Raw genomic sequence first — 57671 nt, forward strand, 5'->3', positions numbered from 1 at the left:
AGCAGTACATGGGCTAGTGCCTATGCTGTAACATTTACCCCACCTGACCAAAATGGCGCTCCCAGCCAAGCAACTGGAGGAGCGTCCCGTGGCAACTTCTTTACCCCACCTGTCCAAAATGGCGCTCCCAGCCAAGCAACGGGAGGAGCATCCCGTGGCAACCTATTTACCCCAACCAAAGGTAACAGCGCTCCCAGCCAAGCAACCGGAGGAGCGTCCCGTGGCAACCTCTTTACCCCAACCAAGGGTAACAGCGCCCCTAAACAAGCAACGGGAGGAGCGTCCCGTGGCAACCTCTTTACCCCAACCAAAGGTAATAGCGCTCCCAGCCAAGCATCTGGAGGCGCTTCCCGCCTCGGTACTTATGACTTGAACCCTTCGACTGTAGCAGCAGGAGGGCCTGCTGCGCTAATCGCACTTCTACCTCAAAGCTTCTATGGCACAACGGTGTCTGAACGCCCCACAATTTTGGTATACCTCCCTGCTTCTAATGCAGAAGAAGCTGTGTTCAGCCTCAAGGATGAAGCTGGCAATATACAGTATAAAATGACTATTCCTGTTGCTCTTAAAGCTGGGGTGATCGCAGTTAAATTACCAGCTGATGCACCCGCTTTAACTGTTGGGAAAAACTACCAGTGGTTTTTGGCAGTGAAACTGAACAGGACACTTGGCCCAAGTACGCCTTACGTTGATGGTTGGATTCAGCGTATCCAGCCTACTGCTGAACTGGCAACAGCGATGCAGCAGGAAGATGCTTTAAAGCAAGCAGCTGCTTTTGGTAAAAACGGAGTGTGGTATGACTGTGTAGCAACAATGGCTGTGCTACATACCGCCCAACCCAAAAATACGGCTATCATCAAGCAATGGGAAGAACTTCTTTCCTCAGTTAGCTTAAAGGATATTGCAACAGTTCCTTTAGTAGGATCTGCCAATTAGAAACTGAGCAGTGGGGATTAGTACTGCAAGGCGGAAGTCAAAAGTTTTGTATATCAAGGCTTTTGTAAGTTTTAAAATGGTAGCTTGATTTACGCCGTGTACTAGGTAGTATTTTCTTCCTAATCCCCAATGCCAATCCCCAATTTCAGATAAGTGTTAATGGAGTAATAGCTGACGAATATTAATCAATATTATTTAAGTAAGCCTCTAGCGAAATTATGTGGCGTAAATTCCAAGCTTTCATCCAACGCTCTGGCAGTGTTTTGATTATTAGTCCCAGTATTGCTCTAACATTTATTGTTGGGCAGTCTTTGGGACTTTTTAATTTGCCTGAGTGGAAACTTCGTGATGAATGGATACGACAGCGATCGCAAAATACAATAGCTGAGAAAATCGTAATTGTCACAATTGATGAACAAGATATCCAATCAGTTGGTAAATGGCCAATTCCAGACCGATCACTAGCGCAATTACTAGAAAAAATCCAGGCGCAACGACCCCGCGCCATCGGTTTGGATCTTTATCGGGATTTACCAGAAGGCATTGGATACGATCAACTTGTAAAAGTCTTTCGCAACAGTCCCAATTTGATTGGCGTTGAGAAAATTACCGGGGAGCATGTCAATCCGCCACCAGAATTAAAAAAACTCGATCAAGTCGGATTAGCAGATTTGGTCTTGGATGGCGATCGCCATGTGCGTCGTGCCTTACTTACAGCAGCCGATGCCAAGGAACAGGGAAAAATTAAAGCAGGACTGGCAACCCTTGTAGCCCTCAAGTACCTTGAAGCCGAAAAGATAACTTTAGAATCCGTTGACGAAAAGCAGCAGAAGTTTCGATTGGGCAATCAAATCTACAAGCCACTACAGAATCAAGAAGCAGGTTATTCCAATGCCGATGTCGGCGGCTATCAAATTTTGCTCAACTGGTATGGAACGGATACGGCGTTTCGCACAGTTACTATGCGGGATGTGTTGGCAGGAAAAATTCCAGCAAACCTGATGCGCGATCGCATGGTATTTATTGGGTCAACTGCTGCTAGTACCAATGACTTCTTTAGCACACCATTCAGTTCCTCCTTGATTTCTGCCCAAAAACCTACACCTGGTGTTGTTATCCATGCCAATATTGCCCATCAACTAGTAGAAGGAGCAAAAACAGGGAAAGCAAACCTGCATGGCATTTCTGGGATGGCTGTATCCCTCTGGATTATTTTATGCTCTTTTATCGGTTCTGGTGGTAGTTGGTATTTAGCTAGTGCGCGTACCGGGCGACAGATTCCAGGCGGCAAAATTCTTTGGGCAACTGTAGGCATCAGTGGCGCATTCATGGCTGGTGGCTATGGAATGTTTCTGCACGGTGTTTTGATTCCGGTAACACCCGCCTTAGCTGCGTTCATCAGCAGCGTGGTTGCCACAACCAATGCCTATAAACAGCAGAAGTTAGAAGAAGCGAATTGGCAACTAGAAATTGCTAATAGTCAACTATTAGATTATTCTAAAACCTTGGAGTTCAAAGTTGAAGAACGAACTCATCAATTGCTGGAGGCAAAGCAAGCTGCTGATGCTGCTAACGAAGCAAAAAGCGAGTTTCTGGCCAATATGAGCCACGAGCTACGTACACCGCTTAATGGCATCCTTGGTTTTGCTCAGGTGCTTGAGGCATCACCAAACATGACAGAGAAAAACCTAGAAGGAGTTAGCATTATCTACCAGTGTGGCACACACCTTTTAATGCTAATCAATGACATTCTCGACCTTTCAAAAATTGAAGCTCGTAAATTAGAATTGCTTGCGACTAATGTACATTTGCCAACTTTCTTACATGGTGTCACCGAGATTTGCAGTATTCGAGCCGATCAGAAAGGAATTACATTTAACCTTTTCATGAGCGATCGCTTACCAATTGTCATTCAAGTAGATGAAAAGCGGCTACGGCAAGTGTTGATCAACTTACTAGGCAACGCGATTAAATTTACAGACAATGGTAGCGTGACATTCAAAGTAGATGTCATTGAGGAAGAGTTTCCGCATCATACAAATGACACTACAGAAATAACATATCAGAAGATTCGCTTCCAAATTGAAGATACAGGTATTGGGATGTCACCAGACCAACTAGAGAAAATCTTTTTAGCCTTTGAACAAGTAGGTGAGGCTGGACGCAAATCTGAAGGTACTGGCTTGGGATTAGCAATCAGTCAAAGAATTTCGGCATTGATGGGCAGCCAAATTCAAGTGCAGAGTCACCTTGGTGAAGGTAGTCTATTTTGGTTGGATTTGATAGTACCAATCCCAGTTTCCCATGACTGGCATCCAGTAAACATCGCCTCAACCCACCAGAAAATCGTCGGTATTCAGGGTACTGCCCCTCAAATTCTAATTGTCGATGACGATCGCAACCACCGTTCTATGTTGACTAGTCTGCTACAAGAAGTGGGTTGTCGAACCTTGGAAGCAAGCGACGGCAAACATGGGCTACAGATGGTAACTGAACATCACCCAGATGTGATTGTGCTTGATTTAGCTATGCCCAATATGGATGGCTTTGAGCTAATGCTTCACTTACAAGAGAATCCCCAAACTCGGATTATTCCGATTATTGTCTCTACTGCCAGCGTATTTGAAGAAAATCGGCAACAGAGTTTAAAGGCAGGAGCTACAGCATTCTTACCTAAACCCCTGCAAATTGATGAACTATTCAATGCGCTGCATTCTGCCTTCGACGCAGCAGCGAAGCGATCGCCACTAAAATTTGACTGTATCTATAGCCAATCTAAACCTGAGCATTTATCTGCCAATAATCAGCAAATAGATAATAGTGAATTGATTCTACCATCTCAGGATATTTTGCAACAACTTTATCATCTGGCAATGATGGGAGATATTCCAGCGATTGAGGGAATTATAGGAGAGCTAACTAAGAAAGACAGCCAGTTAACTGCTTTCGCAACTGAGTTGAGCATACTCACTGCCAACTTCCAAACCGCAAAAATCCGTAAGTTCCTAAAATCATTTGTAGCAACGGAGTCACATCCATGATGACCGAACCTTTTTTAAAGCCAATGCATATCCTGTTGGTAGACGATAATCCAAATAATCTTAAGGTTCTATCTGAAGCGATTCAGGGATGTGGTTGGAAAGCACTCATGGCAACGGATGGAGAGTCAGCGATCGAACAAACAGAATATGCCCGTCCCGATCTGATTCTCCTGGATGTCATGATGCCAGGTGTGGATGGATTTGAAACTTGCCGCAGACTGAAAGCCAATGCCATCACTCAGAACATTCCGGTCATTTTTATGACTGCCTTGACCGATGCTACAGATAAAGTCAAAGGGCTAGAAATTGGTGCAGTTGACTACATTACTAAACCCTTCCAACATGAAGAAGTCATTGCTCGATTAAAGTTACACCTGAAAATCTCCCATCTCACCCGTACTTTAGAACAAAGAGTGCAAGAACGCACCGCAGAATTATCCCAATCTCTACAACAGTTACAACAAACCCAACTACAACTAATCCAAAGTGAGAAAATGTCCACCCTTGGACAACTTGTTGCAGGCATAGGTCATGAGATTAATAACCCAATTGGTTTTATTAGTGGAAATTGCTTTCATATTGAGGAATATGTAAAGGATCTCCTTCATTTGGTGAATCTGCAACAGCAAAAGCTAGCACACCCAAATCCAGAAATTGAAGAACTTATTCAAGAAATTGACTTAGAGTATATCACTGAGGATTTATCAAAAATTTTCTTATCAATGCACCAGGGAATTGGTCGTCTTAAAGACATAAGCCTTTCTTTAAGAACCTTTGCTCGATCCGATATTTCGTCTAAGGTAGAGTTTCAAATTCACGAAGGAATTAATAGTACATTAATGCTATTAAAACATCGACTAAAAGACCAAGGAAACCGCCCGAAAATCGAGGTTTTGACACAATACGGTAAGTTACCTCCAATTACTTGCTATCCCGGACAAATGAACCAGGTACTTATGAATATTATCGCCAATGCTATTGATGCATTTGATAGCCTTCATCAAACGCGCTCAGTTCAGGAGATAGCCGCTTACCAAAACACTATCACGATTACTACATCGGTCGATCATCAGCAAAACAATATTACAATTTGTATCGAAGATAATGCTCTTGGTATGTCTCCTGAGGTACAAGCTAAAATTTTTGAGCCATCTTTTACAACTAAGCCTGTGGGTAAGGGAACTGGGCTAGGATTAGCTATTAGCCACCAAATTGTTGTTGATAAACACAATGGACAAATCAACTGCTTGTCAACCTCTGGTCAGGGAACAAAGTTTATTATTACTCTGCCAATTTAGGTTTAACGTGAGTTAGACGAGTTGAAAAAAGAACAAAAAAGTAACCGTTTCGGGGTAGAAGTAAGGTTGCAGTCTGTCTGGTTGATATATTTGGCAATATTGGTATATATTCAAAAAGTTTTACCAGCTATAGCAGTCCTATTTGATTCGTGAAAAATATAAAATTTGAAAACGAACCGCAAAGTATGCTTTGCGGCGCAAAGGCAAGAAAGAAGAAAGAGATATATAATTTTCACAAATCATTTAGGACTGCTATATATACACTTAGATAGGACTTACGCAAAATGACCAAAAAACGAACCGCAGAGGACGCAGAGAAGCCAGTGCGCCCTTGCGGGTTAAGAGACTTGTCCCTTGCGCGTCTCCCCTTGGGAGAAGCAACTGGCGCGACACAGAGGAATAAGAGTTTGAGAGAGTTTTTGCGTAAGTCCTGTTAGAGTTAATAAAAGTTATTGATGTGGGAAAAAAAAGCGAGAATATTGGTGACATAATTAGGTATATTTATGAGCATCAACTTTGGACGGGAAATTTGTGGAAATCTTGATGCAGCAGAGTCGCGTGAGTGGTTAGTAACCAATGGTAGCGGCAGCTATGCTTCAGGTACAGTAGCAGGTTTATCAACACGGGGTTATCACGGTTTACTTGTAGCTGCACTGCAACCACCGTTGCAGCGAACCTTACTACTAGCAAAGCTAGATGATACAGCAGAGTATGAAGGCAGCTTTTATCCCCTGTTTGCCAATCGTTGGTCAAATGGCACAGTTGATCCTCAAGGTTACCGCCATATCGAAAGCTTTTATTTAGAAGGAGCAGTACCTGTATGGACTTTTGCTTGTGGAGGTGCGTTATTAGAGAAACGCATCTGGATGCAGCCTGGATCTGATACTACATATATTCATTACTACTTGCGACGAGGAAAGCGATCGCTTAAGTTATCAATCGAAGCATTTGTTAATTACCGCAACTATCACAGCAGAACCCATGCTCAAGAATCGCCTGCCAACAATTGGCGAATGAATGTGACACCGATTGAGCATGGAGTAGATGTGAGAGTGTTTCCAGAAACGCAACCTTTGTACTTGTTGACAGATAGCGGTAATGCCTCACTTAAGAACGAGTGGTACTATGGATTTGAACTCGCAGCCGAAAAGGAACGCGGACAGGGCGATATAGACGATCATCTTCACCCAGCAACTTTTGAAGCCACACTAGAGCCTGGAAGCTCATTTACTTTTGTCGCTAGTACGCAGCAAAACCCTAATTTAAACGGTGCAGTAGCCTTAGATTTACGTCATCAATACGAGCAAAAGCTAATAGCAGACTGGCAAGCTAAACGATCGCCACAAGCGTCTCAAGTTCCTGATTGGGTGCAGCAACTTGTACTCGCTGCCGATCAGTTTATTGTTGACCGACAAGGTGGAAAAACCATCATCGCCGGTTACCACTGGTTTACTGATTGGGGTCGGGACACCATGATTAGTCTCCCCGGTCTGACGCTTGCCACTAATCGTCCCCAAATTGCAGAATCCATTCTCCGCACCTTTGGGCAATATATCAATAAAGGAATGTTGCCCAATCGTTTTCCTGACGATAACAAGCCACCCACAGAAGAATACTATAATACAGTTGATGCAACACTGTGGTATTTTGAAGCCATCCGCCTTTACCTTGCTACAACTGGTGATGACAAGCTATTAGCAGATTTATTTCCCAAACTTGCAGAGATTATCGAATTCCACCGTCAAGGAACGCGCTACAACATTCGCCTCGATTCCAGCGATGGGTTGCTTTATGCAGGAGAAGCAGGAGTGCAGCTGACCTGGATGGATGCCAAAGTCGATGATTGGGTGGTTACTCCTCGCATTGGCAAGCCTATAGAAGTGAATGCCCTTTGGTATAACGCTTTGCGAACAATGTCCCAGTTCGCCCAAAAGTTAGGAAAATCTGATAAAGATTACGATGCAATGGCTAATGCGACTCAAAAAGGTTTTAGTCGTTTCTGGAATGATGCTAAGGGATACTGTTTTGATGTTTTAGACGGCCCAAATGGTAACGATGCTTCTTTGCGGCCAAATCAAATTTTCGCCGTATCCTTACCAGAAAGTCCGCTCACTTCTGAACAACAACGACAAGTAGTAGAAGCGTGTGAGCGATCGCTTCTAACTTCTCACGGATTACGCAGTCTTGCACCTGACGATCCGCAATATATCGGTCACTACGGAGGAGATCAATTACATCGTGACGGCGCATATCACCAAGGAACAGTTTGGGAATGGTTAATTGGCCCGTTTGTCTTAGCTCACTTACGTGTGTTTAACAACCCATCCGTGGCTCGCCAATTTCTAGAACCGATGCAACATCACCTCTATAGTGCTGGAGTTGGAACTATCAGTGAAATATCTAATGGCGATCCACCAATGGAACCTAAAGGTTGTATTGCTCAAGCTTGGTCAGTTGGAGAAGTACTCCGCGCTTGGCTAGCTACAGAGTAATAGGCAGGGGGCAGGGGGCAGGGGGCAGGGGGCAGGGGGCAGGGGGCAGGGGGCAGGGGGGCAGGGGAAGAAATTTTATCAAGTTGTTATCATCCCTTGATTTAGCAATGCCAGAAATTGCAAATTAATCGTCACAGAGATCATAAAAGGAAACGAAAATGACAGAGATTCTAGAGACAGCAGAAGGAAAAAGATTACTAGAAGACCGCGACAAAAAAAAATATTGGAAGCGGTGGGGTTCTTATTTGAGCGATCGTCAGTGGGGAACAGTAAGAGAAGATTACAGTGCTGATGGCACTGCCTGGGATTACTTTTCTCACGATCAAGCTCGTTCCCGCACCTATCGTTGGGGCGAAGATGGAATTGGTGGGATTAGCGATAATTATCAACGAATTTGTTTTGCGATCGCTCTTTGGAATGAAAAAGACCCGATTCTGAAAGAAAGGCTATTTGGTTTAACCAACAGTCAGGGCAATCACGGTGAAGATGTCAAAGAATATTATTTTTATCTTGACAACACTCCCACGCATTCCTACATGAAATTTCTTTACAAATATCCGCAAAAAGCTTTCCCTTACAGCCAATTAATTGAGGAAAATAGACATCGAAAAGCAACCAATCCCGCAGCTTTAGAATATGAACTAATAGATACAGGGATTTTTGATGATAATCGTTACTTTGATGTTGTTGTAGAGTACGCTAAAAATTCTCCAGAAGATATTCACATCAAAATTAGTGTTACTAACCGAGGATCAGAAACCGCCAAACTGCATCTTTTACCAACTATTTGGCTTCGCAATACTTGGTCTTGGGGGTATGAAAATCAAACAAAAGAATTTAAATATCTGCAAGCTATCAAAACTGACTCGAACTTAAGTGTCATAGAAGCTGTTTATCAAGATAATGATGAAGTTAAAAGTTTACGCAAAGGATGGCTTTATAGCGAAGCCCCTAAAGAACTTCTGTTTACAGAAAATGAAACAAACAAGAAACGATTTGGATGGGGTGAGAATTCTGGCCCCGTCAAAGATGGCATAAATGATTACATTGTTTCTTTCGGAAATGAAAAAACAGTAAATTCTACTCAAAAAGGGACAAAAGCCGCAGTTCATTACGACTTGACAATTAATCCAGAAGAAACCAAAGTAGTTAGACTACGGTTAAGCGATGCAAATTTAGATTCTCCTTTTGGTAATGATTTTGAAACTGTACTTCAAACTCGCCAGCGCGAAGCCGATGAATTTTATCAAGCTGTTTGTCCTTCTGATATTTCCGAAGATATGCGAAATGTGCAAAGACAAAGCTTTGCTGGTATGTTGTGGAGCAAACAATATTATCACTATGTAGTTTATGATTGGCTCAATGGCGACCCCACTCCACCAAAGCCACCAGAACAACGTAAATTGGGCAGAAACCGTGAGTGGGATCATTTATTTAATGAAGATATTCTTTCCATGCCAGACGCATGGGAATATCCTTGGTTTGCTGCTTGGGATTTAGCTTTTCATACCGTTACCTTGGCACTAATCGATCCAGAATTTGCCAAAAGGCAATTGTATATATTTACCCGCGAATGGTATATGCACCCCAATGGTCAAATACCCGCTTATGAGTGGGCATTTGGTGATGTAAATCCACCTGTTCATGCTTGGGCTGCATGGCGTGTTTACAACATAGAAAAAGACATGTATGGCAAGGGTAAGGGTGACAGAAAGTTTTTGGAAGAAATCTTTCAAAAGTTATCTATTTATTTTACTTGGTGGGTGAATCGTAAGGATGCTGAAGGCAACAACCTTTTTCAAGGTGGATTTTTAGGATTAGACAATATTGGAGTTTTGGATAGAAGCAATATTCAGATTCCTAATGCAATCATAGAGCAGTCTGATGGTACTAGCTGGATGGCAATGTACTGTCTAAATTTGCTAAAAATAGCCACGGAGCTTGCCAAAGAAGATTCTAGCAGCGAGTCTAGTAGCAAGTATAGAAGCGAGTATGAAGATATGGCTTCTAAATTTTTCCAACATTTTCTACTCATCGCTGATGCAATGAATAAAGTCGGTGGTACAGGCGTAGATATATGGGATGAAGAAGATAAGTTTTACTACGATATTCTTAAAGCTCCTCCAGGTGTAGTTGAGGGTGCAAACAGTGAAGGTGTACTGTTAATGAAAGTGCGGTCAATGGTCGGGTTAATTCCGCTTTTTGCTGTAGAAACAATTGAAAAAGAGATTGTCGATAAATGTTTATCTTCAGATTTCAAAAAGCGGGTTTATTGGTTTATTAACAATCGCCCCCAACTTACTCAACACGAAAATGTTTCTGTCCTCCCCAATCAAAAAGGACTTTATTATTTGTCGCTGGTAAATAAAGAGCGGCTCCAATCCATTTTGGAGCGTCTGCTGAATGAAGCAGAATTTTTGAGCGATTATGGTATCCGAGCTTTATCAAAATCTCATAAGGATCATCCTTATGTCTTACGGGCAAATGGACAAGAGTATCGAGTAGAATACGAACCAGCAGAATCAAAATATGGAATGTTTGGTGGAAATTCTAATTGGCGCGGGCCTATTTGGTTTCCTGTGAATTATCTGATCATTGAATCTTTGTTGAAGTTTCATGATTTTTGGGGAGATGAAATCAAAGTTATGTGTCCTACTTCTTCGGGTGAAAAGAAAGAGATGAATTTGCAAGAAGTGGCAAATGAATTAAGCCAAAGGCTGATCAAAATTTTCCTGAAAGACCCAAATGGCAAGCGGCCTGTTTATGGTAGCTCAGAAAAGTTTCAAACCGACCCACATTGGCGTGATTTGATTCTGTTCTATGAATATTTTCATGGCGATATTGGTGCAGGTATTGGTGCTAGCCATCAAACCGGTTGGACAGGTTTAGTAGCTGAATTGATTCAAAACTCATCGAAAGACTTTACATAATGTGAGTTCGGGATAATAAATGGGGCAAAACAGATAAGTAGGTTAGCGAGAAAAAACCAAACTATGTAACGAAAAGTAAAATATTTGGATTTGGCTCGTAGTTGCGCTGTCTTCGCTAAAGCGCAACTACAAACCAGTAATGATTATTTGCGCCGACTTGCTTAGGCTGAAGGTGTTAAATTCTCAGCGATGTGCTTGCTTTATGTTTACTCTTAAGTTCCATATTTATAAAACCTCGATCAAAGTGTCGCTATCCAGTTAGGAAAAATTAACAGCCTGTTTTCCCAGCCTGAATATTGAGACGATAGCCCACACCCTATACGCCTCATAACTTAAGACTTGTTTAACTTCAACTAATATAAGCCGTATAGTCAACCCAGTTTATTTAAGTTAGTTCTGTAGCCAATTAGGGAAAACTATTCTTAGTAAACATGGTACTTAATTAAGAAATTTTGGTGTGTCACTAACTTTCGCTTAACTAAGCGCCATTGATGCTTGTCCTATCTAAAGATTTAGGAAATAAAACCATCATGGCTCACATATCTTCGCTCAACGAGCAAATAGAATCCTTAGAATTACCAATCGAGCGCGATCAGTTTTTGCGTACAATGATTCGAGAATTGGCTGGAACCCTACAAGATGTCGTTGGGATTGAACAGGCAGAAGGATTTTTGAATGTGGTCGGCTATCGAACAGGTCAACATGTCAATCATACATACCAGAACGCTTTGCAACTGTCAAATCTTTCTCGTAACCAGGTAACTGCCGTCCTCATAGATTGGAAACGCCGGATTCAAGGTGACTTTTACGTGATTGAAGAAACTGATGAGAAGATCGTTTTAGGCAATCGCAAATGCCCCTTTGCAGAACAGGTAGAAGGGCGCGAAGCCATGTGTGTCATGACATCTAATATTTTTGGCGCAATCACAGCCGACAACCTGGGCTACGCTAGAGTAGAGTTACAAGAAACGATTGCTAGAGGCGCACAAGAATGCAAAATCGTCATTCATCTCAAACCTAGCGAAGTATTAGACGAGTTTGTAACACAGGAATACTTTAAAGCATAGTAGGCTCATCAGGCGGGACATTTGCAGACTATAACCCTTTCTGTGTAATATGTCCCGGCTGAAGTTGATGCCCCAAACCATACCTTATCCGATATTGCCATAGAATGTACTGTTTGAGATTTCTGAAATAGCTTTGTAGTCTAAGCTTTTAATCTAAAATCTAAAATTTAAAATCCAAAATTACTATTACTCTCTTCACTTTTACCCCGTCAGTGCTATGAGCAACGGTAAAGATCCCTGCTTCAGTACCTCTAGATGATGACACCCGAGCAATTTTTAAAGTTTGCCCAGGTTTTACCAGAACCTCTGCTTCTTGTGACTAGCGCAGGTGAAATTTTAGCAGTTAATCAACCTGCTGCCAGACTCTTTAACAAGACTAGTAAAGCACTGATTGGTCAATGTCTTACCGAGTTTGTCACTGAATCTTCAGAAAAGGTGATCGACTATCTTCGAGTTTGCTCCCAAAGTCGGCAAATGATTTTGGGAGCTTTAACTATCCACCAAGGGCAAGGAGAGGGAATTGTTTGTCGTAGCCAAGGATCTGTGATCGAGCCGCGATCGCCAGAAAGCCCAGCGATCAATTTACTGCGGTTAGAAAAGCGAACCAGCGATCAATTCGTGATCCTTAATCAAAAAAATGATGCTTTAAGTAAAGAAATTCACCAACGCCAACACATTCAGGCAGAACTCGCACAATCGAATGAAACTTTAAAACAAACTCTGCTCAAACTGCAAAATGCCCTTGAAGTTGTCCAAACAGAAAAGATGTCTGGGCTAGGACATTTAGTCGCAGGGATTGCCCATGAAATTAATAATCCGATTAGCTTTATTTATGGAAATCTGACTTATGCTAGTGAATACTATGATGATTTACTGAAACTGATTCAACTTTATCAGCTAGAATATCCCAATCCGAGCCGAGTGATTCAGCAAGAAATTAAAGCCCTGGATCTTGACTTTATTCGACAGGATATCAAACAATTACTCCACTCAATGCAGACAGGTTCCGAGCGGATTAGCGAGATTGTTAAATCTTTGCGAAACTTCTCTCGATTAGACGAAGCAATATTTAAGGCAGTTAATATTCATGAGGGTTTAGAAGCTGCATTGATGATTTTACAAAGTCGTCTCAACCCTAACAAACGGCATTCTGGTATTGAAGTGATTAAGGAATATGGAGAATTGCCTTTGATTTCTTGTTCTGCTGGGCAACTCAATCAAGTGTTTATGAATATCCTGAATAATGCGATTGATGCTTTAGAAGAAGTTGAACAAGTGCAATGGTCTTCGACCGACCGTAGATCATCGCAAGAAGTAATACAAAATCATCCTCGTCGGATCTCAATTCGCACGCAGAAACTAAACGATCGCTACATTGCAATTTTCATCAAGGATAATGGTAGCGGAATCCCCGCTCACATTCATCATCAGATATTTAATCCCTTCTTCACCACTAAGCCAGTCGGTAAAGGAACAGGATTAGGATTATCGATTTGTTACCAAATCATCGACAGGCATAATGGTCGAATTAATTTGATATCCGATCCAGCTTGGGGAACTGAATTTAGCATTGAGTTGCCCATTGTTTACTGAAAACTCAGAGAACTACGCCCTGACGGGGCTGACAATTAACAATTCACGCATTCAAAAATTTTAGACATTACATAAGGAGATTTAAACCCCGATTGAAATGGATCGGAGGCAGGGCTATTTCATTCTATTTTTACGGCAGTTTTTAGGAATCTTTTTCAGAAAAATAAGAATTTAAACGCGATTTAAGTTGAGAACCGTAGTTTTTGCCCTCACCCTAAATCCCTCTCCCAAGTCTGGGAGAGGGACTTTGAAAACGTCACATTTTAGAATGAAATAGCCGTGGATTCCCCGACTTGTCCCTTGCGCGTCTCCCCTTGGGAGAAGCAACTGGCGCGACGCAGAGAGAGAAGAAATAGAGAGAGTTCTGCGTCAGTTTTGGAACATTTTTTTATTTGGAAGTCCCTAACACTTTTTTTATGCGAAGTGGTTGATTTTTATTACAAAACTTTACCAAACAGAAATCAGCCAAATATGAAGCGAATGGCGGCAGCACAGCAGAAAATTGTGTTTGCAAAACCTTTAAATGTAAACATTCATGACAAAAAGAATGGTTTTGCGTAAAATTTAGGGCTAGAGAGCGAGACAAAAATAGAGATTCACCTTCGCTTTTGGAGTCTCAAATGGATCATCCCGAACAAGATAAATTAGATTCACATCTACTACAACTAGCTATTTTAGCTCAACAATACCCCCCGCGATCGCCAGAACGGCAACTCGCTTTAACGAAACTGATTAGTGGCATTGTGCGCTCCTGTAGGCTTTGCCATCCACAAAAAAGCCAATTTCCAGCAGCTGTCTATGAAAATATTTATGATGAAGCACGTCAAGAACTCTTACTTTATATTTGTGAAAAAATTGAAAAGTATGATGCAGAACGCGGTAGCGTCATGGCATGGGTTAATGTGCTTTTGGAACGGCGATTTTTTAAAGATGCAATTAAAAAATTTCAGAATAATACATCAAGCATAAAAATAATAACAATCTCTGACCTTGATAATCTTATTGCCTCACCGGAAGAATCAAAAAATATGACATATATCCTGAAAGAATGTATAGAATCAGACCCAGAAAATGTTTTTCAAAATGAACATATAGGAAAATATCCTCAAGTTAACTTTCAAGCATTAGCGACGCGACGACTGTTGGGAAAATCATGGAAAGAGATTTCGGCGGAATTTAAAATAAAAATCCCTACAGTCAGCAGTTTTTATTACCGATGTGTAAATAAGTTTTCTTCAAACTTAAAAGAGTATTGTGTTAACAATGTAGATGAAATTAGAGATTTATAAATGATGAGAAACCTTTCAGAATCTTTAACCTTTACTGTACCTATCAGTTTGTCAGATCGCACATTAGCAGAACAGTTTCGCTCTCAGCATAGAAGTCCCGAAAAAGCCAAGCAGGTTTATCTCAATACTTTAGCGGTATCTGCGGTAAAATTCTACCTGCGTTGCATGAAAGTTGAAACAAATTGGTCAGCAAGTTTAAGTTGGAACCCAGCAATGCAAGCAGTAATGGACGTTGCTGATTTACAAGTCATTGGTCAAGGTAAGATCGAATGCCTTGCGGTATTACCAGGCGAAAAAGTGATTCATATTCCACCAGAAGTTTGCTCAGACAGAATTGGCTATGTAGCTGTACAGCTTGATGAATCGCTAAGAGAAGCAACTCTGTTAGGATTTATTAAAATGGTGAGTGAAGGTAATTTAGTACCTTTAAGCGAGTTGCGATCGCTCGAAGAATTCATCCTCCAACTGAGTCAAACGTCTGAAAAACAAAAACCACCAATTCACTTGAGTAAATGGTTAATGAATGTTGTTGATATTGGTTGGCAAACGATTGAGTCGCTTTTGATTCCCCAAGCAGCCGAGCGAGCTTTTACATTTAGGTCTGCTGAAGAAAGTTTACCTCAAAAAGCCGAAAGTTCAACTATTAGTGTGCAAAAAGGTATCCTGGTGGACTTAGGGCGACAATCAGAAAGTAAACCAATCGCTTTAATAGTTGAACTGATACCCATTTGTGAACAAGAAATAAATATTTTTGTAAAAGTGTGTCCAACTAATAGCCAAAAGTATCTGCCAGAAGAACTTGAAGTAATGGTGTTGGATGATTTAGGTACTCCTGTGATGCAAGCTACTGCCAGAAACACTAAAAGTATTCAACTAAACTTTAGTAGCGAAGTAGGAGAGCGTTTTAGCATTAAAGTTGCCTTGGGTAATGTCAATTTTATAGAGACTTTTCTAGTCTGATCAGTACAAAAAAGTATAGCGGTTCCCATTCAGATGCGGTACAACATTATATCGCTAGGTGTAGGGGCTTGTCTTAGACCATTGGTGTCAACTTAAGTCTAGAAATGGCTTATCTGTTGGCTTTCTCACCCGCCCTGAACTGAAGTTCATGGCTCATAGCTCAAGTCTACTGAAGTAGACTAAAAATTTTTGGGGATATTTAGTCATCAAGAGATGACTTTAGCTATAAGAGAGGAACTTTAGTTCCTTGCAAGACAAGGCTTTCACGTTAAGTTGACACCAATGGTCTTAGACAAGCCCCTACGGATGTACCTCACATAAACGAGAACCGCTATATTACTGGCTATTTGGAAATGGGTGTTAACGATACGACTATTTTGGGAAGCCTAAGTCTAAACGGTAAAGGAGTATTTAGATGAAAGCGATGTCTAACGACAAGCCCTTCGGGTTCGGGGGTTTGCAATCGACGGTAACCGCCAAGACTGCGACCCCCTCACTGCGAAGCGTCCACGCATTGCTCAGAGGATTCATAAGTGGGTTATTGATTATGGGGATATTACCTGCGATACTCCTTTGGAGTCGCTCTGCGATCGCTCAGGTAACTCCCGACGGTACTCTCAAGACCAGCGTCTCTCAAAGTGGTAATCATTTCACGATCACTAATGGTACTGCCGCAGGTAGTAATTTATTTCACAGTTTTCAAGAATTTTCTGTACCTATTGGTGGTTCAGCCAGCTTTAATTTAATCAATACGCCCAATATCTCTACCATCTTCAGCCGCGTTACCGGGGGTAATGTCTCCAACATTAATGGACTGATTCAAACTATCAATAGCAACAACCCTGTGAGTTTGTTTTTAGTCAATCCTAATGGTTTAATTTTTGGTGCTAACGCTCAACTCAACATCGGCGGCTCGTTTGTTGGTACAAGCGCTGACAGTATTAAATTTGCCAATGGTGCAATATTCAGCAGCAGTAAAACGCCCTTACCATCAGCATTACTGACAATCAGCGTACCCGTCGGGTTGCAATTTGGTCAAGGTAGGGGAGCGATTCAAGTGCAAGGTAAGGGTAATGATAGCATTGTTCCTAGCAAAAACTTAGGAATCATCGCCAGTCCTGGAAAAACCATCGCCCTTGTCGGCGGCGATGTCAATTTTGACAGTGGCGTGATTACTGCACCATTTGGACGGATTGAGGTGGGTGCAGTAGAAAGTGGTACAGTCAGCCTGACACCCAGCGTGGCAGGTTGGGAGTTGGGATACGCTCAAGCCCAAAAACTAGGGGACATCAACTTCACAAACCGCTCCTCGCTGTGGAATCCTTATCCTGTAGGGAATCTCGCTGGGGGTATTCAAGTCGTGGGCAGGGATATTCGCCTCGACCAATCCCAAATTGCCGCAGCCACTGCGGGTTCTGGACAGGGTGGTAATATTACAGTAAATGCAGCGCGATCGCTCTCTTTGGGTGGAGTAAATGCCAATGCTCAAGCTCCCAGTGCTTGGATTGTTAATCAGGTAGGGCCCAAAGCGACGGGGAACGGGGGAGCAGTGAATATTCAAGCAGCGCAGTTGACTTTGCAAGATGGCGCAGCGATTGAAACCCTGAGCCTGGGTGCAGGAGCAGCAGGCAAGGTGGATGTAAGAGCAGATATCATTACCGCCAGTGGTACAGTGCCTGTCAAATCTCCCCTAGCACCAACTGGGAGTAGCAGTAGCCGTATCACTAGTGAAACTTATGCATCAGGAGCCGGGGGAGATGTGACTGTAGGGGCGCGGCAACTGACTTTTAAGGAAAGTGGTGTAATTTCAACGACTGTCTTTCCTGGGGCTACTGGGCGTGGGGGCAATATATTTGTGAATGTGGGAGAAGATATTACTGCCACCGCAGCACATCCTTTGAGTTTAACTCCTAGTGGAATTGGTGCTTACACATCAGGAATTGGCAATGGCGGCAATATCGATGTCTCCACAGGGACATTGCACCTTTTAGATGGAGGAGAAATTGTCGCCTCTTCTATTCGGTTGGCGGCAATACCTGGGACAGGTGTCGGCAATGCGGGTGGTATAACCGTAGTAGCACGGCAATCTATAGATATGGTGGGTGCATACCCAATCTCACCAACCTTAATTAGTGCTATCGGTAGCTTTACTACAGGCTCTGGGAATGGGGGTAATGTGTCTGTGACTACGCCAAAGTTGACGCTACAAGCAGGAGCCATCTTATCAACAAGTACTCTGCCAGTGTTTGGCATATTTGGCGACGCTAAACAATCCAATAATTTAGGAAATGCTGGCAACCTCACCGTGAATGTAGCAGATCGCCTCAGCATGACTGGCATAAATCGGTTTACAAAAGCTCCGACTCTTCTGGGAAGCAATACATTGGGCAATGGTAGAGCTGGAGATGTGACAGTTCAAACCAATCACTTGGTCATCCAAGATGGTGCATCAATTAACACCATCACCCAAGCCACAGGCAATGCAGGTGCATTAACTGTCCAAGCAAATGATATTTTAATAGAAGGGGAGAATATCTTGCGTTCTTCGATCATAGCTAGCGCACCTATTGCAAGTGAGACTACTAGGCAATTTTATGGTTTACCGAACGCTCCTACGGGTAATACGGGTAAGTTGAGCATCACAACTAAGAGCCTGACACTGCGCGATCATGGACGCGTGAGCGTCACCCACTCTGGAACAGGCAACGCCGGACAGTTAAGCATCCAAGCAGATCAACTGTCTATAGATAACGGTATCATTCGGGCTAGCAGCATTTCTGGTGAAGGTGGTGATATCAATTTGGATATCGGAAACGTCCTTTTGACGCGTAATGGTAGTACGATCACCGCAGAAGCAGGTGGCAGTGGCAACGGTGGCAACATCACCATTAAGGCTCCCCTGATTGTCGGGTTAGAAAATAGCGATATTATTGCCAATGCTTTTCAGGGCAAAGGTGGCAATATTCAAATTACCACTCAGGGGATTTTTGGTCTAAAATATCGCACTCACCTTACTTCCCAAAACGATATTACTGCAAGTTCCCAATTTGGAGTTAATGGGAACGTGCAAATTACTAACCCTGATGTCAATCCTAATTCTGGGTTGATGCAACTCCCTGATAATTTAGTTGATGCATCTAAGCTTATTGCTACAGGCTGTGCGAATACAAATGCTAGTAGTTTTGTGGCAACGGGGCGGGGTGGTATTCCTCAGAATCCCAATCAGCAAGTGATGAGCGATCGCACTTGGGGGGATATCCGCGACATCTCTGCTTACCGTAAAATTGGCAACACCACCGCCCAAATATTAACATTTCCAGAGGTTCTAGTCCAAGCTACTTCTTGGCATCGCAACGCCGAGGGCAAAATTGAATTAATTGCGGCTCCATCTTCTACATACATGCAGCAATCTTTAACCTGTGTTGCGGTTCCCAAAAGTTAACAGTTCATAGAACCTCACTGTTGTGGTAATTCTCCCAGAGTTAAAGAGCGATGCTTGTGTAAAAAATCAGTCTGTCTATAGCCTTGATTTCCCGTAGGGGCAATTCATGAATTGCCCCTACATTTCGTATGTAATGCGTAAGTCCTAATGATATAAGTGGTGCTTTAAAAGCAGCTAACGGTGGCTTGATTTTGGTATCACTCTATAAGCTCGCCCATATTAAAATCTATTCTTATCCAACCTTTGAGTCTTCGTAAGTTGTCGAGAATCAGTAAGGGAATCTGCCAGTGATGTACCATCAGGAAGGGTAAGGGATCGCTCACCTCAAAAATTGCTTCTTTCCCCCGCCTGATGTTTCTTACCCAGGTTTGCAGTTGCTTAAACGATCTAATCTCATTTAGCCGCCAAACTTCGTGGTACAGCCAATAGGTTGGTTTACTATCAGCAAGAGGCTGCAAAGATTCAACCTCTTGCTCTTTACCAAGATAGGCATCCGCTACTCCAGGATGATTGTAAAACATAGTAATGGCGGAGTGAGTCCGGGGGTTACACTCAATCGCGTAAACAGTTCCGTCTTCTGCTTCGATGAAGTCAAAGGAAAGTTGCCCGGTTTTTCCCAGTTCTTTGGTAAAATGACTCGCCCATTGCATAATTTCTTGCCGATCAACGTTTTCGTAGTTGACTTGAAAGGCGGATGACTCACAGCAGCAGTACATTCTTGACTCTCCATTTCGCGCGGTAGTGTGAGTGCAGTATTCCTTTCCAGGGATGAATTCCTGCATAATCCAGGGGTTCTCCTCACTGATGGGTAGACTCTTGACAAATGCTGCTGTTTCTGATTGGGTATCGCAAGGTAGTTTGGTGAGATTCAAGCGACGCACTTGATCGTAGGGGATGCTTTTAAGAATGTATTTGCGCTTTTCTTTTGAAAAGTCGAAGTTGATGACTTGTTCGGGATCGGTAATTTTGAAAGATTTGGGGACAGATAAACCGAACGATCGCGCTGTTTCGGAAAAGGTAAACTTATCATCCAGCATCTTCGTGACATCAGCATCGAAGTGGAAAAACTCTACAAAGTGTGGTAATGGTGGCTTACCTCGATCGTAGTGAATGACGGAAAAAATTGCTACCGGGATAAAAAAGTCGATCTTTTCTGTTTTTGCGATCGCGTGTAGGGTTTCAATATAGCCTTCTAAGTCTTTCCTGGGATCGGGAACAGTATAAAAACCTGCAACAGAGTTGGAATATTTATTACCACTTAACCAGTATTTGTCAATATCAATTATAATCACCCGATGCCCAGCAGCATGAAATGAACGCGCTAGCTGAAGAGTTTTAGTCATTCTAGCGCCAGCAATCAAGATATTTTTGGAATTGGGGTTAACAACAATTGACTTACTGAATGGTTGCTTAAGAAAGCTCCACAGTAGGGATATTAAGACGACGATGCAGTTTAAGGGAAATGCGATCGCCAGTAATACAAGAGTCCCCAAGTTTTGGAAGACTACAAAAATCTGCTTTCTCATAGTTATAATTGTGACATCAAAGATTGCATTATTTCCTCGTCAAATATTTTTTAAACAATTGCAACTGCTTTAACGAGCTAAGGGACTGACAAATAAAAAACTCTCTCTTCCTCATTCTTCTGTGTCTCTGTGGTTCGTTTCATTTGGGTAATTTATTTCTTGTCAGTCCCTAATTTGATTAAGTCTCTATTCGTGTTCAAGCCAATAACTAGGCTTACTATTACTTAGAGGTTGCAGAGGTAGAGGTTTTATATTTTACGTCTTCTCCAAACTGGATGAGTTTGCCGATGTTGAAATCAATCCTCACCCAAGTTCGTAAGGAGCGCAAACTATCGAGTAATAGCAAAGGAATGTGCCAATGATGTACCATTAAAAATGGTAGTGGGTCGTTAACTTCAAAGATTGCATCCTTTCCTTGCCAAATATTTTTAAACCACTTTTGTAACTGCTTTAGCGATCTAATTTCATTAAGTCTCCAAAGTTCGTGATAAAGCCAATAAGTAGGCTTACTATCACTCAGAGGTTGCAGAGGTTCGGCCGGAGGCTCTTTACTAAGATAGGCATCCGCTAAACCAGGATGGTTGTAATACATTGTAATTGCAGAGTGAGCGCGAGCGTTGCATTCGATCGCATAAATCGCCCCATCTTCCGCCTGAATGAAGTCAAAACAAAGTTGTCCAGTCAGTTGTAGTTCTTTGACAAAATGACTCACCCACTCTTTAATTTTTGGGTGTTCAAAGTTTTCGTAATTGACTTGAAAAGCAGACGATTTACAGCAGCAATGTACCGTTAATTTTCCATTTCTCACTGTATCGTGAGTACAGTATTCTGTACCGGGAATAAACTCTTGCAATATCCAAGGGTTATCTTTACTAATTGGCTTACTTTTAACATGAAGCGCCATTTTTTCGTGAGATTCCATTGGTAGCTTAGTCAAATCCAAGCGTAAAACAGAGTCATAGACAATACTTTTGAGAATGTACTTGCGCTTTTCGTTGGCAAAGTCGAATTCAAGAACTTGTTCGGGATCTGTAATTAAGAAGGTTTTCGGGACAGATAGCGAGAGTGAGCGAGCAATTTCAGCAAAGGTAAACTTGTTATCCAGCATCTTCATCGTATCAGCATCGAAGTGGAAATTCTCGCAATAGCCTGATAAGACTGGTTTGCGATCGCAATCAAAGTAGCTGGCAGCAAAAATACCTACCGGGACAAAAAAATCTATGTTTTCTTTTTTGGCGATCGCCCGCACGGCTTGAGTATAGCCTTCTAAGTCTTCTTGCGAGTCAGGAACTGTGTAAAAGCCAGCCACAGAGTTAGAAAATCGATAACCACTGAACCAGTATTTATCGAGATCGAATAAAATGACTCGATGCCCAGCCGCGTGAAATGAACGCGCTAGCTGAAGGGTTTTGGTCATTCTACCACCACCGATCAAGATATTTTTACGATTCTCGTTCAAAGCCACAAGATTAGCATCCGATCGCCTGAAAAAATTCCACAGCAGCGATGCGAGTACGACGGTGCAGTTAAAGGGAAATGCGATCGCCAGTAATGCAAGAGTACCCAAGTTTTGGAACATTGCAAAAATCTGTTCCCTCATAGTTGTAATTGTGACATGATAGTGGAACCTTTGGCTGGTGGCGAGTCTGAGGTTAAAAGTTCTATTACTTGTCGCTAGCGAAGACCTTGTGCTATTCCAACACAAAATAAAGCTAAAAAGATGATTTGCCGCACATTATATCGCGCCCAACGCTTCATTGATCGCCGTCATAAATAACTCATTTAAAGGAATTCCGGCTGCGTTCGCCGTACAGGCAATCACGGCGTTGTGGTCAAAAATACAAAACAACCCGGCTTCTAAGAACCAAGGTTGTCCCTGTGGGTCGATCCGGAAGTCAAATAAACTATAATGGCGACAGCCCAAAGCCAAATGACACTTTTTAACTTCTTCCTGAACCTTTTGGGTGATCGGGTCATTAATATCTACAATCCAACCTGGAACATAATTTTTAGCAGTTGAATCCAAGTCGCCCTCAATTGGTATTTTGAATTTGTCAGTATAACTGCGGATGGGTCTTACTTGGGAGTCTATCTGATACTCTTCAAGGGGTAAACCGATTAGCTCCCCATCTTTGACAATAGCGCCACATCTGACTTCTCGACCGGCTTCAATGAATGTTTCTACAATCACCTCCGAAGCAAATTCAAATGCTTTCTTCAAAGCAGCGTCATACTCACTCTTTTCTTTGACTAAGGACACCCCTAAAGAGTTGTCAGCATTTGCGGGTTTGATCACTGCTGGAGGTGTAATTGTCGGAACGTCTCCTTGGCGGAGCAATTCTCCATTCGGCACTTTCACCCCTGCTGCTGCGACAATTGCTTTGGTTCTGGCTTTGTGGGCCGTGATTGCCATGACATCTGGAGTATTGCCTATATAAGGGATCTTCAGCAAGTCGAATAATGCTCGGTAGTCAGTCATTCCAGGCAGACAAAACATTTGTGGCAACATCAGGTCAATGTTTTGGGCTGTTATAAACTGTATGGCATCTGATAGAGGCATCGGTTTGGCGATAGCAATATCTTCTAGACTGAGAGAGGAAGGAAATCGCCACTGGCCATCAAGTGTGATGTATGCAATCAGAAAGTCATAGAGCGATGGATTTGCCGTAGCTACCAGACAGCTTTGGGCGTAATTGCGTGACAACTGACAATAAAAATCATTGTATGCAGATCCAACTAAATGAAGGATACGAAGTACTGGCATGATTCATCTTCTTAAATACTGTTGTATTTTATTAGGACTTACGCAAGGCAGTAAAAGCCTTGATTTACTGTAGGGGCAATTCATGAATTGCCCCTACATTTCATAAGTAAGTGGGCGCAAATACTCATCACTGGCTCGTAGTTGCGCTTTAGCGCTAAAGCGCAACTACGAGGCAAATACAGAGATTTTACTTTTAGTTACATAGTTTGGTTTTATCTTGCCTACCTACTTGCGTAAGTCCTGTATATAACAACTGCGATCGCAAAAAAAAAATACCTTGGGGGAGATGAAGAAGCAAGCGAAAATTATTCCTTCTTATCTTCTTCATCCCTTTGAAGTTTAAGCCAAGGCTCAGACTTCTCTGCTCATCTCTCAATTAGACAACGCGTCTAATCAGGGTTACACCATCTCGGATGGGTAAGAGAACTTGCTCGACACGAGGATCGGCGGCGACAACACGGTTGAACTGAGCGATCGCTTCACCGTTGGCGGTGCGTTGTTCTGGTGGTAAGTAAACTTCTCCCTGCAATAAAGTATTATCCACGCAGATTAACCCGTCAAGAGCCAGTAAGTTATGAGCCAAAATCGTCTGGAAGTACTCTACATACTCTTTTTTATCGGCATCAATGAAGATTAGATCAAATACTTCTTTTCTGGCTACTAGCTTGTGGAGTGTCTCTAGAGCGGGTGCTACTTCTACGACAATTTTTTCGCCGTGGGGAGACTCACTAAAGCAACGCACAGCAAATTCAGCGACATAGGGATCTACTTCGCAACCGATGAGTTGCCCATCACTTGGCAATGCTTCTGCCATTGCCAAGGCTGAATAGCCTGTGAACATTCCTACTTCTAGAATGCGCTTTGCCTTGGTGATATGAACAAACATTTTTAATGTCTGTCCTTCAAGATGTCCTGAGAGCATTTCTTGCTCTAGCTGACGGACTGTTTCACCATCACTGAAGCGTTTGCTCCAGTCTTCAATGCTAGTTTTTTGCGCCAATGCTGTCAATGCGCTCGATTCTGGTGTGGTGCAATCATCCAAGTAGGGATCTAAACCCGCGGCTAATTGAACTCCCTGGCGCAGAGAATCTAATATCTCTACAGGAATGTTATTCTCTTGGGCTAATTTGAGAGTTTCCTGTAGCTGGGCTACTAAGATGCTGTGTGGCGTTATTGGTCTAGCTGTTTCTTGTCGTAAAACACTGGTCATGTTTTCACACCCCCAAGAGCTTGGCTTCTTGATTTTCAATGTATGCGTCAACCCCTTCTCCGCCACGAGGGTATTTAGCACAAAGATGTTTGTGTTCAACTAAGGCAGCATCAAGTTCTTCACGAGTCAAATCATTGACAAAGAAGCACTCACCAATAGGACAAGGCATGGCTGCACGTTGTTTACCATCTCGTGTCAGGCTAATAGACTGGGTAGCATACCAGAGCAAATCTCCATCTAATAGAGGATGATCGAGTGATAAACCGATACGACTCATCAAGTCTAGGATGCGATCGCGCTCTCCTGTTGGAATATAGCCCCGTTGTGCTGCAATGGTTGCAGACAAAGCCATATCTATATTCACCGCGTGACCATGATAAAGGGGTATGTGAGGTGCTAATTCTAGGGTAGGACTCCAAGTGTGACCGTAGGCAATGACGCGATCGAGGTCTATTTCATGCAAGTTAGGAGTCTCTAACTCCAGCATGGTTTTGATAGCTTCGTAGTTGAGTTTATGGGCAATCTCTTTAATTTCCGGTGTACCATTCACATGTCCAAAGTGAGTCGAAAGCAGTTCTTCGCCATATTTGTATAGCAGTTCAAAGACTTCAGAGTTAGAAACTACCGCAATTTTCACCAACTCTGCCATCCCATTACGAACTTGAGCCGTTGGCAAGGTTTTCAAAAATGAGAAATCGAGGATCACTTTTAAAGGTGCATGATATGCTCCTAAGCGATTTTTTTCCTTACGATGATTAACTGCAACCTTAATTGCTACACCTGCATCGATTAAACCAATCAATGTGGTAGGAATACGGATGTAGTTACTCTTGCGACGGTAAGAAGCGCAAGCAAACCCAGCCACATCAGTAATTAGACCACCACCAACGACTAAGACTGGTTCCTTACGAACTAAACCAAAGTCGGAAAAAGCGTCAATAATTTTTTCAAAAGTTGCAAGGGTTTTAGCTGGCTCTGTAATGATGATCGAAAATACTGTCAGTTCAATGTCATAGTGTCTAAAATATGACCTGATCTGTTCGCCATAAAGTTCATGCACATTGGCATCAATTACAGTTAGACAGCGACCAAATTTCGCATAGCTATCTGCTATTTCTCTGTTGTTAATATCAAAAGCACCGTTCACATAGACAAGACTAAAATCGATTTTCTCGTACCCTTGTACGTGAAACGCAGCTTCGGTAGCTTCAAATGATGCTTGAACTTTATTCATGTGTGTTGACCTTATTCCAATTAAAAAATTGTGAGACGGTAATAATTCCGATTTACCCTCATGTATGCCAGCAAGAAATTATGCTCTTTATCCTTTCAGATTAAAAACAGTACAAAATTAGCTTTCTGTAAAAAGCTAAGGTTTATTGCTGACTGGCAATGTTTTTAAACAACACCATTCATTTGAGTAAATTCTATAGATGGGTCAACCTTTAATTCGGTATAACCTCAAACTAGTCAAATAGCCCCATTCGCAATATATTGGCATAATATTTGCCTGTTTCTTCCGGGAATTATTAACTTTCAACTTGGGAAGTTAATCTGAATTCAGATTTATTCCACTATATTTAAATATAGTGGTTTTCCAACTGTACGATTTTGCAAAAATTCTAGTCTGCAAAACTGATTATATCGTATATCTCCAAGCTTCAATTTGAGATTAGAACCCTGATTAATTGTTAGTCCGCTGTTTTTTAACATTAGTATCAAGCCTCGTATCACTAAACTCGCTACATTCTATTTAGTTTAGAATGACAGTGGATTTTTAGGAAGTTTATCTGAATCTTTTTTAACTCTACTATGTTCGTCTATCGCAACTTTCCGAATATTAAACTTTGCAGAACTCATATTTTAGTAAAATACTTATATTGTCTATTTCCAGCCTGATATTTGAAATTACAGACATGATTAATCCTCCGCTCCCTGTTTTTTTCGATTAGTCTCAAACCCTAAAATGGTTAAAAACAAACATGATTCACTTCATTCTATTGAGAATAACCGTAGAATACCTCACTCAGTTAAGTTACTGTTCAGTATTTAACACACATACCTCAGTAACTCCTGAAAATTCAGATTTTAATTAAATGTATCTGAGTTACTAGTAACAAAAATTTATATTTTATAAGGAACGGTTGTGTGTGTTAAAAGTTTCTAAATTTGCTTATATTGCCTTTTTAGTCGTAAATTAAGCTAAAAAAGCTTAAATAACTAACTATTTACTAGTTGTAAACTTAAAATACAATACAAATCATAACATTAGAATAATACAAATCATAACATGTGTAAATAGATTTCAGTCAATCCACCATGCGAAGTGTACTATTTAACAAAAAATTTTAAAAAAAGTATGTCTAAAGATAGATATTTTCTACAGCAGGCATATCTCATATCTAAGGTATTTAGCAATAATAAAATCTCTCGTCGATAAAAACTCTCAGGTAAAAACTCTGCTGATAACATGGTTGATAGCATTTCACTTTAATAATGATACAAATACCCTGCTGTTTGGGCATGGCAAAGACAAGCCCCTACGATAAATCTATATGTATCAAGGCTTTCGTGAATTGGTATGACTGTTTCTGAAGCGAATTTTGAATATTTTAAACAGCTGCTGTTCTATGAATCTACTGAAACCGCAGAAGAATTATTTAAATCAGGACTTACGCATTGACAGTAACCTGACTATGTGTTTTCAAACCTACCTTTTGTTTTAGATGTTTGAGGATAAAGTCACGAGCTAGTTGAAGAGACAAATTTCTCTGCACTTCGTACCAGTTTTCAATTAACTCTTCAGTTCGGATTAATTCTAGTTACGTAAAGGCGCGGATAGCTTGGTAGTCGCTCTGATAGTCTGAACCAGACAATTTGGATGCGTTCTGCCTGTGTTAAAAATTAGAAAGAGAGGAGCCGATTGCAATTCTTTCCAAAATTCAGATCATGCTATTTTTGCTCCTAGTTGTCCGTTTTGCAGAACAAAAGAAGCTAGGCAGGCGTTTAGAGACTTGCGCGATAAAATACCAACTTGCAAAGAAAGAGAAAATTACTCAAAACTATCCTGTTTGTAGTTCAGATATGTTGTGATTATTGGCTTCTACAGGCAAGAATCCACCTGCCTGCATTTTCCATAATTTGTAGTAAGCACCACGGCGTGACAGCAGTTTGGCGTGATTACCATCTTCGACGATGCGCCCTTGGTCGAATACTAAAATGCGGTCTAGATGTGCGATCGTAGATAACCTGTGAGCGACGACGATAACGGTTTTCCCATCCATCACTGAATCTAAAGTATCTTGGATCGCTTTTTCGGTGATAGAATCAAGACTAGAGGTGGCTTCATCCAAAATTAGGATCGGTGCATCTTTGAGAATCACGCGTGCGATCGCAATTCGCTGTCTTTGTCCTCCAGAAAGCTTGATACCACGTTCGCCCACTAAAGAATCATACCCTTCCTTAATCTGAGCGATGAAATCGTGAGCATAAGCCTTGCTTGCTGCCTCCATCACTTCCTCATCGGTTGCATCTATGCGTCCATAACGAATATTTTCTATCAATGTCCGATGGAACAGAGACGGATCTTGCGGAATCAAGCTGATCTGGGAGTGTAGGGCATCTTGAGTCATATCTTGAATATCCACCCCATCAATAAGAATCTCTCCGCCCAAGGGATCGAACAGACGCAAAATTAAATTCACGAAGCTGGATTTTCCAGAACCAGAGAAGCCAACCAGTCCGACACGCTCACCCGGTTGGATGGTGATAGAAAGGTTGTCGAAGACTTTTCTAGCAAGGGAGTAGCTAAAATTTACTTGGCGAAACTCAATTTTTCCTTGGGTGATGGAATGAGCGATCGCACTCTCCCGATCAATAATCTCGTGCGGTTGAACGATAGTAAAGACACCATTAGCAATATTGCCGATATGTTCAAAAAATTCTAGAAAGCGTCGGCTCAAATTGCGGGCTTCACTGATGATCAACAGCGATATGCTAGTTGCCACAACAAAGTCAGCAGTAGCAATCAGTCCTTGACTCCATAAGGAAAGCGAGTAATACAGAGTGCCGATTTTCAGAACTGCTGCTGAGATAAACTGAAACCAGCGAATTCGCTCCGAGTACCAGTTGGAAGTTCTCACCTCTTTGAGTTCGCGCCTTAATTGTTCATTCAAATAGCGTCGTTCAAAACCCAGGCGAGCAAACAGTCGGCTACTATTGAGATTTGTTACCGCGTCTACAATGATACCAGTTGTCTCACTTCTTGCGGCTGCGGCTTTGCGGGAGTGAATTCGGCAGTGAGTTGCCAGCCAAAAGGAAATACTGACGAAAAGAACTGCCCACACACCCACAAATGCAGCAAGGGGAGGATAGGCGCGATACAGTAAAATAGTAGAGATAATATAGACAATAATCACTGACATAAATTCAGTAATCAGCATTTGCATTGTTTGCGTCACACCCAAAGAAGTTTCGCTGATGCGATGTGCCAATGACCCAGCAAAACTGCTGCTCAGGTAGCGATGGGAGTGATGCTGCAAGTAGGCATATAAAGAGCGGACGATGTGCTGTCGGTGGATCGGATGGACGATTGTCTGCAAGAGTCCAGATGCTCGCCCGAATACCACTTCACCCAAACTCAAGGCGGTGAAAAGCATCAGGGGTTGGCTTACGGCATCAAAAATTGACTTGCTGTTCCCTGTCGATCGCGTTACGCTCCGAATGATCTCACCAATGGCATAAGGTAACATGATCCCACAGGTCGCATGAAGTGCCTCCAGAATCACCATTGCCACGTACCACCACCGGAAATCATTGACAAAATGACAAATGAACCTGAAGGTCGTATCAGGTAAGTTGGGCGCATCGGCAGCACGTTGAAAGGATTGGGATTTTCTGGATTTTTTCGTCATGAAAGTCCCTCTTGAAGCATCATGTTATACCAATTCGTAATTCGTAATTAAGAAAGTCAAATTTAATCTAGGTTTGACAAGTCAATTTTGCACGAAAAATAGTAAATAAGGCAGGACTTACGCAAAAACTCTCTTTCCTCTTATTCCTCCGTGTCCTTTGCGTCCTCTGTGGTTCGATTTTCCGTTCCTTGTGCGTAAGTCCTGTAGTAAATAAGGCTAAAACTCTTTTTCCTCTGCCCCCTGCCTGATCCCAACCTACTTAGACCATAATTTCTGGCGGTGTGATTGCAGCATAGACATAGAAAAACCGCCCAGACTAGATGTAGCAACATTTAGAAAACGACGGCGTTTAATCATAGTTGTTTGATAGATGAAATAGTTTGGATTAAAAAGGTTAAAATTTGCAAAACTAACGCAGAGAATCTCCCCTGCCATATTCGGCGGTGATGTCGTTTAGCTTTTGTTTCAAACTGTCGTCGAGTTTTACTTCTGTTGCCTTGAGGGTGTCAGTCAGTTGTTCTGGACGACTAGCACCAATAATGGGAGCAGTAATAATCGGATTAGCCAGCACCCAAGCCACCGCTAGGGTAGTGAGTGACAATCCAGCGAATTCCGCGACTGAGCGTAATTCCTCCACAGTATTAAACTCGCGATCGCGCCAGTATCGCTCTTGATAACGTTCTGCGGCAGCACCCAGAGTAAAACGAGTCCCGGCGGTGGGGCCTTGAGTGAGGCTATGTTTGCCAGTCAGTAGACCACCTGCTAAGGGATTGTAAGGAATTACACTTAGTCCTTCAACTTTTGCCAAAGGCAAAAGTTCTCGCTCAATTTCACGGAATAATAGGTTGTAGCGGGGCTGAATTGAAACAAAGCGAGTTAAATTCCGCACATCGGCGCGACCCAAAGCGCGGGCGAGTCGGTAAGCTAAGAAATTGGAAACCCCTATATAGCGAACCTTGCCAGCACGAACTATCGTATCTAATGCTTCTAAGGTTTCATCAAGGGGGGTTGAAGCATCGTCAGAGTGCAATTGGTACAGATCAACATAATCGGTTTCCAGTCGTCTGAGGGAAGAATCGATCGCATCGAGAATATGTTTGCGAGAAGCACCCTGATCCCAAGGTGCAGTTCCGACTCGTCCCACGCACTTAGTCGCTAAAATAAAATGTTCGCGTTTGCCTTTAAGCCAGCGTCCCACGATTTCTTCGGTACGTCCAGCTGTAGTCAGCCCACCACCAAGGGGATAAACGTCGGCTGTATCTAGAAAGTTAATTCCCGCATCAGCAGCAGTGTCAAGAATCTGCCTAGAAGTTTCTTCGTCTATTTGCAAGCCGAAGGTCATAGTGCCAAGACAGAGACGGGAAACGGTCAAACCAGTTTGACCGAGTTTAGTTGTTGGTAATGTCATTTTAGAAGAAAGAGGAAAGAAATTCTTATACCAATTTAAAAAATGATTGCGAGGGTAAAACGCTATGCGCCTTATTTACTGAGGAAGGGGATGTAGAGGAGCAAGGAAGTTACTCCCTGATCTCCTCTTAATCTTTTACGCCGTTACCAAACTCTTATCTGCTTGTGCAGATTCGATCTTAGCTACCTTAGATTCAACCGCCGTACCCTTGAAAAATTCGGAATTGGCTTGAGTATAAAACTTGTAAGGATTATGGAATACATAAGCCTTAAAGTCGGCTTCAGAAATCACACCTTCTTGTACCAAATCCCAGCTTTCGGCTAGTGGATCGGTCAAATCTGGCACATCCCAGTGACCGACATCTGAGGAATAAATGGCGTTGATTTTCACACCCAAGGGATTAGCTTTATCGTTGAATGCTGCTGCGATGGTGCGATCGTCGGACTCGGAACCAAAGAAGAAACTGTTTACCCAGCGATCGCGGATATCTTCAATTGTTTCGATCCCGGCTGCTGCAAAGTCTTCCAGTTCGCTAGCAATTGGCGCACGGCTATGACGGCTAAAAGAAGAACCCAGTACACTCTTAGTCAATTCCTCTTTGGTGAGGGAATAGCCTTGAGTAATTTCGCCACCAAATCGCTCAAACAACTCGAACAACTCATCAGAATTTGTCAGTTCTGGGTTGTAGTTTTGCAGTCCCTTGAGATTGCGTTTGAAGAAACGATCTACTAAATGAATGTAGACGTGTGCGCCCCAATCTGCACCACCTTCAAGCATACCTACCCGTAACCGTGGAAACCGCTTGGTAACACCACCAAAAAACAGTGCTTTAGCAAATGCTTGTGAGCCATCGGCGAAGTGACCGATATGGTTGTTCATGTAGTTACTGATGGAGGAGCGTCCAGTCCAACCTTGACTACCGTAATGGGTAGTAATAGGTACACCTAATTCAACTGCCTTTGCCCAGAATGGATCGTAGTCGTATTCACTATCCAAACCGTAAAAGTCAATGTAAGAGGCATATTTGGCGATTTCAGGATATTGATCTGCTGGATATTTATCAGCGATCGCCTTAATTGGTCGTTTCACACCACCAGGAATGTTTGCCACCTTCAGCCCTAGTGTTTTTACGGCAAACTCTAACTCCTCAACGGCTTCTTGAGGATTACCCATTGGAATGCCAGCTACAGGAGTCAAGCGATCGCTATATTTCCGATACAAATCAGCATGATAGTGATTGACCGCCCGTTGCAGTGCTTGACGGTTCTCTTTACTTGCTCCAGCCGGTGCCAAAACATTATTCGGAAACAGTACCGAATAATCTGACCCCTGCTCCGCCTGACGCTCATAGAATAATTCAGGAAGAGTGTAAGTAGCCAGATCCAAAGTATTGCGGGTGACTCTCGCCCACCAAGGCGATCGAATTGTGCGGTTGTACTGCCGTTCTTCTGGAGTTTGTTGATACCAGTCTTTACCATTGCTCTTGGAATTAAGACGAGAATCTTCCGCCCTGCGTAATTCATCTACGAGTTTCGAGCCACCGTATTTAGCAATGTAATCCTCAAGCGCCGGAGTGAAATCATTGGTATGAACATCAGTATCAATTATCGGATAATCGAGGTTTGCTTTAATTGCCGCAGAACGGGAAGTTTTTAATCTGCTATATTCAGCCATGTTTTTTTCCTTGAATTAATGACAGAAGTAGTGCTGAGAAATGAGTTATGAGTGCTGAGTACAAAGACACATTTGAGTGTTAGTTAGTAATTTATTGGATTTAAAGCCCAATAAAACCCTGAAATTGATAGGTGATTTATTGCATCTGGATAACTCAGAAAAGACAATTGCTACAACGGAAAGAACCCATAACGCACTGGCTCCCCCAGGAGCGTCTACAGCACTCGAAACTCACTACTCTTTTGATCGGGACTTACGCTTTTTGTTTGTAGTAAGGACTTTACTCCTGATTTTGTTCAAGTAGCGTTTGCAAGAAAGCACTAAAGCCCTCTCTTTGAGACGCACTCGCGTTCACTACGAACTAAAAAGAATATCTGGCGTTGCGTAAGCCCTATTTATTTACGCCAACACCAATCTCTCATCCACTTGTTTAGCGGCAGATTACCCGGACGACGCAGCCCCAGCTTTTCTCTCAAGGTGCTTTAGCGCTAAACCGCAACTACAAACCAGTGATGATTATTTGCGCCGACTTACTTAATGCTTCCAAATTACTTGGATTGTTGCTGTGAGTTCTTCTGTAAAGTGACCAGAAGGCTCAACTGCTAGTAATGCTTCTTTAATATCTGCTTCAAATTCTTCGGCTTTGTCGCCATAAAAAATTTTCAGAGAAAAGGCTGTAGTGTATAAATAGCCAAGATAGCTAGAGACTGTCCAAGATTTTTCAAATGGCACTTCATATACTTCTTGGCGGGCAAATTTGGAATTGGCAATTATAACTTCGTGGGGAGGATCAACTGGTTTACGAATACCTTGTCCTCGTTGTCCAGTTCGTCGCTCCTCACCTAACCATTTTTTTACGACTCCAACGGCAGCTTGTTTCCAGGGTAGAGAACTTATCCAAGGATTATCACCAGTGTTTAGCAGTGCTACAGCACCATCATCTGCAAGCAATTCATAAAGACGTTCAAGTACAAGTTCGCGTTCCATCCAGTGGAAGGCTCTACCAATCGTAGCTAGTTTAAATGTTCCCAAACTAGGGTTAATCAGTTCTGCTCCAAGTTCTAGCCAAGTGATATTGTTTGCTCTTACAGTTGCTGCTTGACGTTGCGCTTCCTTGAGCATTTCTAAATCGGGATCAATAGCAACGACTTCCTGAAATTTGCTGCTGAGGGGAATGGCAATTAAACCTGGCCCAGTACCTAAATCAAGAAGTCTTCCCTGACCATTGAGATTAAATATTTCAGTTAGTTTGTCAAATACAGCAGGTGAGTATTTAGTTCTGTATTGAGCGTAGACTTCAGCTGCACCCTCAAATAATGTTGGGTCGTAGGTGGAAAGTGTTTTAAGTTGGGTCATAAGTTGTTTTTTTGGTGAATCAATCTCTATTTGGCTACTGGGAATTAGGCATTAGGAAAATTATTCTGAATATTTCTCTAGTCTCTGTTGCTAGAACAAATTTATAAAACAAGACTTGTAGGATGAAAATGCCAAGGTTCTTACCAAATTTGTTTGAACGATTTAGAACATTGATAGAGCGTTTCACTGACTACTACACTTTGCATTTGCCCTATCAATATTTTTTGTAGCTCTGGCTAAGTAGTCAGTCGCTAAATGAAATACTGTAGTTTATTCCTTTTAATATACTATAAGTTGACTGGTTTACCGTAGTTTGCTTATCTAACAGAGTCTTTCATACTTACAAGAAAAATGCAAGTACTGCTTAACACAAGTTCGTTAATATTTTTTTCTTTAAAAACATATCTTAAGAGGATTGCTTTTTTCATTTTTTTATGGTAAAAGTCAATAAGATTTTTCATCCTGTCTTCAGCACTAATTGCGGCTGAAATACCGAATATATCTGAGCCTAGATTAGAAATTGAGGAAATTTCCCCAAAGAATAGTGCAAACAATGATGACAACGAGCCGATTTGGGTGGGTTCTCTTTGCACTACCTTTACTTTCTAGTGAACTCACAGGAAAATCCTATAGCCCAAGCTGAAAAAGGAATATTCCCCACTCTCTACTCTTGGGAGTTGCTTTTTAGTTAATTTCGTGTAAAACTGTCTTTAATCTACGGTAACATACTAGATATATAGTAGTTTTAAGAAAAAATACCCCAACTATAACGTAATTTTTGGGTTTGTTCTTCATTACTTTCTGTCCGTGTCTCCGTAAAACAAACATAGATAACGCCAAAGCTATTCAGTCCTATTGACGAAATAGCGTTTAATGAGAACTTCATAAAACAACTAATTAGTAACTTATGACTATTACTCTGAAAAAGACTAAAAACAGCGAAAAATCCCTAGAAGCAATATTTAACAACAAATACGCAGATAAAATCATCCCTTGGATAGTACCTTTTATAGTGCTACTACTTTGGGAAATTGCCTCTAGAACTGGTTTACTTTCCAGCAGAATTCTTCCAGCACCAAGTAGCGTAGTTTTTACGGCATTTAAGTTAGCTTCAACTGGAGAGCTTTTCCGACACATGGGAATCAGTGCCGCACGCGCTATATCTGGTTTTATTATTGGCGGCGGAATTGGCTTTATTTTAGGATTACTCACTGGATTTTCTCGCATTGCAGAACAATTGTTAGATAGTTCCTTGCAAATGCTGCGTACTATTCCTAACTTGGCATTAATTCCTCTAGTTATTTTATGGTTTGGGATTGGCGAGCAAGCTAGATTATTTCTAGTTTCCATAGGTGTGTTTTTCCCAATTTACCTTAATACCTATCATGGAATTCGTAATGTAGATCCCCAACTAATTGAAATGGGCAGAGTTTATGGCTTAAAAACATCGCAGATTTTGTGGCAAATTGTTTTTCCAGGAGCTTTATCTTCAATTTTGATTGGTGTCCGCTTTTCTTTGGGTATTATGTGGCTATCGTTAATTGTAGCCGAACAAATTGCAGCAGATTCTGGCATTGGTTATATGGCAATGAACGCCCGTGAGTTCATGCAAACAGATATTGTGGTGTTAAGTATTGTCATTTATGCACTGTTAGGTAAACTAGCAAATTCTATCGCCAAACTTCTAGAAAAAAAATTATTATCATGGAATCCCACTTACACATCTGCTGGGTAAAAGTTTACATAATTTAAATATATGTTTAGTTTTTGCCCTTCATTTATTCTTTGCAAAAACCTCAAATAACTTCCTATTTTAATAACTCAGAAATCATTAAACAAAGGAAAAAACACATGGCTTCAACTATCCAAGGTTCACAACTCAATATTTTGGATTTAAGCAAAATTTTTGGAAATAAAACTGTCTTAAAGTCATTAAACTTAGAAGTAGCACCAGGAGAATTTATTGCGATTGTGGGACGTAGTGGTTGCGGTAAAAGTACTTTACTGCGCCTAGTGTCTGGGTTAGATAAACCCACTACAGGCGGCATATTATTAGATGGAGAACCACTACGTAAGCTTAGTCATTCTGTAAGAGTGATGTTTCAAGACCCCCGGTTACTACCTTGGAAAAGTGTAATAGATAATGTGGGTCTGGGTTTGCAAGAAAATTGGCGTGCAAAAGGTGCGCGGGTATTAGAACAAGTAGGGCTTAAAGATAGAGCTGGTGAATGGCCTTACGTCTTATCTGGAGGGCAACGACAACGAGTAGCATTAGCCAGAGCCTTAGTGAGTCAACCACAACTATTACTACTTGATGAGCCTTTAGGAGCATTGGATGCGTTAACTCGCTTAGAAATGCAACATTTAATCGAGGATTTGTGGCAACAGAGAGGCTTTACGGCGTTCTTGGTTACCCATGATGTAGAAGAAGCTGTGGCGCTGGCAGACAGAGTAATAGTAATTGAAGAAGGACGGGTTGCGTTAGATTTACCTGTAAGATTGTCGCGTCCACGAGACAGAGCTAGTGAAGTATTTGTAAATATCAGAGAAGCAGTACTAGAACAAGTTATGAATAATGAAGGTACTCACGCTCATCAATTATTGCAAATGAGTCATTAATACTCTTAATCAAAAGAAAATCTCAAACTTACTGAAGGGAAAAAAGTCTAGTGTATGAATACTTAGATAATCGTAGCGATCCGCTTATAGAACGATCGCTACAACTTATCTACTGATTTCCAGCTACTCTGTAGCAATTATGACATCTGATGCTTTAATCACAGCGATCGCTTGTTTTCCCTCTTGAAGTTGGAGATGCTCTACCGACTCCTTGGTAATAATTGCAGTTACTTCCACCCCAGGCACAATTTCTAATATGACCTCAGAGTTGACTGCTCCTGGGTGAATTTTCTTAATAGTTCCTTTTAAGGAATTACGAGCGCTAACTTCCATATTTTGATCCTCCCTAGTTATAAGATAATTCTGAACTTAGTAATACTAACAACAATCTGATTATTGGATTATCCTCATTTAGTAGGATGCTATCTTCTGCCTTATAGAAGAACTTAGATTTTAGACCACGGTTATTTCATTCTAAAATGTCACGTTTTCAAAGTCCCTCTCCCATATATGGGAGAGGGATTTAGGGTGAGGGCAAAAACTACGGTTCTCAACTTAGATCAGGTTTAAATTCTTAAAGATTCCTAAAAACTGCCGTAAAAATAGAATGAAATAGCCCTGGATTTTAGACTTATATTAGAATAGTAATTATGTTCGCCTTCTGAACAGTTAGCGATCGCACTTCTGCAAAACACTTTGTGAACTACTGAAAGTCATTTATTTGACAGGCAACCCTCGGTTGCCTCTAACTTCCTCTTTCTTAATAATTATTACAATCACACTTCTGGTGTCTGTTATTCCTAGTCAAGCAACTTCTACCCTTACGAGGGATTTTCCGTACTCTACATTTTTATTTTGTTGTCGAGCCTCGATAAATTCGCTCCATTTGCTCTGGAGAAAGCACTGTCATGGGAAACCATTCATGTGTAGAAACAGGGACTTCCTGGGAAGATTGAAACGGTCGTTGTTGAGTTTTAGTGAAATGTATTTCCACATTGCTATTTACAGCTGGGCTAACTAATGTCTCATCCATCTCCGATGGGAAAAGCTGATTTTGTGGCAAGACATAGGCGTGCTTTTGTGGATCATATCCCAAAATTTCTCCGGTTTCAATTTGATAAATCCAAGCATAAATCTTGAGTTGCCCTTGGTGGAGCTTAGAGTGAATCACCGGATAAGTGCGTAAATTTTCGATTTGGGTGAGTACATTCTCAGCAATAACTATTTCTAAGAGTTCTTCCCCTTCGTAATCGCTATAATTGTCTTTCACCAGTCGTCGGGTTGCCTCTGCATACTTGAGCCAGTCATGTACAAGCGGCATTTCTATCCGCAAGCTGTCTAACTTCATTAACCCTTTCATAGCACCACAATGCGAGTGACCACAGACAATAATTTGCTGAATACCTAATGCTTGAACAGCATACTCAATTGTTGCCCCTTCACCGCCATTAGTCGCACCAAATGGTGGAATAATGTTGCCTGCATTGCGGATAACAAACAATTCACCTAACCCGGCTTGTGTAATCAGGTTTGGATCGATACGCGAATCTGAACAAGTAATAAATAGTACTCTGGGTTTTTGACCATGAGAAAGTTGTTCAAACAGTTCTTCATTAGCAGAAAAATAACTACTTTGGAATTCGCGCAAACCTTTAATCAATTTTTTCATAGAAGCACCTAAATCAACAAATAATACTTGAAACTTATCGTATAAATTGAGTTTTCAAATTAAGCAAGTAGGGACGGGTTAATAATATCTGTAAACAGATTGACGTAATTGATAGGTTTTTGCTATTGCACCCAAGGCTTAGTTAAAGGGTGAGATTTATTCTTGTATTGTTTAAGCAATCCATCGCCAGTCGGTGATGAACCTCTGTTGCTAATCCCCAAGTTTGCTCTGCGGCTGTTGTATGACCTCCTGGTTTGATTAGCCGATATAGCCATAAGCGTAAATTCCATAACCACAAACCTAATCCTTGGAAATTCCAAGCACTCAGATGAGGATGGTGATCTGTGATTAAAATACCGCTGTTTTTAGCTACTATTAACAACATATTTACTTTTAAGTTTTCAAAAATCTGTCTTCAGATAGATTAATTACCCTTGATACGGTTACTTAAGTATAAAAAAATACTAAATACAAGAAATTCATTCTCAGTTTGAACTCATACCAAATCTATGTGAGCCTGCATAGAGTAATTCCCTTGTCTGGCATGGAGTTGAGGTTTGTTTGATTATGTGCATTTTCATAGAGAATTGGTACGAAAGCTTTATATGTATGCAGTATTTACAACTTCAAAAGAATTTTTGCACTCACATCAATCGCTTCTCGAAAATCAAATATGAAGTTTTGTTAAACAATGCGTAACTTTTACAAAACAGACTGACTAACTAATTAAGTGTGAAGTTGAGGAGCTTTAGAAGCTTAATTATTTCGTAACCTTCTAGACCCTAGATGCTGAATTCTTTGATTTCCAGAATTGACTCATAGAACTCGCGTTATTTAATACATCACAAAATCAGTTCATACATCTATTAGTCTGAAAGGAAAACAAAATTCATGGAATCTCAAAAATTAGAGTCAATAGTTATTGATTTGCAAAGGCTACAGCAGTTACAAGACGATAAATATCAAAAATTAAAGTCAATAATTATTGTTTCACAAAGGCTACAGCAGTTACAAAACAATATTAATAAAGAAATTATTGAGATCCTGAATAGCTCTAACCTGAGTAAGAGATTCGACAAATACGGTATGTCAGGACAAAAAAACCTGAAAGTTCAGTGTTCATTCGACTTAACTCAATTTTAAGCTAGAGATAGAGGCATTAAAGCTTGCTTTTTTAATGCTTGTTCACTGATTGATACTGAACAACAATTAAAACAGCCTAAAAGGATCGATTTTCTTGAATGTACACCCTAATGATTTTATCCACTGATTAAGACTTAAATAGTTTGAGAAATAACAATCAGTGCTATTTAAAAGGCTTTTCATAGGGTGAATCTTTGACGAATATTATTGTTTCTCACTTTTGAGGTATAAAGTATGCCGAAAACGTCAAACTTCGGCGAGTTTTTTGTACCCAAAATCAGCACTTAACTCAAGGTTGAGAACTGAAGTTACTGAAAAAAACGGTTTAGTCAGGTAAAAATTATGGCAAATATCATTGGAACCAAGGGTAATGATACCCTAGTGGGCAGCGAATTAGCGGATACGATTAATGGTCTTGCAGGCAACGATATCATCACAGCTACTGATGGTAACGACACATTAACTGGTGGTGGTGGCAAGGATCAGTTTAAATTCGTTAGTATATTCAACGGCACTGATACCATCACCGATTTCGGTGGCGTCGGTAAAGGAACAAATCCGACTTCCGCAGTCATTGCCGAAGTGGACACCCTAAAATTCGAGGGCTATGACTTCTTTCGTCCCGAAAATTTGCTGCTTACCCAGAATGGCAACAATTTGGAAATTGCGTTTGAAGGGGTAGGTGAAACCACAGTCATTCTGCAAAACTTCAAATTAGAAAACTTAGAGAATCATAAAGCTTCTGGAGCCACACCAGCGATTGGTAATATCCTGTTTAATGGGCAAAGTAGTATCACCGACAGCTTTAATGTCTTTGATGCCAACTCCACTGAAACTAAGCTGGGCATCAAAAATACAGTAACCTTCCTTAATGACCTATCCAACAACATTACGGGTTTAGACGACTCAAATGATGTGGTTAATGGTCAGGGCGGTAATGACAAAATCGACGGCAAAAGTGGCAACGACTTGCTGCGGGGTGGTACGGGCAATGATACTCTCATTGGTGGTGCGGGGAAGGATACCCTCATTGGTGGTACGGGCAATAACTCCCTCGTTGGTGGTACTGGTGACGATGTATTGAATGCTGAGGATTCAACAGGCAATAGCACCCTTAACGGTGGTGCTGGTAACGATTACTTGAGTGTTGAGGGTTCAACAGGCAATAACCTGCTTTCTGGTGGCGATGGCGATGACAGCTTTTCTTTGAGGGCTTCATCTACTGCCCCCTCTTTCTTAGTAACTCAAACCGTAGATGGAGGGAAAGGGGATGATTTTTTACAAGCGTATTATACCAATGCTACGGGGAGAATGACTTCCACATTCAATGCAACCACTAACATTGGTTCGATTACAGCAGGCACGAATCAGGTTAACTACAAAAATATCGAGCGATTAGATATTAGAGGTACTATCTACAATGACTTGATTGTGGGGACTAATGGCGACGATTTTCTCTGTGGGGGCAGTAGTGGCAATGATCCAAGTTATGGTAATGATACGATTTTTGGCGGTAAAGGTAACGATGACTTGAGTGTTGATTATTCAACAAGCAATAACATCCTTAATGGTGGTGTTGGTAATGATCAATTGAGTGCTACCTCTTCAAAAGGTAATAACCTCCTCTCTGGGGGGGATGGCAATGATAATCTCTCCACTTCTGGGACTCACATCGACTACGACGGGGGAAGTACCAATGCCGCCTCTGGGAATAACACCCTCGACGGTGGTGTTGGTGACGATAGTTTAAATGCTGATTATTCAACAGGCGATAATCTACTTTCTGGAGGCGATGGCAATGATTATCTTAGTACCTCTAGCTCCGCTTCTGACAGGTACGCATTTGCCACCTCTGGCAATAACACCCTCGACGGTGGTGCTGGTGACGATAGTTTAAGTGCTAACTATTCAACAGGCGATAACCTGTTGTTTGGAGGCGATGGCAATGATTCTCTCTTTGTCTCTAGCTATTACGACTACTCTGGAAAGTCTGATGGTGGGTTTGGCAATAACCTACTCTCTGGAGGCGATGGCAATGATTCTTTGTCTTTGCTTCTATATACTTCCCCCTCTGACTTAGTAACTCAAACAGTAGATGGAGGGACAGGTGACGATTTATTGAAAGTCTCGTATATCTATGGTACTGGGGGAATTACTTCGACATTTGATGCTGCTACTAACACTGGCTCGATTACAGCAGGCACGAATCAGGTTAATTACAAGAATATCGAAGGATTAAATATCTCTGATACAGCCTACGATGACTTGATTGTGGGGAGCAGTGGCAATGATACAATAGATGGGAGCGGTAGTGGAAATGATACAATCGATGGGGGCGCTGGTGAAGATTACTTATCGTTCTCTTACTATAGTGCAACCCAGAGCATGACTTCGACATTCGATGCTGCTACTAACACTGGCTCGATTACAGTAGGCACGAGTCACGTTACTTACAAGAATATCGAAGGATTAAATATTTATGGTACAGCCTACGATGACTTGATTGTAGGCACTAATGGCAACGATTCGCTCCACGGGGGTAATAGCGGCAACGATACCATCGATGGAGGCACAGGTGACGATTTGTTGTCGTTGTATAATTATACTACTAGCGACGGAATTACTTCGACATTCAATGTTGCTAGTAACACTGGCTCGATTACAGTAGGCACGAGTCACATTACTTACAAGAATATCGAACAATTAAATATCTCAGGTACACAGTACGATGATTATATAGTGGGGAGCAATGGTAACGATACGATAAATGGGGCAGATGGAAATAATACGATTTTCGGCGGTGCAGGTAATGATTACTTGAGTGCTGATTATTCAAATGGTAATAATCTGCTCTCTGGCGACGATGGAAATGATTCTCTGAGTATCTCTGGCTCCTACAACGACTACCGAGGCGAGTTTTCTCTTGATGCTGTCTCTGGCAAGAACACCCTCAATGGTGGCGCTGGTGATGATAACTTAGTTACTAACTATTCATCAGGGAATAACCTACTGTCTGGGGGGGATGGAAATGATTCTCTTAATGCCTCTGGTTCAGCCTCCTTATACTCCTCATACGGAGTTTATACTGTCTCTGGCAATAACACGCTCGACGGTGGTGCTGGTAGCGATCGCTTGAGTGTTGACTATTCAACAGGCAATAATCTCCTTATTGGTGGCGATGATAATGATACTCTCACAGCTTCTGGCGCTTCTGGTAAGAACACACTCATGGGTGGTAATGGCAATGATATCCTCATAGGTGGCAAAGGTAATGATAGCCTAATTGGAGGGGCTGGTACTGATACCTTTGTTTTCAATAGTTACAATAATGGAGGTGTTGACAGTATTTCTGACTTCAACGCCACTAATGAACTGATTCAGCTGTCGGCTGCTGGTTTTGGTAGCGACTTATCACCAGGTTCACTCAAAGCTACTCAGTTTACCCTTGGAACATCTGCAACCACTAACCAAGAGCGATTTATCTACAACAGCGCTACAGGTGGATTGTTCTTTGACCTTGATGGCAGTGCGTCTCGGTTTACTCAGGTACAATTTGCCCAAATATCTGGCAAAGTGACACTAACCGAAAAGAATTTTGTGGTTGTTTAATCGGAATTAGCGCTCTGCCATTACCAACTGCTACGGTTTGCGAGGTGTTATTTTTACTGACAATTTAGGAACTGGGGGGATACACAATCTAGATACCCCCTTGTTTTTTGTCTTTGTCTATGCAAATCTAATATTATTATACGGTAAGTTTACCGATTTACCGTATAATTTTCCTGGTGTAAAAATAAAGTTTCATCCTCTTGAACCTCGTGATGTTAGTTACTCACGAGCCAAGAACCTCCTCCAGTTGGCTCAAAAGTGCGGATTTACCACAACTTTAATAGCGATTTCAGGTTGAGTTAGAATCCCAAATTGAAGGACTATATCAATAACTACTTCAAGGGGACGATCACCCCTGTATTTTAAACTTGATACGGAGGGCTAATGAGCAAATCGAAGCAATTAAAACTGGGTGCTTTCATGCGCCCGGTAAGCATACATACAGGTGCTTGGCGCTATCCTGGGGCTTTGGCTGATGCTAATTTCAACTTCCCAGCGCTGAAACGATTCATCCAGAAACTAGAGCAAGGCAAGTTTGACGCATTCTTCATGGCTGACCACTTAGCGGTGCTAAATATGCCAATCAACGCGTTGAAGCGCAGCCATACTGTCACCTCTTTCGAGCCTTTTACCCTGCTTTCTGCCCTTGCTAGCGTCACGGAACACATCGGGCTAATAGCGACCGCTTCCACAACCTATGACCAGCCTTACCATATAGCTCGCCGCTTCGCATCTCTGGATCATATCAGTGGCGGTCGCGCTGGCTGGAACATCGTCACCACATCCAATCCAGAGGCAGCGCTCAACTTTGGATTAGAAGAGGAAGTAGATCATGACGAACGCTACGTGCGGGCTAAGGAATTCTATGATGTCGTTACAGGTCTTTGGGATTCCTTCGCTGACGATGCCTTCATTCGAGATGTGGAATCAGGGATTTATTTCGATCCCGGAAAAATTCACGTTCTAGGTCATAAGGGAAAACATTTCTCGGTGCGGGGGCCATTGAACATCGCCAGACCTGTCCAGGGTTGGCCGGTAATCGTCCAGGCGGGAGCCTCCGAAGCAGGTCGTCAACTGGCTGCCGAAACCGCCGAAGTTATATTTGCATCAGCTGGCAGCCTAGAAGCAGGCAAGGCTTTCTTTGCTGACATAAAAGGTCGCGTGCAAGCGATCGGACGTGACCCAGACAGCATTAAAATTCTTCCAGGTGTCTTGGCGATCGTGGGTGAAACTGTCGCAGAGGCGCGTGCCAAGCGTCTTCATTTAGACAGCCTAGTACATTATGACAGTGGGATCGCCAGCTTAAATAGCGCACTTGGCTACGACGTTTCGGGCTTTGATCCAGACGGCCTCTTGCCGGAAATCCCGCAGACTAACGCCGGACAGACCTCACGCGAACGAGTGATCGCGCTGGCGCAACGTGAGAACCTGAGCATTCGACAGCTAGCTCAACGCATAGGTAGTTACGGTGGGCTGGCCTTTGTCGGTACGCCCCAAACGATCGCCGATGATATGGAGCAATGGCTGACAGAGGAAGGGTCTGATGGCTTCAACGTTATGTTCCCTTTTCTTCCTGAAGGGCTGAATGACTTTGTGGACAAGGTTGTGCCAGAACTTCAACGGCGTAAGATTTTCCGCCACGACTATGAGGGCAAAACGCTGCGCGAAAATCTGGGACTGGTGCGCCCCGCCAACCGCTTCTTTCGAGTGAAGGTAGGGAGTAGGGAGTAGGGAGTAGGGAAAGAGTTTTGATTGTTTACAAATTTTCTCATGCTATACAAAGTTGACTAGACAGAATATTAGACGGTCATGGGAGCAATTAAACAACCAAAAATAAAAAAGGTTTCTTTCGCCAATTTCCAATCCCTAGTACATCACGGCGTAAATCCAGCAACCATTTAAAAACCCTGAAAAGTACATTACATAATACTTTTGACTTTTAACTTTTGAATGTGTGATTTTTGCTCTGCGGTACTAGCAGGGCTATTTCATTCTATTTTTACGGCAGTTTTTAGGAATCTTTAAGAATTTAAACCTGATTTAAGTTGAGAACCGTAGTTTTTGCCCTCACCCTAAATCCCTCTCCCATATATCGGAGAGGGACTTTGAAAACGTGACATTTTAGAATGAAATAACCGTGACAGTACTAGTCCCTCATTCCCAAAATATTTAGAGAGAAAAACAATGACTCAAATTGAAGAAAAAGTCACTCAAACCCAAGAATTTTTTTGATATTTGTGTCTATGGTTCTTTTGCAGTTTATTTTATCACCACTGTAGCTTCACACGGAAATACCCGCGTTTAATTCTCATAGTCAAAAATAAAGAAATATTGATTGAATTTGAACAGCCCATTAAAAAGTGGTAACCTTATATTTGTTAAATACACTAAATCTACTGACTTACCGTAGTTAATTCGTTATTATCATAGATATGGCTGCTTCAACTCCTAAAAATTGATATCAAGGAGTCAATTGTGGTGAATTATTTTAAAGAACGCCGCTTTCAGTACAAACAAAAATGTTCTGCCAGTACAATCTTTGCGATCGCAGCGTCTAATCTAATGGTTTGATAGCTTCTAGTTGCAGTCAACAAATAGCTATCAATGCCGCAACTAACTCAGATTCCTCTTCAGAAATCACTCTTAAAACTATAGAGAAAAACAATGTGATTCGTTTGGGCTACCAAAAAGGCGGGATTATTCCCATCGCGCGTCAACGAGGTGTTACAGCTTATTTTTGATAAGGGTAAAAATATGTTTCATGGAATAGAAAGAGAATTATTAAATGGAGTACCTTGGTTATTTGGACAGCAGTTTCAGTCTCCACCTTATCGCCAATTATTAGATTTAGATAAGCAAGAACATGAGATACGTGATATTTGGGAATTATCACCACAAGAATCTGCTCATCGTGAGCATGTTCTTAAGCAGGAGATAAAATCCTCTGGGATTTTCAGCAAACTAAAAAGTTTTTCTTTAAGGGCGTAGGCGTAGCCCGCCGCAGGCATCGCCAATAAAGATACATATTCCTTGCCCAAGCAGACTCTATTTAAGTCCACCAAACAAGGAATGAGCAAACAAAGCGGCTTGAGTGCGATCGCGTAAACTCAACCGACTCAGAATATTAGTAACATAGTTCTTAACAGTATTTTCTGAAAGAAACAGTGATTCAGCAATTTCACGGTTATTGGCTCCACAAGCAATTAACCGCAATACATCTAATTCTCTGGGTGTAAGTTGCGCCAATTCTGGAGGAGTTTGCACAGATGAAACAGGCGCGGCAATAGGCGTGAGTGCTTTCTCAAACAATCCTGGACCGAGTAGGGTTTGTCCCTTGTAGACGGATCGAATTGCCAACATTAATTCATCTGGTTCGGTGTCCTTGAGTAAATAGCCCTTTGCACCCAGCCGCATCGCCTGGAAAACATACTCATCATCATCGAAAGTGGTGAGGACCAAAACCTTAATGTGAGGATATTGTTGAGCGATCGCTTTTGTTGTGGCAACTCCATCCATTACGGGCATTCGGATATCCATTAACACAATATCGGGTTGCAGTAGAGCAATCTGTTCGAGCGCCCGTTGCCCATTTTCCGCCTCACCGATTACTTGCATCTGGTCATTCGACTCAAGCATACTCTTAAGTCCCTGACGAATCAGATGCTGATCGTCAACTAATAAAATCTGAATCATAAGCTAGCTTTGATAGTGGCAAAGAAACAGAAATACAGCAACCGGTTCCTAGTTGACTGTGGACATTCAATTGACCACCCAGCGCAACCGACCGTTCTCGCATCCCTTGTAACCCAAAGCCGGTTGTATTTTGAGTGGGGTTAAACCCTTTTCCATTATCTTCGATTGACAAATGAATCATTCCAGCGTGAGCCAGTAGTCTCACGCTGACACTCGTTGCCTCTGCATGTTTGCAAATATTTGTCAAGGATTCTTGCACAATTCGGTATAGGGCGGTGTTTACTTCTGTTGGTAAAATGTCAGGTAGATCAATTTTACAAGACGGTTCAATACCTGTGGTTTGCTGAAAATCGGTCAGTAGCTTTTCAATGGCTGATTTGAAAGATTGCCCTTGCAAAGGATTTGAACGTAAAACAGAAAGCGATCGCCGAATTTCTAGCAGTGCCTCAGCCCCCAATTCTTTCGCCTGTTTGAGAAATGTCAAGGCTTTATCATTATTTGATTGCCAGAATAACAGAGTATTATTAATCTGAATGGTTTGGGCGGCGAGAGTGTGTCCTAACCCATCATGAATTTCGCGGGCAATTCGGTTGCGTTCCTGCAAGGTTGCCTGATCTTCAATCCGTAGCGCATACTGGTACAGTTGTTGATTGGTTCTCTCTAATTGCTGATGGGCAATTTCTAACTGCTCTCGACTTTGGCGTTCTGCAAGCAGGGCATTAATTAACAATAAAGCGAATACTAACGTTAAGCTAAACAATAATATATTACTTAATCGCCAATCCCAGGACATGGCGATCATTTTATCTCGCATAAAATTCTCAGGTTCAATTGGTCTTGACAAAAGGAGTGTTCCATGAGAAAGCAGAGATAAAATCAAGACAACCAACTGTCCCGATAGCTTAAATATCAGACAACTCCGCATCACCAGTACCAGACACAGCAGCAAAACGGAGCGAGGAGATAAGCTATGTTGAATCGCTGGTAGCCAAATTAAACCGAATTCCAGGGCTGTATAAAGTAATTTTGTTTTCAGCCTAACCATTGGTAGCCTCAACCCCATCAAACTGAAAATTGCGATCGCTACAACTCGTAGCAGCAAAGACCAGGACAACTTAAACGGCAGCAGAACTTCCATGAACACTGCCGTGGCTAAGAACAGCCACTCTAGGTAAAGCAACAGACGGAAAGATGGGTAGATCAAGCGAACCATAGAATTATAACTCAATGGTCTTTCTAACAAAACCATAGGTATTTTCCCAATTTTAGAGGTAAATAGGTGAAGAAGACAGAAGGCTTAGAGATGGGCGCTGTTGAGATGAAACTCTCTTTTCTATATAGCGAATCTGTCTTTAGTATTGCTAGAGCCGTTTCGACTAATTAATTGTTTCTAAATTAGGAAAAAAGTCACAATAATTTAAGTACTTTTTTACTGGTAAGGTTAGGAATTTTAGCTCATGTGTAAACTAATTCCAACTTTTAAGATTAGCTTGTGTGAGTAAAACAGCGATTTTTTAAATATTTTGTAACCAGTTAAGGAGGTAGACGTAATTAAACATAAGAAAAACCTTACCCTCAATCCCTCTCCAAAATATCGGAGAGGGAAGCCGGAGGCAGGGTGAGGTTTTATATTTAATTTGACCCACTTACTTATTCGTATTACACACAACAAAAACAAGAGAAGTAAATGATTAAAAAACAGATAATTTTACCAACCCTACTATTTGCAAGTATCCTGATTGGAGGAATGACAGGTTGCAGCAGTTCTAAGTCTCCAGATGTATCTCAAGGGAATGACTCAGGGACAAAGGTAGCTGATACTTCTACGACAAATTCGGCATCGAATACGCCAGAACGCGCCCAGAAACGCGAAGAAGTTCGCAAGCAAGTTGAGGCAGTTCTGACCCCAGATCAGGTAAAGGAATTGTCAACAAAATTACAGCAAGGTGAAAAAATGCGTAAAGCAGTGTTCAGCCTGAATCTCACGGCTGAACAAAAAACTAAAATTCAGGATATATTTAAGACTGCCTATCCCCACCGCAAAGGGCAATCCCCAGGTAACTCCTAGTAGTTTTCTTAAAACAGAATTCAGGAGTCAGTTGTCAGAATGGGCTACGCCTCGCTACGCTAACAGAAATAATTATCTGCGACTGGGGGTATTCAATTCTTCGTTGATTACATTCTGAATTCTGTATTTTGTATTATTCTTCAAGAGTTAAAGCATGTTTAAACAGAAATTGTTCGTCAAGATAGAACTCGCCGTTATCTCAGCAATCCTTTTAGGAAGTAGTTTTTACGCTTCTAAAGCTTTAGGTAAACCCCAAACTAGCCCCCAAAGAATGGTGGATGAGGTGTGGCAAATCCTAGATAAAAATTATGTTGATGTCAGCTTTAACCATCAAGATTGGAAAGCAATTCGTCAGCAGTATGTTAGCCGTTCCTATAGTTCTAATAAAGAGGCTTATGGAGCGATTCAAGAAATGGTCGCTAAATTAGGCGATCGCTACACACAGTTTTTCGATCCACAAGAATTTAAAGCCCTAAATAATGACATTTCTGGCAACCTCAGTGGCGTAGGGCTGGAACTTGCACAGAATGAAAAAACTAAAGCCTTAACCGTTGTCGCCCCGATCGCAGGAACACCTGCTTTTAAAGCGGGTATTTTGCCAGACGATGTAATTGTCCAGATTAACGGTCAAAAAACTCAGGGGATGAAAATTGACGATGCCGTTAAGCGGATTCTCGGCCCCGTCGGCACCAAGGTAGTACTGATGATTCAACGCGGCAATAAATCGCAAAGTTTCCAACTTACCCGGGCAAATATTGCTATCCATCCTGTAACTTACAACACGCAAACAACAGCAGCAGGTAAGATTGGTTACATTCGTTTGCCAGAGTTTACACAAACTGCTCCCGCAGAGATGCATGGGGCAATTCAAGCATTAGAAAAACAGCAGGTGCAGGGGTACGTTTTAGATTTGCGTTCCGATCCAGGTGGACTGCTGGATGCTAGTTTGCAAATTGCCAGTATGTGGTTGAAGGAAGGGGCGATCGTGTCTTTGGTAAATCGAGATCAAGTTAAAGAGAGCTACAACGCATCGGGACATCCTCTCACCGACAAACCCCTAGTGATACTGGTTGATAAGGGATCTGCTAGCGCCAGCGAAATTCTGTCGGGAGCGCTGCAAGACGATCGCCGCGCCACCTTAGTAGGGACTCGCACTTTCGGTAAAGGTTTAGTTCAAGCCGTAGAGCCACTAGAAGATGGTTCGGGGCTGAAACTAACGATCGCCAAATACTACACACCCAAAGGTCGAGATATCAATCATGTCGGCATTGCCCCAGATATTAACGTGGCATTAACCCAGGCACAACAGAAAGCATTAGTGCAGAACCAAACCTTGGGGACATTAGCCGATCCTCAGTATGCTAGCGCCGTTGCTGGACTGAGCAAATTGATTCAGTCCGGGGACAATCATCTGAGTTTACAGCAAGGGAAATAAGTATACGGTTACTTTTGACAATATCTCTTATCGTCAACAAGTCATGATAATTCGTAATTCGTAATAGAGCCGATGAATTACGAATTATTCCGTGCTGTTTTTCCCGAATAAAAAGTACCCTAATTAATAGACAAAGGCTAACTCAATATGAGTAAGTTAACATTCCCAGAAACCAAAGCTATTAACACAACCAAAGCATCTCAATTTACAACTGATACAGTACGTGTTTATCTTCAAGAAATTGGCCGGATACCTCTGTTAACCCACGAGCAAGAAGTTTTGTTTGCCCAACAAGTTCAGCAGATGATGAAAATACTTGCTGAATCAGAAAAACTGACTGTTGAATTAAAGCGTACACCCACACTGCCAGAATGGGCTAACCAGGTGCAATTAAGTGAACAAGAACTACTTCAGCAGCTAAATCAAGGAAAAAAAGCCAAGCAGAAAATGATTGCGTCTAATCTCCGGCTTGTGGTGTCAATTGCCAAGCAATATCAGAGACGTAACTTAGAGCTAATGGATTTAATTCAAGAAGGTACATTGGGTTTGCAGAGAGGAGTTGAGAAATTTAATCCGGCTCTAGGATACAGATTTTCAACCTACGTTTACTGGTGGATTCGTCAAGGAATTACCAGAGCGATCGCCCAGCAAGGACGAGCAATTCGATTACCCATTCACATCAACGAAAAGTTAAACAAAATTAAGCGCGTTCAGCGAGAATTATCTCAAAAGCTGGGACGGATTCCCACCACTCAAGAAATTGCTCATGCACTTTCTTTAGAGCCTAGTCAGATTCGAGATGTTCTCCTTTTAGCTCGTCAAACTATCTCCCTTGATCTGAAAGTTGGGTCAGATAAAGAGATAAAATTAGAAGATTTAATACAAGATTGCAGAGATTCTGAAAATGGCTATACTAATGAGCAATATCTAAATGATGAAGTTGAAAGTTTATTGTTAACTTTGTCGAGACAACAACAAGAAATCTTAAATTTGCACTTTGGATTGACAGACGGACACCAATTTACTCTAGAAGAGATTGGTCAGCGAATAGGTATTAGTCGGGAACGAGTTAGACAGATAGAAAAACAAGCTTTACAAATTCTATATCGGCAGTTAAATAAGCCATAGACAAACACAAAGATAAGTAAATATCAAAAAAAATTGTCGGAGCATCGCAAATGTGCAAAAAGCTTGATAGCCCTCATCCCCTAACCCCAAATCCCATTTTTGGGATTCGGGGAACTAGAATTAAACCTTATCTAAGTTGAGAACCGTAGTTTTTACCTTCTCCCTAAATCGCTCTCCCAAATCTGGGAGAGGGAGTTTGCCCTGGAGCATCGCGTCAGGTGTAAAAACCTTGATAGCCCTCATCCCCTAACCCCTTCTCCCAAAAAGGGGAGAAGGGGAACTAGAATTATTTCTCCCCTCTCCCAAAAAGGGGAGAAGGGGAACTAGAATTATTTCTCCCCTCTCCCAAAAAGGGGAGAGGGGCTGGGGGTGAGGGAAAAGATTTAAGCACTCATTTGGATGCTCCCTATCAAAGTACTAACTATTGGAGGTTCTGATGAACCATGAAATTGAAATTTCTAACGAGAGTTTGACAGACAACAGTATAAAACCAGAGCTACCGCGATCGCCAAAAAAGAAAAAGATTAGGTTGGTAATCTTGGGGGTGCTATTGCTGGCTGGGTTGGGTTTTTTTGGTATCTATGTAAGTGCAGCCAAATCAGATAAATCTGAAAAATCTGGGCGTAATCGGCAGCAAGTGATACCTGTAACCGTGGCAATGGTGACACAAAAAACGGTTCCGTTACAATTACAGGCCATCGGCAACGTGCAATCAGGATCTACGGTATCGATTACGCCCGAAGCCACTGGCCGGATTATTGGAGTTTATTTCAAGAAAGGTCAAGATGTGAAAAAGGGACAACTTTTGTTTACCCTGGATGACCGATCGCAAGCTGCTGCAATCCAGCAAGCTGAAGGAATTGTCGCCAAAGACCAAGCCTCGGTACAACAAGCTAGAGATGGATTAACTAGAGACTTGGGTCAGGTAGACCAAGCTAGGGCGACTTTAATCAAAGACCAAGCCTCAGTGCGACAAGCCCAGGCGACTGTGGGTAAGGATCAAGCACAAGTAGATTTTGCCCAGGGACAGAGCGATCGCTATGGTGCATTGTACAAGAAGGGCGCAATCAGTTTAGATACAGCACAGCAATACGTTGCCAATATCCGCACAGCTCAAGCAACCCTACAAGCAGATCGAGAAGCGATCGCTAATGTTCAGGCTGTTTTGAAAAGCGATCAAGTGGCGCTGGCTAATGCTCTAGCTGTTGTCAAGGGCGATCAAGCTGCGATCGCTAATGCTCAAGCTGTTGTCCGTTCCGACCAAGGAGCATTAGATAATACCAAAGTGCAATTGTCTTATGCCAAAATTTATGCCCCAATTGATGGTCGCGCTGGCAATATTCTGGTGACTCAGGGCAATGTGGTACAAGCCAACAGCACAACTCCACTTGTTACCCTCACCCAAGTTCGCCCGATTCAAGTTGCTTTTTCCATTCCTGAAACAAATCTACCCCAGGTACAAAAGTATATGCAGAATGGGAGGCTGAAGGTAGATGTGACGTTTCCCAACGATCAAGCTCATTCTGTACCCGGTACTTTGACATTTGTCAATAATACGGTGGATAACACCACGGGGACAATTCAACTGATTGGCGACTTTGACAACAGTCAAGGATATTTGTTTCCCGGTCAATTTGTCAACGCAACCCTAACGCTGACTGAAGAACCGAATGCAACAGTTGTTCCCTCCCAAGCTGTGCAGAATGGCCCCGATGGACAATTTGTTTTTGTAGTTAAGCCAGACATGACGGTAGAAAATGTTCCAGTTACAATTAGCAGCACCATTCAGGGGCTAGATGTAATTCAGAAAGGGCTGCAACCAGGCGATAAAATTGTTACCGATGGTCAAGCGAATCTCGTTTCGGGTAGCAAAATCCGCATCAAAACAGGAAGAGGGGCAGGGGGCAGGGAGCAGGGGGGAGAATCCTCGAAGTCAGGCGGAGGTAAATCATGAACCTCTCAGAACCATTTATCCGCCGTCCAATTATGACGACTCTGGTAATGGCGGCGATTTTGATTTTCGGTTTTATGAGTTATCGCTTGCTGCCAATCAGCGATTTGCCAAGTGTGGATTATCCCACAATTCAGGTAAGTGCCGCCCGACCGGGAGCTAGCCCCGAAACGATGGCAGCATCGGTAGCCCGTCCTCTAGAGAAGCAATTTTCTAGTATTGCTGGACTCGATTCCCTCAACTCAACTAGCACTCTGGGACAGACTCAAATTACCCTGCAATTTAACCTGAGTCGGAATATTGATGATGCGGCGCAGGATGTGCAAGCCGCGATATCGGGAGCATCGGGGCAAATTGCGACTGATTTACCCAATCCTCCCACCTACAGCAAGGTTAACCCCGCCGACCAACCGATTCTTTATCTTTACCTCGATTCTCCCACTCTGCCACTTTCGCAGGTAGATAATTATGCCGAGACTTATTTGGCGCAAAAGCTCTCTACAATCAATGGGGTGGCACAGGTAGCTGTTTACGGTTCCCAAAAGTATGCGGCTCGAATTCAACTTGATCCGCAGCAATTGGCTACGCGGCAAATTGGGTTAGATCAGGTGGCGACGGCGATTCAACAGGGTAACGTCGATTTGCCTACCGGCAGTCTTTCGGGAAATCACAAGAATTTTACAGTCCAAACTAACGGGCAACTCCAGGATGCGGCTGCTTATCGGCAACTGATTGTATCTTACAAAGATGGAATGCCCATCTATCTTAATCAACTAGGCCGAATCGTTGACAGTGTAGAAAATAACAAGGTAGCAAGCTGGTACAACAATACTCGCGCCATTATTCTCACCATTCAAAGACAGCCCGGAACCAATACGGTGCAAGTCGTAGACACGATTAAGAAATTGCTCCCGAATTTGCGAGAACAGATTCCGGCATCCGTGGAAATTGGGATTCTCTATGATGCGTCTCAGTCAATTCGAGATTCGGTAGATGATGTCAGATTTACGTTGATTCTGACGATCGCTCTAGTTATCTTAGTGATTTTTATCTTTTTACGGAACCTCTCGGCGACGGTGATTCCCAGTTTGGCGTTACCCGTTTCGCTGATTGGCACTTTTGCGGTGATGTATTTGCTGCACTACTCACTAGATAATTTATCGCTGATGGCGTTGACCCTTTCGGTGGGTTTCGTAGTGGATGATGCGATCGTTATGCTAGAAAATATCGTCCGTCATATCGAAATGGGGGAACGTCCCCTAGAAGCGGCGTTGAATGGGTCGAGAGAAATTGGTTTTACAATTCTATCAATGACCCTTTCCTTAGTTGCAGTCTTCATTCCCATGTTATTCATGAGTGAAGTGCTAGGGCGATTATTTCATGAATTTGCTGTGACGATCGCAGTTGCAATTCTCGTCTCTGGTTTTGTGTCTTTGACTTTGACTCCCATGTTATGCAGCCGTTTTCTGCGTCCTGTAAATCATGCTAATCAAAGTCGGTTATATCAAGCTTCCGAATATGTATTCGATCGCTTCCTCGCTCTGTACGATTGGAGTCTCAAAAAAGTCTTAAAATACCACCGCACCACGATGATTTTATCTGTCTTTTTATTGGCGGTGACAGTTGGGTTGTTGGTGGTAGTTCCCAAAGGCTTTATTCCTAGCCAAGATACCGGACAAATTACAGGTATTACCCAAGCAGCAGAGGATGCCTCCTTCGATAATCTTGTCCAGCATCAGCAGACAGTTGTTAACCTGATCCGTCAAGATCCAAATGTAGATGCAGTCAACTCCAATATTGGGGCGGGAGCGAGTGCAAGTGGCAGTGGGGCAGCAGTTGCAGCCAATTCTGGGAGTTTGTTTATTCGGTTAAAACCGCGATCGCAACGCCTACTTGGGGCTGACGAAATTGTGCAAAATTTGCGAACCAAACTCGCCACAGTTCCAGGCATTCAAGTATTCTTACAAAATCCCCCAGCCATTCCCATTGGCGCCCAACAAAGCACAGGACTTTATCAAGTTGCACTCCAGAGTTCTGATGTCAAACCCTTACAGGAATATGTTCCCCAACTTGCTACCAAAATGAAGGAGATGACAGAACTCCAGGATGTGAACAGCGATTTACAGTTTGCTTCCCAAATTCAAATTGACATTGACCGCGATAAAGCGTCAACTTATGGTATAACAGCCGAGCAAATTGAAAATACCCTGAGAAGTGCCTACGGTTCCTACCAAGTGTCAACCATCTATGCAGCGACCAATGAGTATCAGGTGATTTTGGAATTAGCACCCCAGTTTCAACAGGATATCAATGCTTTGTTGGAATTATACATTAACTCCAGCACAGGAGTTGCAGTACCTCTGAAGACATTCGCCAAACTATCTCAGGGAGTCAGCCCGTTAATGGTTAATCATAACGGGCGGATGAACGCCGCCACCATTTCCTTTAACCTCGCTCCCGGTGTGGCCTTGGGAAATGCCAACGAAGAGATTGAAAAAGTGATTAATCAGGTGATTCCTGCCAGCATTAGCACCAGCTTTCAGGGTGCAAGTCAGGTATTTCAAAGTTCACTGCCCAGTTTGGGTTTATTGTTAGCGATCGCCATCCTCGTAATTTATCTGATTTTGGGTGTCCTCTATGAGGATTTCATTCACCCAATTACGATTCTTTCTGGTTTGCCGTCAGCAGGTTTCGGGGCATTGTTAACGCTGATCATATTCCATGTGGAACTGAATGTTTACTCCTTTATCGGCATAATTCTCTTGGTGGGCATCGTCAAGAAAAACGGCATCATGATGGTGGATTTTGCAATTGAAGCCCAGCGAGAACAAGGAAAAAAACCGTCTGAGGCGATTTATCAAGCCTGCTTAGTGCGCTTCCGTCCGATTATGATGACGACAATGGCAGCATTAATGGGAACCTTACCTATTGCGATCGGGTTTGGGGCTGGCTCGGAATCCCGCCGTCCTCTAGGGATTGCAGTTGTGGGCGGGCTGATATTTTCTCAGATATTGACCTTGTATTTAACACCCGTGTTCTATATATATATGGAATCTTGGCGGAAGAAGCTGAGTCAAGTTAAATTCCGGCGGGTATTTTCATTTTCAGATGAGCGATCGTGATGTTTAACTTTTTTAAACGAACCGCTCCAGACGCAGAGGACACAGAGAGTTAAGAAATTTAAATGTAGGGTTCGTTAGCTAAAAGCGTAACGCACCGTCAACAATTCAAGGTGCGTTAGCCTACGGCATAACAGACTATATTTCTGATTTTCTCAATTACGAATTACGAATTACGAATTACGAATTACGAATTAAACACTTATGTCAGATATTAAAGATGCATTAGACCGAATTCACTACTGGTTCAAAAAAAATCATCCAGCAAAGATTGCATCATTGGCATCAGGTTTAAGTCCATTAGAAATAGATAATGTGTTGAGTACCCTATCTTTTAAAGTATCCCAAGAAGTTCAAGAAATTTATGAATGGTCAAATGGATACTCAATGGATGGCTGTGCAGATGATTGGATCTTTGATTATATGTTTCTTTTAAGTTTAGATTCAGCAGTGAAAGAGGCTCAAACTTGGGAAGAGGAACATGAAGAAATAGCCCTGATGTATAAGTATGCAGGTAAACCTATCTTGCCAGTCTGCATGTCGGATATCGAGTTTTTAGCAGTTGTCGCAACGGATGATGAACAAACAACTTCTCCTGTAATTCATCTCTCCGAAATTTTAGAAATTTCACTGCAATACGCCAATTTAACATCCATGATGTTGACTCTAGCGGAATCTTATGAGACTGGGGGATTGTTCATCGATTGCAAAGGTTACATAGAGAAAGATGAGAAAAAGTATGCTGCTGCATATCGAAAGTATAATTCAGGAATTACAGACTTAGCTCTCGAAAGATTTCTGAAAATATTTCCTGAAGATTCCTCTTGGAAACCCGTACAACTACTTCATGGCGACCTATATATGAGCAATAGCTATGGAATAGAAATTCTACCAAGTAATCTGAAAACTAAAGTAGTTAATACTCTTGTTAATCTGCTGCAAGATGAAAAACATGATTCAGGCTTTTCGGTAGTACTAGTACTCGAAGAACTTCGGGCAGTAGATGCATTAATTCAAGGACTTAAACACCCTAGCAAATGGGTTCGGAGTAGGGCGGCGTTTGCTTTAGGAAAAATCAAAGCATTTGAGGCTGTGGAGTTTGTATCGCAGCTTTTAGAAGATCCAGATCCACTTGTTCAAGAAGCAGTTAAGGAGGCGTTAGATATGTTTAAAAATCAGAGATAAAGCCGTTGCATCTATCACACATTTATCAAACTCACGTTGACATTCTATCTCAATACAGTTCAGCTAAACATTTCTTCCTTCTCTTTCTTCTCTTCCTTTGCGCCCTCTGCGTCTGGAGCGGTTCGTTTAAAAAAATTGAATTTGACAAAGAGT

The 57671-nt window shown here is 42.1% G+C and carries 37 protein-coding genes and 1 pseudogene (1 of these 38 running past the window's edge); 23 read left to right on the forward strand and 15 right to left on the reverse strand.

The window, feature by feature from the left end:
• The 11 genes from V7K73_RS20305 to V7K73_RS20355 form a co-directional block, all read left to right on the forward strand.
• Positions 1-936: the 3' portion of a DUF928 domain-containing protein gene (locus V7K73_RS20305; protein ID WP_334882445.1), read on the forward strand. It extends 51 nt beyond the left edge of the window; 936 of the gene's 987 nt are visible here — the last part of the coding sequence; the start codon falls outside the window, past its left edge; its stop codon occupies positions 934-936.
• Positions 937-1154: 218 nt separating this feature from the next.
• Positions 1155-3977 (forward strand): CHASE2 domain-containing protein, encoded by a 2823-nt coding sequence (locus V7K73_RS20310; protein WP_334882447.1) that lies wholly within the window; start codon positions 1155-1157, stop codon positions 3975-3977.
• Entirely contained in the window at positions 3974-5275 is a 1302-nt protein-coding gene (locus V7K73_RS20315) for a hybrid sensor histidine kinase/response regulator (RefSeq protein WP_334882449.1), read from the forward strand. The genes V7K73_RS20310 and V7K73_RS20315 overlap by 4 nt, the downstream gene beginning before the upstream one ends.
• Before the next feature lie 503 nt (positions 5276-5778).
• Positions 5779-7767, forward strand: coding sequence for an amylo-alpha-1,6-glucosidase (locus V7K73_RS20320; RefSeq protein WP_334882451.1), 1989 nt, complete (start codon positions 5779-5781; stop codon positions 7765-7767).
• A 158-nt stretch (positions 7768-7925) separates the two neighbouring features.
• Positions 7926-10697 (forward strand): MGH1-like glycoside hydrolase domain-containing protein, encoded by a 2772-nt coding sequence (locus V7K73_RS20325; RefSeq protein ID WP_334882453.1) that lies wholly within the window; start codon positions 7926-7928, stop codon positions 10695-10697.
• A gap of 530 nt (positions 10698-11227) precedes the next feature.
• A complete protein-coding gene (locus tag V7K73_RS20330; RefSeq protein WP_334882455.1) occupies positions 11228-11764 on the forward strand; it encodes a methanogen output domain 1-containing protein in 537 nt (178 codons plus the stop codon).
• Positions 11765-12019: 255 nt separating this feature from the next.
• Entirely contained in the window at positions 12020-13357 is a 1338-nt protein-coding gene (locus tag V7K73_RS20335; RefSeq protein WP_334882456.1) for a PAS domain-containing sensor histidine kinase, read from the forward strand.
• A gap of 279 nt (positions 13358-13636) precedes the next feature.
• Positions 13637-13918 carry a hypothetical protein gene (locus V7K73_RS20340; RefSeq protein WP_334882458.1) on the forward strand — a complete coding sequence of 94 codons (282 nt, stop codon included), beginning with the start codon at positions 13637-13639 and terminating at the stop codon, positions 13916-13918.
• Between the two features lie 59 nt (positions 13919-13977).
• Positions 13978-14646 carry a sigma-70 family RNA polymerase sigma factor gene (locus V7K73_RS20345; RefSeq protein WP_334882460.1) on the forward strand — a complete coding sequence of 223 codons (669 nt, stop codon included), beginning with the start codon at positions 13978-13980 and terminating at the stop codon, positions 14644-14646.
• Positions 14647-15606 carry a DUF1822 family protein gene (locus V7K73_RS20350; protein WP_334882462.1) on the forward strand — a complete coding sequence of 320 codons (960 nt, stop codon included), beginning with the start codon at positions 14647-14649 and terminating at the stop codon, positions 15604-15606.
• 424 nt (positions 15607-16030) lie between these two features.
• Positions 16031-19048, forward strand: a complete 3018-nt coding sequence (locus tag V7K73_RS20355) for an S-layer family protein (RefSeq protein ID WP_334882464.1) — start codon at positions 16031-16033, stop codon at positions 19046-19048.
• A gap of 197 nt (positions 19049-19245) precedes the next feature.
• Here the strand turns inward: V7K73_RS20355 and V7K73_RS20360 are convergent, their stop codons facing one another.
• The 10 genes and pseudogenes from V7K73_RS20360 to V7K73_RS20400 form a co-directional block, all read right to left on the reverse strand.
• Entirely contained in the window at positions 19246-20574 is a 1329-nt protein-coding gene (locus V7K73_RS20360; protein WP_334882466.1) for an ATP-grasp domain-containing protein, read from the reverse strand.
• A gap of 220 nt (positions 20575-20794) precedes the next feature.
• Positions 20795-22174 (reverse strand): ATP-grasp enzyme, encoded by a 1380-nt coding sequence (locus V7K73_RS20365; RefSeq protein ID WP_334882468.1) that lies wholly within the window; start codon positions 22172-22174, stop codon positions 20795-20797.
• 135 nt (positions 22175-22309) lie between these two features.
• Positions 22310-23338 (reverse strand): D-alanine--D-alanine ligase family protein, encoded by a 1029-nt coding sequence (locus tag V7K73_RS20370; RefSeq protein WP_334882470.1) that lies wholly within the window; start codon positions 23336-23338, stop codon positions 22310-22312.
• A 376-nt stretch (positions 23339-23714) separates the two neighbouring features.
• On the reverse strand, positions 23715-24548 hold the full coding sequence (locus V7K73_RS20375) for an O-methyltransferase (protein WP_334882472.1): 834 nt from the start codon (positions 24546-24548) through the stop codon (positions 23715-23717).
• 4 nt (positions 24549-24552) lie between these two features.
• On the reverse strand, positions 24553-25782 hold the full coding sequence (locus tag V7K73_RS20380) for a sedoheptulose 7-phosphate cyclase (RefSeq protein ID WP_334882473.1): 1230 nt from the start codon (positions 25780-25782) through the stop codon (positions 24553-24555).
• A gap of 1438 nt (positions 25783-27220) precedes the next feature.
• Positions 27221-27397: pseudogene (locus V7K73_RS29930) on the reverse strand (IS701 family transposase); the annotation flags it as partial.
• Between the two features lie 213 nt (positions 27398-27610).
• Positions 27611-29461 (reverse strand): ABC transporter ATP-binding protein, encoded by a 1851-nt coding sequence (locus V7K73_RS20385; protein WP_334882475.1) that lies wholly within the window; start codon positions 29459-29461, stop codon positions 27611-27613.
• A 409-nt stretch (positions 29462-29870) separates the two neighbouring features.
• Positions 29871-30869 (reverse strand): aldo/keto reductase, encoded by a 999-nt coding sequence (locus tag V7K73_RS20390; protein WP_334882477.1) that lies wholly within the window; start codon positions 30867-30869, stop codon positions 29871-29873.
• Positions 30870-31004: 135 nt separating this feature from the next.
• Positions 31005-32543: an amidohydrolase family protein gene (locus V7K73_RS20395; protein WP_334882479.1), complete on the reverse strand. Its 1539-nt coding sequence runs from the start codon at positions 32541-32543 to the stop codon at positions 31005-31007.
• A 534-nt stretch (positions 32544-33077) separates the two neighbouring features.
• Positions 33078-33899: a class I SAM-dependent methyltransferase gene (locus V7K73_RS20400; protein WP_334882481.1), complete on the reverse strand. Its 822-nt coding sequence runs from the start codon at positions 33897-33899 to the stop codon at positions 33078-33080.
• A gap of 907 nt (positions 33900-34806) precedes the next feature.
• On the opposite strand from V7K73_RS20400, the gene V7K73_RS20405 reads away from it, so the two are divergent.
• Positions 34807-35634 carry an ABC transporter permease subunit gene (locus V7K73_RS20405; protein ID WP_334882483.1) on the forward strand — a complete coding sequence of 276 codons (828 nt, stop codon included), beginning with the start codon at positions 34807-34809 and terminating at the stop codon, positions 35632-35634.
• Between the two features lie 116 nt (positions 35635-35750).
• On the forward strand, positions 35751-36518 hold the full coding sequence (locus tag V7K73_RS20410) for an ATP-binding cassette domain-containing protein (RefSeq protein ID WP_334882485.1): 768 nt from the start codon (positions 35751-35753) through the stop codon (positions 36516-36518).
• A 123-nt stretch (positions 36519-36641) separates the two neighbouring features.
• On the opposite strand, the gene V7K73_RS20415 is transcribed toward V7K73_RS20410, so the two are convergent.
• The 3 genes from V7K73_RS20415 to V7K73_RS20425 form a co-directional block, all read right to left on the reverse strand.
• Positions 36642-36851, reverse strand: a complete 210-nt coding sequence (locus tag V7K73_RS20415) for a TOBE domain-containing protein (RefSeq protein WP_094352220.1) — start codon at positions 36849-36851, stop codon at positions 36642-36644.
• A gap of 517 nt (positions 36852-37368) precedes the next feature.
• Positions 37369-38187 (reverse strand): carbonic anhydrase, encoded by an 819-nt coding sequence (locus tag V7K73_RS20420; protein ID WP_334882487.1) that lies wholly within the window; start codon positions 38185-38187, stop codon positions 37369-37371.
• Positions 38188-38329: 142 nt separating this feature from the next.
• Positions 38330-38572 carry a hypothetical protein gene (locus V7K73_RS20425; RefSeq protein WP_334882488.1) on the reverse strand — a complete coding sequence of 81 codons (243 nt, stop codon included), beginning with the start codon at positions 38570-38572 and terminating at the stop codon, positions 38330-38332.
• Between the two features lie 506 nt (positions 38573-39078).
• On the opposite strand from V7K73_RS20425, the gene V7K73_RS20430 reads away from it, so the two are divergent.
• The 4 genes from V7K73_RS20430 (at position 39079) to V7K73_RS20445 (ending at position 45927) form a co-directional block, all read left to right on the forward strand.
• A complete protein-coding gene (locus V7K73_RS20430; protein WP_334882490.1) occupies positions 39079-39330 on the forward strand; it encodes a hypothetical protein in 252 nt (83 codons plus the stop codon).
• Between the two features lie 342 nt (positions 39331-39672).
• On the forward strand, positions 39673-42939 hold the full coding sequence (locus V7K73_RS20435) for a beta strand repeat-containing protein (RefSeq protein ID WP_334882491.1): 3267 nt from the start codon (positions 39673-39675) through the stop codon (positions 42937-42939).
• A gap of 384 nt (positions 42940-43323) precedes the next feature.
• Positions 43324-44670 carry an LLM class flavin-dependent oxidoreductase gene (locus V7K73_RS20440; RefSeq protein ID WP_334882493.1) on the forward strand — a complete coding sequence of 449 codons (1347 nt, stop codon included), beginning with the start codon at positions 43324-43326 and terminating at the stop codon, positions 44668-44670.
• Positions 44671-45693: 1023 nt separating this feature from the next.
• A complete protein-coding gene (locus V7K73_RS20445) occupies positions 45694-45927 on the forward strand; it encodes a hypothetical protein (protein WP_334882494.1) in 234 nt (77 codons plus the stop codon).
• Positions 45928-45984: 57 nt separating this feature from the next.
• Here V7K73_RS20445 and V7K73_RS20450 read toward each other — a convergent pair whose 3' ends face one another.
• Positions 45985-46632: a response regulator transcription factor gene (locus V7K73_RS20450; RefSeq protein WP_334882495.1), complete on the reverse strand. Its 648-nt coding sequence runs from the start codon at positions 46630-46632 to the stop codon at positions 45985-45987.
• Complete coding sequence (locus V7K73_RS20455) at positions 46610-47881, reverse strand: sensor histidine kinase (protein WP_334882497.1); 1272 nt, start codon at positions 47879-47881, stop codon at positions 46610-46612. Before V7K73_RS20455 ends, V7K73_RS20450 begins: the two co-directional genes overlap by 23 nt.
• A gap of 438 nt (positions 47882-48319) precedes the next feature.
• Between V7K73_RS20455 and V7K73_RS20460 the strand changes: the two genes are divergently transcribed.
• The 6 genes from V7K73_RS20460 (at position 48320) to V7K73_RS20485 (ending at position 57518) form a co-directional block, all read left to right on the forward strand.
• Positions 48320-48700, forward strand: a complete 381-nt coding sequence (locus V7K73_RS20460) for a hypothetical protein (protein WP_334882499.1) — start codon at positions 48320-48322, stop codon at positions 48698-48700.
• Positions 48701-48854: 154 nt separating this feature from the next.
• Positions 48855-50135: a S41 family peptidase gene (locus V7K73_RS20465; protein ID WP_334882501.1), complete on the forward strand. Its 1281-nt coding sequence runs from the start codon at positions 48855-48857 to the stop codon at positions 50133-50135.
• A 147-nt stretch (positions 50136-50282) separates the two neighbouring features.
• A complete protein-coding gene (locus V7K73_RS20470; protein ID WP_334882503.1) occupies positions 50283-51263 on the forward strand; it encodes an RNA polymerase sigma factor, RpoD/SigA family in 981 nt (326 codons plus the stop codon).
• A 436-nt stretch (positions 51264-51699) separates the two neighbouring features.
• Positions 51700-53217, forward strand: a complete 1518-nt coding sequence (locus V7K73_RS20475) for an efflux RND transporter periplasmic adaptor subunit (protein ID WP_334882505.1) — start codon at positions 51700-51702, stop codon at positions 53215-53217.
• The gene (locus V7K73_RS20480) at positions 53214-56336 is read left to right on the forward strand and encodes an efflux RND transporter permease subunit (protein WP_334882507.1); all 3123 of its coding nucleotides are present in this window, start codon (positions 53214-53216) and stop codon (positions 56334-56336) included. The genes V7K73_RS20475 and V7K73_RS20480 overlap by 4 nt, the downstream gene beginning before the upstream one ends.
• A gap of 201 nt (positions 56337-56537) precedes the next feature.
• Positions 56538-57518, forward strand: a complete 981-nt coding sequence (locus V7K73_RS20485; protein ID WP_334882509.1) for a HEAT repeat domain-containing protein — start codon at positions 56538-56540, stop codon at positions 57516-57518.
• Positions 57519-57671 lie beyond the last annotated feature (153 nt).

The sequence above is a fragment of the Nostoc sp. genome (assembly GCF_036916975.1).
GTDB lineage: Bacteria > Cyanobacteriota > Cyanobacteriia > Cyanobacteriales > Nostocaceae > Nostoc.

Excerpts from the sequence above, each read along its gene's own strand:
- V7K73_RS20455 (WP_334882497.1), bottom strand. The coding sequence starts at position 47,881 with ATGGTTTTGTTAGAAAGACCATTGAGTTATAATTCTATGGTTCGCTTG.
- V7K73_RS20435 (WP_334882491.1), top strand. The coding sequence starts at position 39,673 with ATGGCAAATATCATTGGAACCAAGGGTAATGATACCCTAGTGGGCAGC.
- V7K73_RS20355 (WP_334882464.1), top strand. The coding sequence starts at position 16,031 with ATGTCTAACGACAAGCCCTTCGGGTTCGGGGGTTTGCAATCGACGGTA.
- V7K73_RS20395 (WP_334882479.1), bottom strand. The coding sequence starts at position 32,543 with ATGGCTGAATATAGCAGATTAAAAACTTCCCGTTCTGCGGCAATTAAA.
- V7K73_RS20460 (WP_334882499.1), top strand. The coding sequence starts at position 48,320 with ATGATTAAAAAACAGATAATTTTACCAACCCTACTATTTGCAAGTATC.
- V7K73_RS20310 (WP_334882447.1), top strand. The coding sequence starts at position 1,155 with ATGTGGCGTAAATTCCAAGCTTTCATCCAACGCTCTGGCAGTGTTTTG.
- V7K73_RS20480 (WP_334882507.1), top strand. The coding sequence starts at position 53,214 with ATGAACCTCTCAGAACCATTTATCCGCCGTCCAATTATGACGACTCTG.
- V7K73_RS20485 (WP_334882509.1), top strand. The coding sequence starts at position 56,538 with ATGTCAGATATTAAAGATGCATTAGACCGAATTCACTACTGGTTCAAA.
- V7K73_RS20410 (WP_334882485.1), top strand. The coding sequence starts at position 35,751 with ATGGCTTCAACTATCCAAGGTTCACAACTCAATATTTTGGATTTAAGC.
- V7K73_RS20370 (WP_334882470.1), bottom strand. The coding sequence starts at position 23,338 with ATGCCAGTACTTCGTATCCTTCATTTAGTTGGATCTGCATACAATGAT.
- V7K73_RS20335 (WP_334882456.1), top strand. The coding sequence starts at position 12,020 with ATGATGACACCCGAGCAATTTTTAAAGTTTGCCCAGGTTTTACCAGAA.
- V7K73_RS20450 (WP_334882495.1), bottom strand. The coding sequence starts at position 46,632 with ATGATTCAGATTTTATTAGTTGACGATCAGCATCTGATTCGTCAGGGA.
- V7K73_RS20430 (WP_334882490.1), top strand. The coding sequence starts at position 39,079 with ATGGAATCTCAAAAATTAGAGTCAATAGTTATTGATTTGCAAAGGCTA.
- V7K73_RS20425 (WP_334882488.1), bottom strand. The coding sequence starts at position 38,572 with ATGTTGTTAATAGTAGCTAAAAACAGCGGTATTTTAATCACAGATCAC.
- V7K73_RS20360 (WP_334882466.1), bottom strand. The coding sequence starts at position 20,574 with ATGAGAAAGCAGATTTTTGTAGTCTTCCAAAACTTGGGGACTCTTGTA.
- V7K73_RS20315 (WP_334882449.1), top strand. The coding sequence starts at position 3,974 with ATGATGACCGAACCTTTTTTAAAGCCAATGCATATCCTGTTGGTAGAC.
- V7K73_RS20415 (WP_094352220.1), bottom strand. The coding sequence starts at position 36,851 with ATGGAAGTTAGCGCTCGTAATTCCTTAAAAGGAACTATTAAGAAAATT.
- V7K73_RS20380 (WP_334882473.1), bottom strand. The coding sequence starts at position 25,782 with ATGAATAAAGTTCAAGCATCATTTGAAGCTACCGAAGCTGCGTTTCAC.
- V7K73_RS20375 (WP_334882472.1), bottom strand. The coding sequence starts at position 24,548 with ATGACCAGTGTTTTACGACAAGAAACAGCTAGACCAATAACGCCACAC.
- V7K73_RS20345 (WP_334882460.1), top strand. The coding sequence starts at position 13,978 with ATGGATCATCCCGAACAAGATAAATTAGATTCACATCTACTACAACTA.
- V7K73_RS20420 (WP_334882487.1), bottom strand. The coding sequence starts at position 38,187 with ATGAAAAAATTGATTAAAGGTTTGCGCGAATTCCAAAGTAGTTATTTT.
- V7K73_RS20475 (WP_334882505.1), top strand. The coding sequence starts at position 51,700 with ATGAACCATGAAATTGAAATTTCTAACGAGAGTTTGACAGACAACAGT.
- V7K73_RS20470 (WP_334882503.1), top strand. The coding sequence starts at position 50,283 with ATGAGTAAGTTAACATTCCCAGAAACCAAAGCTATTAACACAACCAAA.
- V7K73_RS20320 (WP_334882451.1), top strand. The coding sequence starts at position 5,779 with ATGAGCATCAACTTTGGACGGGAAATTTGTGGAAATCTTGATGCAGCA.
- V7K73_RS20350 (WP_334882462.1), top strand. The coding sequence starts at position 14,647 with ATGATGAGAAACCTTTCAGAATCTTTAACCTTTACTGTACCTATCAGT.
- V7K73_RS20405 (WP_334882483.1), top strand. The coding sequence starts at position 34,807 with ATGACTATTACTCTGAAAAAGACTAAAAACAGCGAAAAATCCCTAGAA.
- V7K73_RS20465 (WP_334882501.1), top strand. The coding sequence starts at position 48,855 with ATGTTTAAACAGAAATTGTTCGTCAAGATAGAACTCGCCGTTATCTCA.
- V7K73_RS20390 (WP_334882477.1), bottom strand. The coding sequence starts at position 30,869 with ATGACATTACCAACAACTAAACTCGGTCAAACTGGTTTGACCGTTTCC.
- V7K73_RS20440 (WP_334882493.1), top strand. The coding sequence starts at position 43,324 with ATGAGCAAATCGAAGCAATTAAAACTGGGTGCTTTCATGCGCCCGGTA.
- V7K73_RS20325 (WP_334882453.1), top strand. The coding sequence starts at position 7,926 with ATGACAGAGATTCTAGAGACAGCAGAAGGAAAAAGATTACTAGAAGAC.
- V7K73_RS20400 (WP_334882481.1), bottom strand. The coding sequence starts at position 33,899 with ATGACCCAACTTAAAACACTTTCCACCTACGACCCAACATTATTTGAG.
- V7K73_RS20330 (WP_334882455.1), top strand. The coding sequence starts at position 11,228 with ATGGCTCACATATCTTCGCTCAACGAGCAAATAGAATCCTTAGAATTA.
- V7K73_RS20365 (WP_334882468.1), bottom strand. The coding sequence starts at position 22,174 with ATGAGGGAACAGATTTTTGCAATGTTCCAAAACTTGGGTACTCTTGCA.
- V7K73_RS20385 (WP_334882475.1), bottom strand. The coding sequence starts at position 29,461 with ATGACGAAAAAATCCAGAAAATCCCAATCCTTTCAACGTGCTGCCGAT.
- V7K73_RS20445 (WP_334882494.1), top strand. The coding sequence starts at position 45,694 with ATGTTTCATGGAATAGAAAGAGAATTATTAAATGGAGTACCTTGGTTA.